Origin of the sequence: Chloracidobacterium sp., assembly GCA_016720705.1 — a bacterium.
GTDB lineage: Bacteria > Acidobacteriota > Blastocatellia > Pyrinomonadales > Pyrinomonadaceae > OLB17.
In genome coordinates this window covers 346,029-403,699 of record JADKKB010000005.1, presented here as the reverse complement: position 1 = coordinate 403,699, position 57,671 = coordinate 346,029, and the positions used below count along the sequence as shown (strand labels likewise).

Sequence of the window (57,671 nt, the reverse complement as noted above, 5' to 3'; positions counted from 1 at the left end):
GGCACAATTCTTTTACAAATCGCGGCCTGTCCATTAACATAGCAGTGTCTATGAAATCGGCATTACTTATTACACTCGTCTTGATTCCCTTGATGTTTGTCGGCTGTCGGCCCGCAGCGGCACCCGTTGCGGTGTCTAACCGGCCGGTCTCGGTAAATGATGTCCCGCAGCCCGGCGTACCTATGCCGCCATCCAAGCCGCTTACGGAAATGGAATGGACGACCACCGACGGTTTTGTAAACAAGCTGGGCAGCTATCAGGGAAAAGCAGTCATCCTGGACTTTTGGGCGACGTATTGTGGGCCGTGCCGCGAAGAGATCCCGCACCTTAACGCCTTACTCGAAAAATATGGCCCGGACAAACTCGTCGTCATCGGACTGAACGTCGGCGGACAGGAAGATATCGACAAGGTGCCCGAGTTTACCAAATTGACCAAGATCAATTACCCGATCGCCGTCCCCGAAGACGCCCTTAACCGCTTCATATTTGCCGAAACGAGTTCGATCCCGCAAACTGCGATCTTCGACCGTTCGGGTAAGCTGGTACAAAAATTTGTAGGCTATGGCGCGGGCGTTAAAATTGACCTCGAAAAGGCCGTTGAGACCGCAGTCAATAGCAATTGAACCTTAGATCAAATGAGAGACATTCCGGTCGGTAACGGTAGCCTGCTTGTTAATTTTGACGACAAATACCAAATTCGTGATATATACTTTCCGCACGTCGGTCAGGAAAATCATAGTGAGGGCTTTCCATTTCGTTTTGGCATCTGGGTCGATGGAACCTTTTCTTGGATATTTGCGGACGAATGGACCCGCACACTCAGATACGTCGACAATGCTCCCGTCACTGATGTAACTCTCACAAATGACCATCTCGGGATCGAGATCAAATGCTGCGATGCCGTCGCTGAGGCGCAAAACGTGTTCATCCGCCGGATTACCGTCCGCGACCTGCATTCACAGTCACGCGAGGTCCGCGTTTTTCTTCATCAGGACTTTCGTTTATACGAGAATAAGGTCGGCGACACCGCCTTTTACGACCCCGAAACTCTCGCACTCATTCATTACAAAAAGCATCGCTATTTTTTGGTGAATACATATCCGCATTTCGATCAGTTTGCGACCGGGCGAAAGGCCTTTCGAAATAGCGAAGGCACGTGGCGCGATGCCGAGGACGGCGACCTGCAGGGCGGAGCGATCACTGAGGGTTCGGTGGATTTCACCATCGGGGTGCATCTCGCTCTGGAGGCCAACGGTCAGGCTGAGTTTCACTATTGGATCGCCGCCGGCACGGCGCACAGTGAGGTCGAGGCGATCAACAGCAAGATCATAAAGGCCGGTGCGGAGAGCTTTATCAGCCACGCGACCGGCGGTTCACTGGCTTGGCTCGAAGAGGGCAGTCTAGCCATTTCCGGCCTTTCAGAGACCGCTTTCAAACTATACCGGCGAAGTTTGCTGATCATCCGCACGCAGATCGATATGCACGGAGCGATCATTGCAGCCAATGACAGCGAGGTGACCGAACGGGCGACCGATCATTATAGTTACCTATGGCCGCGAGATGGGTCATTTGTCGCCAACGCAATGGATCAGGCGGGATACTCGTCGTATTCACACAATTTCTTTGATCTCTGCTCACGCATCGTCCACGAACGCGGCTATTTTCTCCAAAAATATAACCCCGATGGATCGGTCGGTTCCGGATGGCATTCGTATTGGGATAAATACACCAAGAAACCTATGTTGCCGATCCAGGAGGATGAGACGGCACTCGTACTCTGGGCTCTCTGGGAGCATTATTCGATGCATCCGGATGAGGAGTTTGTCGGGGAACTCTATCAGAGCCTGATCGTAAAATGTGCCAACTTTATCGCCGGATTTCGCGACCCTGAAACGAAGCTTCCGAAGCCGAGCTGGAATCTGTGGGAGGACCGCCGCGGTGTGCATACGTTTACGTGTGCAACGGTCGTTGCGGGGCTGCGGGCAGCCGTAAATTTTGCAAATATGTTCGGTGACAGCGATCTAGCGGTTAATTATGCCGCCGCCGCAAATGAGATCGTCGATGCGATGCGTGAGCATCTGTATAGCCACGAGCTGGGCCGATTTTTGCGAGGGCTTTTGGCAAATGGCGACGACTCGCTCTACCCTGACCCGACCATTGACGCCTCGCTATTCGGTATTTTCTATTTTGGCTGTTTTACTCCCGACGACCCGATGGTCGTAAATACGATGGCGGCGATCGAGGCAACCTTGACCAATAAAACGGCCGTGGGCGGCGTCGCTCGATTTGAAAATGACGGCTATATGCGTGAAAGCGACTCCGTCACCGGCAATACCTGGTTCATCTGCTCGCTGTGGCTTGCCGAATTTTATATCGCTCGAGCAAAGTCGGCGGACGAACTCGAACAGGCTCGCAATATTATCGAATCGACGGCCGGGCTCGCAATGCCTTCGGGTGTGCTGGCCGAACAGATCGAACCCATTTCGGGCCAGGCCGCTTCGGTTTCGCCGCTCACCTGGTCACACTCGACGTATGTCGCGACGGTTTTGAGTTTTTCCAAAAAGCTAAGCTCATTTACCACCAAATAGTGATCGCGGTAATGGCCAACCCGCCGGATTACTTTGCTTTGCCTCTTAGAATCTCCGCAACTTTGCGTTAGAATCAAAGCAATGCGAAGAGCTAAGATCCTGGCCACACTCGGCCCCGCGACGAAAGACCAAACCACCATCGAAACAATGATCTCCGCCGGCGTTAACGCCGTCCGGATCAATATGTCACACGGAACTGTCGACGAACACACCACCGCTGTCTCGACGGCACGGGCCGCGGCGGCAAATGTCGGCAAGCCTTTGGCAATACTCGTAGATCTGTCCGGCCCGAAGATCCGCACGCGTACGTTGAAAGACGGCCAAAGCGTGATCCTCCGCGACGGTGCGGGGTTCACCATAACGACGCGAGACATTGTCGGCGACGAAACTATCGTCTCAACCACGTTTGCCGAACTTCCTGACTCGGTCACGCCCGGTGCACGGATCTTGCTCGACGACGGTGCTCTCGAGCTCATTGTCGAATCTAAAACTGCGACGGACGTCATCTGCCGCGTCGTAACGGGCGGCGTGTTGAGCGAGAGAAAAGGCATCAATCTGCCCAATACGCCGCTGCCGATACCTTCGCTCACGGAAAAGGACCGCGTCGACCTCGAATGGGCAATGGCCCAGAATGTCGATTACATCGCACTTTCATTTGTCCGAACTGCGGCCGATTGCAAAGAGGTCAAGGACATTATCAAGCGACTGAATAAGCGTAAGCTTGGGCGTGCCCTGCTCGTCGCCAAGATCGAGAAAGCGGAGGCGATCGAGAATCTAATAGAGATAATTGAGGAAACCGACGGCCTGATGGTCGCTCGCGGCGATCTCGGAGTCGAGACTAGCGTCGAACTCGTTCCCGTTTACCAAAAGCGGATCATCGAGCTTGCCGTCGCCCACGACAAATTTGTCATCACCGCGACGCAGATGCTGCAATCGATGATCGAAAATCCGTTTCCGACCCGTGCTGAGGCCTCGGATGTCGCCAATGCCGTGTGGGATGGAACGGACGCCGTGATGCTCTCGGCCGAGACAGCCAGCGGTAAGTTTCCGGTCGAATCGGTCAAAACAATGGTCAAGATCATCGACTCGGCGGAGACGATCAAGCCTGAAATGCTCAAAAAACCGGTCAAGCTCACGCAACCGCCGTCCGGACGGACAAGCCAGGCACTATGCAAGGCCGCCGCCTACGCCGCCAAGGAGATCCGGACCGAAAAGATCGCTGTATTCACGGAATCAGGCCTGATGGCCAGACGACTTTCAAACGTGCGTTCCGGGCTTCAGTCCTTTGCACTTACGACATCGCAGGACGCCTGTAATCAGCTTGCGTTGATCTGGGGAGTCACGCCGCACCTGCACGAAGACCGCGGTACGACCGGCGAAATGCTCACCGTCGGCGAGCAAACGCTACTGGAGACCGGGGCGGTGAATGTGGGGGAAACGATCATTATGATGGCTGGCCGCCTTTCCGGTTTTGGACTTTCGAGCTCAGTGATCGTGTGGACGGTGGGTGCCCATCTAGCGGAACGCTGATCTGATCCTCCCGTGCATCAGCCAATATTGCCGAGGCAAATGATCAGCCGATCTTTTGGTTAACGATCTGCATTATCTCAGTTTCCTGCACGATAGTTCGCTTTTCGATCTCGGAGCCTTCCGTCAATATTTCATCCGCAAATGCTCGGTCTTTGAGGCCCGCCGCGTTGATTTTGACATTCAGAAACGCTCCCATAATCGCCGAACGGGCGCAAAGAGCTCCGACGCCGGCGTCTGTCACAGAATTTGGGTTTCCGTTTTCGGCCATTGCCCGTATCACTTCAAATGCGTCAAACGTCCGCCGCATCGTTCGGAGAGGCACCTCGGTCGCGTATTTGGTCGCCTGCTGAATGGCGTCAGTGCGGGCCGACCTTTCTTCGGCGGTAGTTTTGGGCAAGCCGAATGCGTCCATCACGAGGTTAAATGAGTTAGTGTCTTCGTCAACAAGTGCGAGCAGATCGTCCTTGATCAATTGTGCCCTGACCGCCTGATCCGAAAACTCTTCCCAACGGTCATCCCAACCCGCCTTGTGCGAAGAGAGATTAGCGACCATCGCCGCCAGTGCCGCACCCAACGCCCCGAGATAAGCCGAGATCGAACCGCCGCCCGGCGCCGGTGATTCCGACGCGGTTTCGTCGGCAAATTCGACACAGGTCATATCGACGAGCCTCTTTACAGATTCTCCGGCGGCAATTACGTATTCGATGATCTTTTCGTCCGCAATAAAGGGTTTGAGATCGTCGAGCCCCATCGATCTGATCGCGATCTTAATGATCTCGGCGTCGGTAATACCGAGCGACCGCTGCTGTTTCGTCAAATAATATTCTCCGGCATCGATGATCGCCTTTTTTGGAACGAGGCCGACGATCTCGAGGCCCGTAACCCGAATTCCGCGCGATCGAGCCTTTTCGCTGACCTCGTCAAAGGCGACGTGAAGCGGCGTTTCGCTGAGGTTTGTGATATTCATCGACACCTGAGCGATGCCGTATTCCTCGATAAACCAGCCGATCGCCTTGGTTCCCTTGAGCGTACCGGGCAGCATCACCGGTTCGCCGTTATCATCGACCACGGCTTTGCCGGTGATCGGGTTGCCCTCACGCAGCGGGCGTCCCTTTTCGCGAACGTCGAAAGCAATGGCGTTTGCCCGCCGCGTCGAGGTCGTGTTCAGATTGAAATTTACCGCGATCAGAAAGTCTCGAGCCCCCACGGCCGTCGCACCGGAACGTGCCACGGTCTCCGTAAATTCAGCGGGGCCAAAGTCGGGCTGCCAATCGTCGCTCACAAGCCTTTCGGGCAGCGCTTCGTACTCGCCCTCGCGACAGTTGGCGAGATTGCGGCGATCGTCTTGGAATGCCGCATCTTCGTAGCAATATACAGGGATCGAAAGTTCGCTGCCGATACGTTTGGCAAGTCGCCGGGCATACTCGGCCGTCTCATCCATCGTGACGCCCGAAATCGGCACCAGTGGGCAAACATCTGTCGCCCCAAAGCGCGGATGGTCGCCTCTGTGATGGCGCATATCGATCAGTTCCTGAGCCATTTTAACGGCGGCAAAGGCTGCTTCGATGACAGCCTCGGGCTCACCGACGAAGGTAACTACGGTGCGATTGGTGGTCGCCCCGGGATCGACATCGAGCAGTTTGACGCCGTCGATCCGTTCGATCTCATCGGTGATCTGTTTGATCACGCCCATATCGCGGCCTTCGCTAAAGTTTGGGACACATTCGATCAGCTTTTTCATAAACAATAGTTGATCTAAAAATGATAAGCGAAAACCGTGCTTTCTCCAATTTGGGTTGCTCAGCCGCTACGAGCTACATCTTTACGGCGGTGATTATCTCGGTATCGTTGAGCATACCGGCCATATTCCTATCGTCGGACAAAGGCTCGATAACAAACTTCTCGATCGTACCCGTTTGGTCCCACATCGTGGTCACGAAAGGATAATCGACGGAAAAAGTACCTTTTCCGCTCTCACCGAACGGAGTTATCCACGTCGGAGGTCTGACCTGCGTCCATTTAACAACATAGTCGCGGTCAAAATAGTAATAATAGTCCTGTCCGCGCCAATAGATATGCCACCATCCGACCAACCACTCCGGTACAGGCACGAACTGAGGCGAAGAGAAATATAGCTCGATATCAAGCCAGCCTTCGAGCTTAAATGGGTCGTACGGCAAATCGCCCCGAACCCGACGCAGAACGTCATATTCCGACAACAGAGCCTCCTGAGTAAACGGCGGTCGCCGGTGCATACTGTGCTCTGTTCCGTCGCCCTGTCCGGCGGCCGCCCGAACAAGAAACGGCCCTTCGAAATCAAGTGCTACGTCGACGTGATACTTTTTGTGTCGCAAAATATCACCGTATTTCGGCCTGAGCCCGGCCGCAGGGGTGACCCACGCGTCAGTTTTGTACATATAACCGAGAGCCTGCTCTAGATTGAACCAGTTGGTGATGTCCTTAATTCCGATCTGCTGGGCATACCAATTGACGAATCCATTACAAGCCGTCATACGGCCTCCGGCTTCCCAGTTGGCCATCAGGACCAAGTGACTTGTGTTAGTAAGCCTTGAAAACTCGTTTTGGTAAAACGGCGGATTCTGATTCGACGTGTAAATGGCATTGAATGGCAGATTTGCGTCAATGACGTTGCGGGCTCGATCTCGTATATTCTCCATTTCAACCTCCAGAGAATGAAGATTCGGAGAAACTGCCGGGAAAGACAAATTCTCCGGCGCCTATCAAAAGATTATGCTCAAATGGCTTTAGTTACAAGCGCCGAAAGAGGCGTGAATGCACGGCCGATCAATCGCCGCGCATCGCGTGGACCGGATCGAGATTGGCCGCTCGCCACGCCGGATAGATGCCGGCGACGAGACCGATCAGCATCGACGTGAAAAAGCCCGAAACCACAGCCCACAGCGGAACAACTGTCGGAAAACTGATGGCAAGCCGGATGAGCAATGCCGCAGCCAGACCGATGAGAATACCGATAATACCGCCAAACCCCGTCAATACCACGGCCTCAGTCAAAAACTGAAAGAGAATGTCGGATTTTTTTGCACCGACCGCCCGCCGGATCCCAACCTCGGCAGTGCGTTCGGTAACTGAGACAAGCATTATATTCATTACGCCAAGGCCGCCTACCAGAAGGCTTGCGAGTGCGATCGGAACGACGATGGCCGCAAGGCCCGAGATAGCTTGATTGACGACTTCAAAGATCTGCTCCGCCTTATTGGCTCCAAAATTATTGGGCTCATTTGGCCCGACGCCGCGTCGCTGGCGCAGTACGGCCGAGACCTCGTCGAGTGCCTCGTCAGTTTTGCCCTGAAATGCTCTGACGCAGATCACGGTATTTTTGATCTCGGGATAAAATTTCAGAGCAGTTTCAAATGGGATGTAAACCGAGCGCAGCTCGATATCGTCACTGCCGATCACGCCCTGGCCCGCCGGATCAGCGACGACGCCGACCACCCGGAATATGCGGCCATTGATCTTAACGGTCTGATCGATCGGGTCGCTGTCTTCGAAGATCTGGGTCGCGATGCGGTGGCCGAGCACGGCGACGGCACTCCTGTTTTTTCGTTCGTAATCTGTAAAAAAGCGTCCGGATGCGAGAGTGATCGAACTTATCTCAGGATAATTTTCCCAGACGCCGAGGATCAACGGATTAAAACCCTCGCGGCCATTTCCGTTGATCTTTGGCGGATTTGCGGTCGGGCCGTAATCGCCGATCACTTTCTGCGGCGAAACCGCCTTAAGCCCCGGCAACGCTGCTATCGCGAGGGCGTCCTCGTACGTCAGTTCCTTCCGCTGACGTTCCTCGGCCGTCGGTGTTTCAAACGAAGGCCCGATCTTCGCTCCTTTTGTAAAATAGATTGCATTCGGCGATGACTCTTCCGTCACGGCGGCGACCCTTTCGGAAAGTCCTGTGAGGATCGCTCCGACCATCGAGACGACCGCCGTTCCGATGATCACGCCCGTCAGGGTCAGTGCGGCACGCAGTTTGTACGACCACAGCGACGCAAACACCGCTGTGACCGTATCTTTGGCAATTTGGAGGTTTAGACTCATATACCCACTATTCGCTGCGAAGAGCCTCGATCGGATCGAGTTTTGCCGCTCGACGCGCCGGTATCACACCAAATACGATACCCACGAAACAGGACATCAAGATCGCCGTGACCACCGATCCGATAGGCATAAACAGCGGTAGAGCGGTGATCCACGCGACCAACTCGATCAGCAAAAATGCAAATGTAACTCCGCAGATACCGCCGGCGATCGTGAGCAGCAACGCCTCGAACAAGAACTGCGTCAGGATGTCACGCCGCGTTGCCCCGATCGCCAAACGGATCCCGATCTCACGCGTCCGTTCGGTAACGGATGCGAGCATCATATTCATAACCACGATGCCGCCCACCGCCAATGCGATCAGAGTCAGAGGGAAAGTGATCACCCCGATCAGGCCGGTCAGATTCGACGTAAATGTCTGAACACTCTTGGCGGTAACCAGGCTGAAATCATCACCGACGTCTGAGTCCAACTTACGGCTCAGTCGTACTCCCAACCGCAGTGCCTCCTCGGTCTCTGCGACCGACAGTCCGGCTGAGGCCAGCGACCTGGCAAGTATCGAGATCGAACGGGTTCGTTCACCGAAGATCTTTGAGAATGTCCCCAGCGGTATCAGAGCAAATCCATCCTGTGACGACCCGAATATCGACCCACGAGGTTCGGCAACGCCAATGACCGTGTAAGGAAGTTGGCCGATCCTCAGTTCTTTGCCGATCGGACTCTCGGTCGGATACAGGCCGTCTGCCACGTCGGCGCCGATGATACAGACATTTCGCCGAAGTTCATCGTCGGTGCCGTTAAATTCGCGTCCGGTGGCGACCTTTAACGTCGTGAGTTGTGTGATGTTTGGCGTAACACCCTGGATCGAGATGCCGTTGAGTGTCTTGCCTGCATTTCGGACCGGTAACGAGGCCGTGACCTCAGCACCCATCTCAAGTTGTGTCTCAAAACGCTTTCGCAATGCGTCGAGGTCATCGGGCAAGATATCCGGCCGTTTTGCAAGAGCGGTCACAAAGGCCTGTCCGTCACCCGAAAAATCCTGAAACGCGGCCTTTTCGAGCCGGACTACGTCAGGTGCAAAATTAGCTACCTGACTGACCACAAATGCACTTGCTCCGGCAAGTAACGCCGAGACGATCGCTACTGAGGCAACACCGATCATCACCGAAACTACAGTCAGGATCGACCTGAGTTTACTGCCCAGAAGTGAGCCGCCGGCGATAGTTAAAAACTCCAGCCAATGTCTGAATTCGATTTGTAGGGTCTTTATGATCAATATCTCTTCGAACCTCGGGATGTGATTCGCCGATATTTCAAATTTGGTTTACAACAGACGGAAAGAAGCCTGCGATCGCGTCCGAAATGGATCGGCGATCCGATCACACAGATCGACGCGTAAATAAAACCAGTGAGTATCCGCAAACAGGCTAAACGACGGCGCCAAAGAGTTTTCCGACGAGTGCCGTCGCCCCCATAGCGATCGCTCCCCAGAATAACACTCGGACCGCACCGGTCACTATGCCCGCACCGCCGGCACGTGCGGCAATGCCGCCAAGCAGGGCCAGAAACAGCAGCGAACTGGCCGCGATCAGCCAGATCATCAGCGGCCCGGGCGCAAAGTACGCTACCACCAGCGGCAATGTCGCACCAATAGCAAAACTCACAGCCGAAAAAACTGCGGCCTGCAACGGATTGGCACTCAGCGTGTCGGTGATCCCGAGTTCGTCGCGAGTGTGGGCACCGAGAGCGTCGTGATCCATAAGCTGTTCGGCCACCTGCAGTGCAAGTTCCGGGTCGAGGCCGCGGCCTTCGTAGATCCCTGCAAGCTCACGCAGTTCAAACTCGGGCTCGTCGGCGAGGTGCTTGCGTTCAAGCTCAATATCCGCCTTTTCGGTGTCGGCTTGTGAATGGACCGAGACATATTCACCGGCGGCCATCGACAGAGCTCCGGCAAACAAACCGGCGACACCGGCCAACATCACTGCACTGTGTCCAGAGTCGGCGGCAGCCACACCGATCAGCAACGATGCCGTCGACACGATGCCGTCATTCGCCCCCAAAACAGCCGCACGCAACCAGCCTATGCGATGCGTGCGGTGCATTTCGTTGTGTACCATAGTCGTTTACCTTCGCTATGGAAAGAATATCCTATTGTGGGAATTTTTAAGAACGGCCAGCGAGCATTGCGGCCATTTTTTGGTGAATCAGTTCGACTGCCTTAAGCGGACGGATCATTACTTTGAATTGCGTGAGTTTGCCGCTCTCATTCCATTTGAGCATATCCACGCCATTTACGGTTATGCCGTCGATCTCGACGACAAATTCGAGTACGGCATCGTGATCGCCGACAATCTCTCGGACGTATTGAAATGTGTCATTCAAGAATACGCCGTAAGCCGCCGTCAGATATCGAAGTGTGATCGGCTTGCCTGACTGCGGCGTGTGAACGACAGGTGAATAGAAAACAACGTCGTCCGCCAGAAGCCAATCGAGCCCCGAGACATCGCGGGACTCGACCATCTTGTGCCAGGCTCTGACAGTATCGTTCATACGTCGCGGTCTACTCCGCGTTAATGACACTGGCGACGGTTTCCTTCTTCAATCCGCCATTACGCTTGGTATAATCAGCCAGCGAAATTTGCGGGTCACGCCAAGCGTCGAGATGGCCTACCTGATGTACGCATTGGATCGTACAGGTCGGAGCGCACCATTTTTCAGTATGGTACTCGCGTTTGAGGTCTTCGTGCGTGTACTCGAGCAGCGGAATTCCCGGTGTTCCGCGTTGTTGGGAACACCAACTAACGATCCCGCCTTCGTCAACGTACAGATATCTAGATCCGGCACGGCAACGCCATTCGTATTCGCCGCCGTCCACGAGTTCGTCCTGAAACCAATTCCAACGGGCATAGGAGCGGGCACCTTTGGCCTTGATCTCTTTGTAAACCTCTTTTTCACGGTCCGTCAGGCCCTTGTTGAGGCCGTCGCCGTCGTGAATGATGCCGACCGTAGACGAAAACCCGAGTTCGAGAGCACGGTTTGCAATGATTAGAGCCTCATCCGGATTGGCAACGCCGCCACCGACCACAGAATTGATATTAACCTTAAATTTGGCGTGATCGTGCAGATTGACGAGCTTAGAATCGAGCACCTTGAGGCTCTTTTTCGAAACGTCGTCGGGCGTCACATTATCGATCGAGATCTGCAGATAATCGAGGCCTGCTTCATTCAGCTTTTTGATCTTATCGACCTGAAAGTAATAGCCGTTAGAGATCAATCCCGCAATCATCCCGTGATGGCGGATGCGGGCAATGATCTCGAATATCTCCGGGTGCATCATCGGTTCGCCGCCGGAAATAGTGATCACCGACGACCCGAATTCGGCGAGTTTATCGATACGCTTGAGCATTACGTCGATCGGTACCGGATCGCTCGTTTTGTCATACTCGTTGCAATACGTACAGGCGAGATTACAACGACGCATCGGCACGATATGTACCAGCACCGGATGCCGCGTCGAGGCAAATGCCCGGACCGTGTGGCGAACTCCGCGTGTGAATCTGCTAAAACTGCTTGCCTTTGGCATAAGATCTTCTGACCGCGATAACTAAACTTCTGATTATAGATTCTGGTCGGTTCTATTTCAAATTCAATAAAATCGCCCCGTACCGAAACGATTCGGTCGGGGCTCGATTTTGTTAATAAACAACGGCGAATTAACCCTTGATCTCTTTGGTGCCGCTCGGGTATGAGAGCTTGAACACCGAGGTATCAAGCTTGACGTTCTTTTTGATCGCGGACAAAAGTATCGTCGTCGTATCGCCGTTATTCTCATTGATCCGGGCTTGCCGCGGCATACCATCGGCATCCACCCAGAGTTCGGCCGTTTTGTAACTCGTCGCCGTCTTAGGCGTCAAAAGTACGTGCCAGGTCTTGATCCCGCCTTTGATCTCTTCTTCGCCGACATACCCCACGTCATAGTTTGCTTGAAGTTGGGCCTTAGACATACTCACGAACGAAAGTGCGTTGCCGGGAACCTTGGAGTTTTTCGAACTGTTAGCCTTGCCCTTGATCACCTGGCTCAGCGTCGGGCGGTACATAACGTAATCTTCGCCGATCACCACGATGCTCTCAGCGACAGGCTTGGTCCAATCGATGCGGACGTACATAACCCGCTTCGGCGTTTTCGGCAAATAGCTTGTACTGCCGATGGACGTATCGCTCTTTCCGATCTGATCATTGTACTTAACAAGTGTAACGTCTGATTGCAGCGAACTCAGGCCCTTGTAGTTGAGATCCATCCGGTTGAGAACCTCGCGCAGAACCTGCGCGTTAGTTGCATCCGCCGCAAATACGCCGAAAAACAGCGCGAGGCCGACGGCCGCCAATCCAAGTCTGATAACTTTTGCTCTACTCTTCATATTCAATACCTTAACGCCGATACTATTTAGTAACCGGCGAAGTGGGTTTGACGACCGCCGAGGGCGATTGGGTTGCATTCTGTTCTACCTTTTCGAACCACGTCTTTGGTGTCAAAAAGATAAACGCCATTATCAATAGACAAAGTACGTCCCACTGCCACGAAGCTCTCTCAAAATCCCACCAAATGATCTTTCTCATAACGCCAAAACCTAATTGATGATATGCCCGTCACGCATCTGGATCGTCCGCGAACACACTGCCGCAGCCTCCGGGTTATGCGTGATCATAATGATCGTCTGATTGAGTTCCTCGTTAAGCTCGCGAAACATCTCAAGCACGATCGCCGAATTTTCAGTGTCGAGATTACCTGTCGGCTCGTCCGCGAGTATGATCGCCGGACTATTGATCACCGCCCGGGCCAAAGCGACACGTTGCTGCTCGCCGCCGGAAAGCTCAAGCGGTTTGTGGTGCATTTTATCTTCAAGCTGCAGGAGTTTCAATACCTTTCGTCGATTTTCAGCACTGCCGCCGCCGTTGCCGGTGTGGATCTTTTCCGCAAGCTTTAGATTGCCGTCCGCCGTAAGCGTCGGAAACAGATTAAAACGTTGGAACACAAAGCCGATCTTACGCCGGCGAATGTCGGTCCGCTGAGCGTCGCTGACCTTTGCGAGATCTTCGCCGTCGATCAAGATGCTGCCGCTAGTCGGGCTCAGCAGTCCGCCAAGTAGATGGAGCAGTGTCGATTTGCCGCATCCCGAGGGCCCCATTATCGCAACAAACTCGCCCTTTTCGACCTCGAATGAAACGCCGCGCAAAGCCGGAACATCGACCTTGCCGACCTTGTATGATTTGGTTAGATTTTCTGCTTTTAAGATCGGTGCCATTTGTTGATTTACTGCTTGCCGGACGAATTCGCTGTATTGGCCGAAGGCGACTTGACCGTCAAAGTGTCTTTTAATTTCTGATCAAGATCGACCTCCTCAAGATTCCAAGTGTTTTTGAGCACAAAGGCCGAATCCTTATAAGTTTCTCCGATCTCGACGTCTTCCGGCGTCTGATAGGTCAACTTCATCGAGTACTTTTCCTTAGGCCTTGTGACTTGGATCTCAAGCGGCATATGGCCGTAATCGCCGGTCGCGGTCAATTTGCCCTCCATACCATAGATAATGTCAGACTCGACTTCGCCGTCGGCGTCAAATATCTGTTGGCGTGCCAATCTGATACCGCCGACACGGTCAAACCAGAACCGCCTCTCGATCCGCAGCGAGCCATCCGTCTGTTTCACCAATTCGTCCAGCAGATAGTAACCCCGCATTACGGTCCGAAGCGGCGATTTTTTGGCTTGGGTCGAGTCTTCTTCGGTTTGAAAAATGGTACTCGTGATATAGACATTTGCAGCGTCGATCGGCCTGACGAGCATCGCGTCGGTAAAGTGCTGGGGACGCAATTGTGCAAAGGCGTTTACGCTTTCTTTGATCGCGGCACCATTGTCCAGATCGGTCGAATTCAGATTTTTACTGAGCTTCGAATAATTGGCACTATTAGTGCCCTTGACGAACTTTTTGTATTTGCCCGAGCCGCCGTCATTCAGGATCGCTACGCGAAAATTCTTACCATCCGAGGTCATCTGAGCAACGTCCGACTTTACAACCGGAACGCTGACCTTCATATAGATGCTCGCGGGCCGCTGTACAACTACTTCGCCGTCGGCAGAACGATAAACTTCCTTACTGCCAAACTCGGCAAACGAGTTATCTTCGAACTTGAGCCGCATCTTGGCATAGATAGAATTGACCTTCGCAAACCTATTTATCTCCTTGATGAGGTCGGCCTGTCCGGCATCTTCTGTCTTGAGCAGTCGCGCGGTCTTTTGATCGGTCTTTACGATGTTGCAGCTGCTTATAAAAATAATCGCTACAACGGCGGTCCATTGACTGATCCTCAATAATTTGTGCCGGGAAAATATCATCCTTTTCTGATGGCCAACCTTGACTTAACCGTTGTCCGGCAATGTATGGAACACCGCGGATCTCGTGGTTGTTAAACCGAAAATAATATCACGCGCAAAGATCGATGTCCTAATTGCGCAAAGACGCGGTGCCGAGAGTAATACGTGTCTCTCGCACCGCGTGTCTGATCAATAAAATGCCGCCGGCTACTGCCCGAACACACCGTTTCCGCGTGTGAAATAATCGCCCATCGTAAACGAGAACATTATCGCCAGCCAGAAAAAGGCAGCTAGAGCCGATATCCAGACCATTTTAGGGCTCCACCGGACGTGCATAAAAAACAGCATCACGCACAGCATCTTGAAAAATGCGATGCCTAACGCGACCAATGTATTTGCTCCGACAAATATACTGTCGAGATCGGTCAAAGCCACGAGATACGTCACGATGGTGCCGACAAACAATATCCCGAAAATGGTCAAGTAGCCCGGGATGCCTATATGTTGTTCTTCTGAATGATTATCCGACATCAATTCTCCCTAATGTATAAAGTGCCTGCCGAGCAAATAGAGCAGCGGAAACAGGAAAATCCAAACAATATCGACAAAGTGCCAATATAGGCCCGACATTTCAACGGGCATATAATATTCGGCACTGTAGGTATTCTTCCACGCCTTCCACAAGAGCCAGGTCATCAGCCCAAGGCCAATGATCATATGCAGGGCGTGAAGCCCCGTCATGACGAAATATATCCAGAAAAATATCCTGACCTTGTCCCGAAACTTGTTTTCGTCCAGTTGCCCGCTTGTAAAATAACCGATCTTCTCGGCCACCGTCAGATGCTGGACGTTAGGTTCCTTAGCCTGGAGTTCGATGGTATGGCGGATCAGATCGTACTCGTGCCACTGAAACTCGCCGTGCGGATTTACATAGACGTGCTCCGGTGCTCCGGGTGTACTCTCTGACGCTGATGCGACGGTTTCGAACGGAAGCACAAATGCCTTGTGTTCAGCTGCCGGTACACCCGCTTTGGTCTTTTTGTTCAGTCCGGCGACGGGCACTAGGCCGTTGTTGTATTTGTCGTTGTATTCAACGGCCTTAACGCCCAGAAACATCGTGCCAAAGAGCATAGTCAGCACGATCAGAATGACCTGCATATTCCGGTTGCCTTTCTGCGCGTAATACACGGTTAGGGCCATTGTCAGCGAACTGACGATAAGCACGAGCGTGTTTAGTCCGCCGAGAAATGCGTCGAGGTGGTTACTGCCCGCGGCAAATGCCATCGGGTACCGCGAACGGAATACCAAATAGGCCGTAAACAGCCCGCCAAAGAACATGATCTCCTGGGCGAGGAACAGCCACATCCCGATCGAGACGGACTCTTCCTGCTGCTTCATGTCTTCGAACTGATGTTGAAGACCCGGAGCGTGATGATGTTCGTGTGTATCTGCGTGTGTCGACATTATTTATCTATTGAGAATTCAAACAAGATAGTTTGATCGGTCTCCGACGACGATAAACGTTTCGCCGCCCGGACCGTCGTGTTCAATTCTATGCCAATGTGGCGGGTGCTTCGCTCCGCCTCGCTTCTTCAAGATCGAGGCCGCTTTCCTCGCCGTATTCGTACGCTTCCCAAGTGACAACGGGCATCGTTTCAAAGTTTTCCGTCGGTGGCGGCGAACTTGTACGCCATTCGAGTCCGGGCAGCATCCACGGATTGTCGGCCGCCTTTTTGCCATAAAGCAGCGAATGGCAAAGATACAACACCGGCATACTTAATCCGATAGCAAGCACCGAGGCTCCAGCTGTGGAGAAGATATTCAGAACCTGAAATTCCTCCGGATACGACGCATAACGCCGAGGCATTCCCATATAACCGAGGATGAACTGTGGGAAAAACGTTAGGTTAAACCCGACAAACACCAGCATAGCCGATATCTTGCCCCAAAACTCCGAGTACATTCGTCCGGTTATCTTCGGCCACCAATAATGAATCCCGCCAAGATATGCGATGACCTGCCCGCCGACCATCACATAGTGGAAGTGGGCCACGACAAAGTAAGTATCCGTCAGGTGAACCGTCAGGCCGACCGACCCGAGGAAAAGCCCCGTCAGGCCGCCGATAAGGAACAGTCCCATAAAACCGATCGCATAAAGCATCGGCGTGTCGAACGTGATCGACCCCTTGAACAGCGTCGCCGTCCAGTTAAACATCTTGATCGCAGACGGTACCGCAACGACCATAGTCAGGAATGAGAAAACAAGGCTGGCATAGACCGACTGTCCGCTAACGAACATATGGTGGCCCCATACCAAAAAGCCGAAAACAGCGATCGCGATGCTTGAGAACGCGATGAACTCATATCCAAAGATCTTCTTTCGCGAGAAGCTCGAGATCAATTCGCTGATCACGCCCATTCCCGGCAAGATCATAATATAGACGGCCGGATGCGAATAGAACCAGAACAGATGCTGGAAAAGAATCGGGTCGCCGCCGATCGACGGATCGAATATGCCGACGTGGCCAACGCGTTCGAGTGCGAGCATCAGGATGGTAATTGCAACCACCGGTGTGCCGAGGATCATTACGAGGCTGGTCGCATAGTGCGCCCAGACGAATAGCGGCAGGCGAAACCAGGTCATCCCCGGCGCACGCATCGTATGGATCGTAACGATAAAATTAAGCCCGGTCAGGATCGAAGAGAATCCGTTGATAAAGATACCGAGTCCGACCGCCATCACATAAGTGTTTGAAAAGGTCGTGCTGTACGGGGTGTAAAACGTCCAGCCCGTATCGACGCCGCCCTGCATCAGGCCATACAAAGTAAATATTCCGCCGACCCAGTAAATATAGAGGCTCAACAGATTGATACGCGGCAGTGCCAGATCCTTTGCACCGATCATCAGCGGTAATAAAAAATTACCGAGGATGGCAGGGATAGCCGGGATCAAAAAGAAGAAGACCATCAGGATCCCGTGCTGAGTAAACACCTTGTTATAGGTGCCTGATTCGAGCAGGTCACTGGCCGGCGTCAGAAGTTCGAGTCGGATCGCGGCGGCATAGAGTCCTCCCATAAAGAAGAACACCGACACCGAGATCAAATACATAATGGCGATGCGCTTATGATCTTTGGTCAAAAGCCACGACTTGAGTGACGTGCCGTTAGTTAGATAATTCAACTTCGGTTTGGCCGCCATCTCCGCATTCATTGCATCTTGCGTTTGCATAATCATTTACTACTCTACTTATTACTGTTCGCTGCCGGTTTAACAGGCGCCGTTTTGGTTGTTGCCGCCGAATTTGCACTCGCTGGTGCAGCAGGCGGAGCCATCGCCGACGGCGATGCCGCTCCCGGGCTCAACGACTTAATATAGGCGACCAGCGAATTCAACTGTTCCTCAGTGACCTGCCCCTTGAAAGTAGGCATTATCGGCTGATAGCCCTCGACAACTTGTGACGCCGGGTTCAGGATCGAATTTCTCAGATATTGATCGTCCGCCGTAACGGTCTGTCCGCCGACGAGTTTGACGTCTGTATTGAAAATGCCCTCGAGCTTAGCTCCGCGTTGGCCCGCCCCGCCGGAGTGACACGAGGCACATCCGAGCTTGTTTTGAAACAGGTCTTTTCCCGCATCGACCGGCGTTTGGCCGGAAACGTTGCCGCTCAACCAATTGTCAAAATCACGCTGCTCCATCACGTAGACCCAACCACCCATTCCGGAGTGATTGAGCCCGCAATATTCGGCACAAAGCAGTCGATACTTGCCCGGTTTGGTCGCCTCGAACCACATATATGTGTAGCGACCGGGCACGACGTCAGCCTTCGTACGAAATGCCGGGATGAAGAAATCGTGGAGCACGTCCTCGGTCGTCATCGTTAACTTGACCTTGCGTCCGACGGGCACGTGGAGTTCGTTGATCTCTCGCTGACCGCTCTCGTGCTGGATCTTCCACATCCATTGTTTACCAACGACATAGACCTCCATCGCGTCTTCGGGCGGCGTGTACTGCTGGAAATAGATAATGGCTCCGCCCAAAAATATCGTCATCGAAACAACGAACGGAATGATAGACCAGACCGTTTCCAAAACCATCGACCCGTGGATCTCCTCCGGCGTAGCAAATTTCTCTCGTGCCCGATACTTGATCGAGAAGAAAAATATCGCGACGATGATCGGTATCGAAAATGCTACGCTCACGAAAATGAGGTAGAAGTACAAAGCATCGACCTGCCAGGCGAATGTTGACGCTTGTTCTGGAAATATTGGTACCCAACTAGTGTTCTGCATAAATTCTCTCGGACCTGATACTACTTATAATTACGGTGTCGGTATGATCAGCGAACCGCCGTATTCATTGATCAGCCCCGCGCGTCACGCGGCCTTACGCTTATTCCTCCGCCAAAAAACGAATGCCATTGCACCCAATCCTATCAACGTTGCGATCGCTGCCAAGCGGATCACGCTCAGGATCGCTAGGCCATATTTACCCGTCGAAGGGTCATAATGATAGCAGTAGAGCAAAAGCTGGTCTACCGGATTCCCGACCCGGCTTTCGGCCGATTCCATCAGCCCGAACTTAATATCTTTTGGGGCGTAGTCGATACCGTAAAAGTATTTCGACAGTCTGCCGTCCGGCGTCGTTATCATCACGCCGCCCACGTGAGCAAACTGATTCGACTTTTCGTCCCACTTATAATTGAACCCTGCTGCCTTGGTGGCCAGGTCAATAGACGCCTGTGTGCCGGTCAAAAAGTGCCAGCCATTCTCACCGCCCGGGCGGTCATAACGCTCGACATAGCTTGCCTTCTTATTCTTAGCCAGATCCGGCTTGTCATTCTCACGTGCGTCAAAGCTGATCGCGAGAATGTCAAAGTCCTTTCCGGCCTCCAAATTTATCCCCTTTAAGGCTCCGCTGAGGCCATTGAGAACCTGATTGCAAAGCATCGGGCACTCATAGTATACGAACGCAATGATCACCGGCTTGCCCTTGGTAAAATAGTCACCAAGCTTGACCATTTTCCCGTCTTCGTTCTTAAACTCGGCGTCCATCGGCAATCTATCACCAAGCTTCTGGTCGATGCCGATCGATTGGAGGGCCTCGGGCATACCATTGTTGGTCATTTGCGACGGATCGTACGTCTTCGGTGAATACAAAGGTGAATTGTATTGCTCAACTTTCTGAGCAGGCACCGCGACGAACGCAGTCAAAATAATTATCAAAGCACAAAGCTTCACCATCAAAACTGCTGATATTGGCGAATCCTTTTTCATTAGTCACTACCTTTGCGTTTCAGACGCTGTACGGCCCGCGCCCGAATCGGAAATAAACATCCTCGATTCTTTATACATCTTTTCGGCATCGGGCCCTGATTTCGCCTTTATCGGTCCGGCCAAAAACTTTGTTTTGGCTTCGTCGATCGGTAGCGAAATGATCGTACCCGTCTTTGGATCGGTCTCGCCCTTTGCCCACTGCTCTTTCCACTCTTTCTGAAGCTCCCAGTACTCGCTCTGCGGGGCCGTCAGTTCGAGACTGACACGGCCTTTGGTCGTATCGACGCCAAAACCGGGGGCTGACTGCAATCTCGGCTCTGCCGGCAATCGCTCTTTGTCAGACAATTTCAACGGATTCGCCGGACCGGCGGTTTCTGTCGCATAGTCCTTCATCGTGCCGAGAAAAGCCCACATCAACCCGAAGGTCAGAACGATCAAAAGCAACAGCCCGACACCGAAATAAACGATGCCTTTCAAGCCGATCTCATTATCCTCGTAGCCTTTATCAAAGTCGGCTGCGGTATCTATATGTTTCTTTGACATAGCTTTACCAAAAGCAAATAAACCAGATCTCTCTTAGTGCCCCTTGCCGTGATCGATAGCACTTTCAAAAAACGGATCCTGAGCCGGCACCAGCGGACGTTTCAAAAGCTCACCGAAAAACCACCAGAGCCAAATACCACCGATAGCGACGGGTGCGACAATGTCGAGCCAATCGATGTGGAACGCTCCCGTTGCGATCCCTTCCGTGATCCGCGGTGTCGGAGCGATCTGGTAAAACATATCGACCAGACGCATCACGAGTATAAATATCGCCAGGGCCGACAGCCACCGTGCCTTTCGCTTAAAGTCTTGCTGCAAGAGCACGAGGAACGGAAAAGCAAAGTGGAAAATGATGAGCAATACACCTATGTAGCCCCACCCGCCCTTCATTCGGGTCAGGTACCAGGTCGTCTCCTCAGGCAGGTTGCCCGACCAGATGATCAGGAACTGCGAGAAGTTGAAGTATGCCCAAACCATCGTCAGAGCCAGCATCAGCTTGCCGAGATCGTGGAAATGCCGTTTTCCGACTATTCCATCCATCGGGGCTTTGTCCGACAGACTGGCCAGCACCGCGACGACAAAGCAGAAACAACTCAGTGCCCATCCGGCGACAAAGAGCAATCCCCACATAGTCGAAAACCAGTGCGGGTCGAGCATCATCACCCAGTCGACTACCGCAAATGTAACGATAAGCGAATAGATGACCAGCGTCGGACCTGAAAATCGTGAAGCTCGATCCAAAAAGCGTTCGGCATCCACGATGTTATCGGTTTTGTCCTGTTCGGCAGACCATTTATTTAGCAAATGGACCATTACGTACCAGATCGCGAAATAGATGGCTGATCTGACGATCCAGAACCAAGGTGCCATAAATACGCCTCGATGCAGCATCACCGGATCATCCGCCGGGAGGTGTGTAAACTCGTACACGTTGCGAGTGTAGACACCGATCGCAAGCGGAACAAACAATAGCACGATCAACGGCAACGTCCGTGAACCGGCCTCGACCGTTCTGCGGATGACTACGCCCCAGGCACCACCAGTGAGGTATTGAAGCATCAATACACCAAGGCTGCCGAGCCCGATACCGCCCCAGAAGACAAAGCCGACCAACCACGAACGCAGTGCCTGCTCAGTATTAAAGTAGCACCCGACCGCCCAAATGATAAGTGCAATGCCGCCGACACCTAGTGCCATTGTTCGCCATTTGTTGACGACCGCCGGAGCGTAATATTTCTCAAGTGCAGCCATTTACTTGCCACCTCCGTTAGTGTTGGCAGGTTCGGCCGATTTCGGTGCCGCTGTATTTGCCGCATTACTATTGTTCATCTTAAGGTTCGTGTCGGGGTTTTGGCTCACCTGCAGAGCTCGAATGTAGGCAACGATCGCCCAACGGTCCGCGGGCTGTATTTGTGCACCGTAACCATTCATCTTGCCAAAACCATTAGAAATAACGTCGAAGAAATGTCCGACCGGGGCGTTTCTAAGCCGATCATCGTGGTACGTCGGCGGCGGCGAAAATCCGCGGCGGACGATCATACCGTCACCCTTGCCGACCGGGCCGTGACACACGATGCAGTAAATGTTGTAACGCTCCTGCCCACGGTCGACCAGTTCCTTGTTTACTGTCAACGGAAATTCATCGACTGCATTCGGAAATGAAGTGACGATCGTGTTTCCGGCGGCATTGGTTGTACTTGCAACTTCGGCATTAGGGTTAGGATTATCGACCTTACCGGTGTAAAACGCCTTGTTGTCGTGGAGTTGGCCGCGAGCTATCGTGCCTTCGGGGGCATCGCGCGATGCTCGATTATCAGCAAAGAACTCACTCTTCTTATATGCCTTGTAACGCGGTTGGTCCTGCATATCAAAACGCACGCCACATCCGGTCAGAACTGCAAAGGCAGTAAAGCAAACTGTAAATCCGATCCGCCGTATCATAGGTCTATTCTTGGACAGAAGATTATTCAGGTACATCGAAAACCTCCTGTGCGTTCAGGCTTTCCATAAAGCTGCGCGTCTTTTCGTAATCGTATTGCGGATCCTCAGCCTCAATTATCAAGAAGAACTTTTCGCGCGTCGCGAGAGCGAAACGCGGTACGTTAAAGCACGGATGATAAGGTGCCGGGAGACCATTTAGGAACAACATTCCAAAAACGGCTACCACGGCCGCAAAGAGGATCGTCAGTTCGAAAAGCGGCGGAATAAATGCCGGCAGACTGAAGTTAGGCCGACCGCCGACGATGATCGGATAGTCGATCACGTGAACGAAATAGACAAGACCAAGTCCTGCCAAAAGGCCGGTCACGCCGCCTGCAAAAATGAGGTACGGCAAAATGCTCCGTTTGATACCTAACGCCTCGTCGATCTCGTGCAGCGGGAACGGCGAAAATGCATCGGTCTTGGTATAGCCGGCGTCGCGCATTTTGATCGCCGCGTCGACCATCTCGGTCGGCGTGTCAAACTCGGCCAGAATTCCGTATATGTTGTTGCCCATATCTAAATTCGTTAACTAAAACTAATTAACCTTGATCCTCTCGTTTATTCGTTTGGCGGATCGGTTCGGTCGTATGTGTACTCGACCTCGATAACATTCTCTTCGAAATCCTGATGGTGTCCGTGAACATTGGCATCCGGCAGGAGCGTCCTGACCTCGAAGATCGAGATGATAGGTACGAACCTGACAAACAGGAAGAGCAAGGTAAAGAAGAAACCGATCGTGCCGATAAACATCGACCAGTCGATCATCGTCGGGCTGTACATAGCCCACGATGACGGCAGAAAGTCGCGATGCAAACTCGTAACGATGATCACAAAACGCTCAAGCCACATACCGACACTGACCACGATCGAGATCGTAAAGAGCCAAAACTCGCTCTCTCGAAATCGCTTGAACCAAAGAAGTTGGATCGAAAGTCCGTTACAGAAGATCAAGAGCCAGTATGACCACCAATAAGGGCCTTCCCATATTCGGTTCTTGACCATAAAGATTTCGTACTGGGACGCACTGTACCAGCCGAAGAAGGCTTCCATCGCGTAACCGTAAACGACGATCAACCCGGTCGCAAGCATCACCTTTGACATAAAGATAAGGTGAGTTTTGGTGATAAAATCTTCCATTCTGTACCAACGCCGCAGCGGGATACAGAGTATTAGAACCATTGCAAATCCGGCGAACACCGCACCCGCCACAAAGTACGGCGGGAAGATCGTCGCGTGCCAACCCGGAACCTGTGACACCGAGAAGTCGAACGAAACGATCGAGTGTACTGAAAGTACGAGCGGTGTCGAGATGCCGGCAAGTATCAAATACGCGATCTCATACCGATGCCAGTGCCGTGCTGACCCGCGCCAACCCCACGAAAGGGCCGCGTAAACAAACCTAAAATATTTGTTCTTAGCACGGTCACGAAGTGTAGCGAAATCCGGGATCAATCCAACGTACCAAAAAAGGGCCGAAACGCTCGCATAGGTGGAGACCGCAAAAACGTCCCAGATAAGAGGGCTTCGGAATTGCGGCCAGATGCCCATTGTATTGGGGTACGGAAACAGCCAATATGCGGCAAGCCACGGACGTCCTGTATGCAGCAGCGGAAACATCGCGGCGCAGGCCACAGCGAATAGCGTCATTGCCTCGGCAAAACGGTTGATCGACGTACGCCATTTCTGGTTAAGCAGCAACAGAATGGCCGAGATCAACGTGCCGGCGTGACCGATACCGATCCACCAAACAAAGTTGATGATGTCGAATGCCCAACCTACCGGCTGGTTGTTTCCCCAGACGCCGATACCATTTGCAAGTAGCCAGATGACCGAAAACATCATCATCTGCGCGACCATAAAGGCGATACCGAACCCGATGAACCAACCGAACGGCGTACGCTTTTTGAGCGTAATGTCGCTGATGCTGTCGGTGACACTTGCAAACGAGTGCTCACCCTCGACCATTGCCGGGCGCAACTTCTGTTGTAAGTCCTTTTCCTGCATATTTTTCTAACTCAAACGGTCCAAGTACCAACCGCCCAATTTGTCCTCTGCGGACAATTGAACCGAGTATCCGCTAGTGAGCCTCGCCTCCCGGAGCCTTGGTTTCCGTCGTATTTGCCGGCTTAGTTTTCCGTTTTTCAGGTGCCCTGTAATCGGGCATTTCCTTATTCTGATTCTTGAGTCCCGCCATATAGGTCGTACGCGGCTGAGTGTTGAGTTCGTTCAACAATGTATAGTCGCGATGGTCTTTTTTGGCCTTGGCAACTCTGCTTTCCGGATCGCCCATATCGCCGAATATGATCGCGTCCGTCGGGCAAGCCGATTGGCACGCGGTGATCACTTCGCCGTCACGGATCTTGCGGGCACCGTCCTTCTGTGCCTCGATGCGAGCTGCCGCGATACGCTGCGTACAGTATGTGCACTTTTCCATTACGCCGCGGCTACGGATCGAAACTTCCGGGTTTCGCATCAGTTTATACTGCGGAGTATTCCAATCCTGATACAACAGGAAGTTGAATCGCCGCACTTTGTAAGGACAGTTATTCGAACAATAACGAGTACCTACACAGCGGTTATAGACCATATCATTGAGGCCCTCAGCACTGTGCACGGTCGCGTGAACCGGGCAAACGACTTCGCACGGAGCTTGCTCGCATTGCATACAGAGCACCGGTTGGAAGTACGGTCCGTCCGGATCGCTGATGTCGCCGCCGCCAAAGTAGGCGTCGATCCGCAGCCAATGCATTTCGCGACTGCGATCGATCTGCTCTTTGCCGACGACCGGTATATTATTTTCTGCCTGACAGGCAAGCACGCACGCATTACAACCGACGCACGAGTTAAGGTCGATCGACATCGCCCATTTCGTGTTCTGATCGTAGATCTTCGTGTGCTCTTCGTACGGGTACATCGACTTGTCGTATTCGTCGTGCTGATGGCCCATTTCCGGGTCAGCCACAAACTCATCGACGTCCCAAACGCGAAGCAGATCACGGCCTTCCATATTGAAGTGGATCTGAGTCGAGGCGATCGTCGTGGTCTCGCCCTTTTTGGTGATATCGCCGAAGCCAAAGTTCATCGCATCAGTGCGGCGAACGTCGAAGACGCTGTAACCGAGTCCGGTGCCGATCTTGCCGGCCCTTGTACGGCCGTAGCCCATATAGATGGTGATCACGTCATCGGGTTGGCCCGGGGCGATCCACATCGGGACAGGCTTTGAGATCTCGGCGCCCTGATATTTCAGAGTCACCAGATCTGAGAACTGGTTGCCACCCTTGGTGTTAACAAAGCTGGTTCCCTGCGAACCACCGACGTATTCACGGGCGTCGTTTCCGACGTTGATACCCATTTTCGCAGCGGTTTTCGGGCTGATCAGAGCGACGTTGTCCCAAGTGATCTTGTTCAGCGGATTCGGCAGTTCCTGCAGCCATCCGTTATTGGCAAACCGGCCGTCATAAATGCACGGATCCGGCAAAATGCTTATCTCAAGGCTACCGGAACCCGTTGTTTTAGCTTCAGGCTGGGCCAAAAACGCCGCGGTCGCGGTGACGGTCTTGGGTGTCGAGGCAGTGTTTGGCACAACGCCGTCGTGGATGGCCTTATTCCAATTATCCTCAAATGTCTTTGGAGCCGTGCCTGCCGGGATCGCGGCAATTGCCGGAGCCGCCGACTTTGGCACTTCGATCTTTGCCGCGTCGGCCGGAGCTGTCTCCTTGGCAACTTCTTTTCCAGCGGGCTTTGCGTCCGGCTTGGCCTCGGCCTTGACGGGTTCGGCAGGTTTTGCCGCGGCCGCAGTTATCGTTGCGGCCTGCCAATAGGCTTTGACGATGTCAGCGTCCTTTTTATCAAAGTTATCCTTAAAGCACAGTTGAACCAGTTCGTGGAAATTCTTGCCGTCGTACAGCGGTGCAATTATCGGTTGGACGATCGTCGCAGTGCCGTCAAAGGCACGGGCATCGCTCCAACCTTCGAAATAATGCTTTCCATGGACGTTCCATTGGCACAATTCCGCGGTCTCGTCCTGGTGAAGCCCGAGATGCACACGGAGTGCGATCTTATTCATCCGCTCCGCCGAAAGCTTAAAGTCGGCCGGCGAATTGTAAACGGGATTGCCGCCGAGAACGACAAGCATCTTGACACGACCGCCGTCGATGTCACCGATCAGTTCTTTGAAATGTTCGACTTGCGTTTTGTCAGTTCCGGGTGAAAGCGGGTCGATGTACACGACCGTTTGGCCCGCATTGCCGAGTGCCGCATTGATCGCGTGAGCGAGTGCGTGCACTACGGGTGCTTGGTGATCACCGGCGACAACTAGCGATCGACCCTTGTGTTCCGACAGGTCCTTGGCCATCGCCGCGATCCAGGCAGCATTCTCGGTATAGGTCGAGGTCGCACCGGCAACGCCGACCGCTTTAGCGATCGCCTTGGCGATCTCAGCCATCTGGCTCGGCTTAACAGCCAACCGATGATCTGCTTTGGCGCCGGTCAGGCTGACTGTGGTCTCGACCGAATAGAGACGGCTGATATCTTTCTTTTCCTCATTGAACGCACGTCCCTTGGCAAAATCCTTGAGGTAAGCAACGTTAAATCCGGAGAAAATATCTGCGTCGAGCGACAAGATCCTTTCGGCCTTGTCAAACTTATAGATCGGCTGGACCGCCGTACCAAATGCCAACTTGGCTCCCGACAGAGCATTGTCGTTGTTGATCGGTTCGTACTGGATCCACTTTGCGTTGGGAAGTTCGGCTTTGAGCTTGGTGAACTGATCGATCAGCGTCGGAGATGTGATCGTCTCGGTCAAAAACCGGACACCTGCACCGCCGTCTCTACGATTATTTTCGACCGCCAAGCGGAACTCGGTCATAAAGCTTTCCCAAGTCTTGGGGCTTCCGCGAAAGCTCACTTCCTGAGATCGGTCCGGATCATACATATCCAGCACTGATGCCTGTGCCAGCACGTCGGTCGCACCACGGCTACCGGGATGATCAGGGTTGCCCTCGACCTTCACCGGTCGATGCTCGAATGCCTTGGCCAATAGTCCGGTGGCCACACCGCCCAGCGACATCGCCGTCGCGTAAAACATCGGCTTACCGGGAAGGCTGCCTTCAGGTTGCCGCACATACGGGACGATCTTTTCGGGTGGCTGGATAACGCAGCCGCTCAGGCCGGCAAGGGCGAGCGAGGCTCCCATTACCTTTACGAAGTTTCGTCGGCTGAGACTGTTGTCCCACTCTTCGATCTCGTGAGGATACTCCTGCGAGATGAATTCCTTAAACTCAGGTGTATCAGCGTGCTCTTCGATACTGCGCCAATAATCTTTACCGTTCTGAGACAATATCTTGTCTCTCAACGATGCAAAGGTGGTTTTGGTTTCCGAACTGGACATCTTTCTTCAAGTTCCTCTATTTCTTTGCTTTACCGGTGACAGGTAGAGCAACTCGTCATCATCTCTCTGCTGCGGATCTTATATTCTGCCTTCAACTTGGTACGCTCAGCGGCATCAAGGTCGCTGTCCTGCCACTTCATATTATAGATCTCCGACTTGGGCCGAATAAAGTTTTCGGGGTTGCGGTGGCAAGCCAGGCACCATTCCATCTGGAGCGTATTGTCCTGATAAACGGCCGGCATATTATCGACCGGGCCGTGACAGGTCGAACACCCGACGCCCTTGGCGACGTGAATACTGTGATTAAAATACGCGAATTCCGGCAAGTCGTGCACCCTTTGCCACTCGATCGGCTTATTGTCACGAAAGCTGGCTCGCACCGGTTCGAGATATGGACTGTCGGACCATATCTGGCTGTGACAGTTCATACACGTCTGGGTCGGCGGTATTCCCGCCGAGGCGGTGGTTTCGACCGACGTGTGACAATAACGGCAATCGATGCCGTCATCACCGACGTGGTGTTTGTGGCTAAATTGGACAGGTTGTTGCCTTTCCAAATAACGGCCCGTCAAATATGACGAACGTGCTATCTGCGTGTACGCAAAAAACGCCACGCCTGCCAATACAACGACCGCGACCATACTGATCTTGGCGATGTTATTTGCACTTTTTCTAAAGATCTGTGCCATTTGAAAGTCTCTCGCGCTCGCAGTTACTGCGAAAATAAAACTTCACCGACTCCCAGTTCCGCATTGGCGAAAACTAAGCGGAAATCGCTAATTCAGGTTGTTCTTAAAGAATGCGAACTGTAAAACTGCTCTGATTTTACTAAATGTACCGCAATCCGCAAATCTACCTAGATAAAAATTAACTAGAAAGACCCGCGTATGCACTGTGTTGCGAAATAAGATTCGCTGAAAAGCGAAAAAGGTTCGTTAATATTCCGTCCCAGATACGCTTAAGACGCCTTCGCCGCGAGTAGAGCTGCACCTGCCGCCGATGCATTGTCGCCCAACTCCCCGGCGGCGATCACGGTCGAGTCGAATGAAGGTCCAAAGGACAACTCAGACGCCCTAGCAACGATCGCGTCAAGCACGATGTTGCCAGCCTGCATGATCTCGCCGCCAACGATGATCCGTTCGATATTCAGCAGATTGATCACACTCGCGACGGCGGTACCGACATAGTTGCCCGTCCGCTCCAGCATCAACTTTGCAAAATCGTCCTCGGCTATCGCAGCACCAACTATGTCCGCGATCGTCATCAGATTTTCGTCAATTTCAACTAACGACGACGTGTTGTCTTGATGAAAACGATCACGCGTTCGCCTGATAATATTTGCGGACGAAGCAACCTCTTCGAGCCTCAAGCCCTCAGAATTGATCGGAACATATCCAAATTCACCCGCAAAACCGGCGACGCCTCGCCAGATCTCGCCCTCAATTATCAGGGCCCCGCCAACTCCCGTTCCAAGCGTTGCATAAAATGCATTTCGGCTGCCGCGGCCCGCTCCGAGAATAAATTCGCCGTAGGCTGCGGCGTTCGCGTCGTTTTCGACGTATGCAGCGACGCCCGTGGCCGCCTCGATCTCAGCGGCCAGGTCGAGGCCTGAGTGTTCCGGGATATGAGCAGAAAATGCTATTGATTTAGCGTCTCGGGAAACGAGTCCGGGAACCGCCACTCCGACAATATCGAACGCGCCGAATTTACCCTTTAACGATTGGATAAAAGCTGCGACCTGCTTGGAGGATGTCTCCCGAAAATCGACCGCGACCGAGTCGGTTGCCGATAAAACCCCATTTTCGTCGATACACACCGCCGTCAGCGATTTGCTCGAAACCTCAACTCCGACATACCGCGTAGTTTTTCCACCAACTTCACTCATATACTTTTGCTCAAAAATAAGCCTAAATCATAGCGCGCCGCCCAAAAACCAAACCGTGATTTTAGTAACTGCAGGACACAATGTCAAAAGCCGTCAAATCGGGCGATCAAAGGCTCTCGTGCAGCGACCGCAGGGCTGAGAATCGGGAGGCAGATTGGTTGCATATTATCCTTGTAAAACCGTTGCGTCTGTTTTACACTTTGCCGTAACTAATTCAGTCCGAACGGATTCACACGTCTGTAAACGCGTAGTAAATTTCAGCTTCGTTGCATTTGTGAAACGTCATTGCATCGTGGCGAGTAGTGTGTTAATCTGTGTTTCGAAGCCGATATGATCGGCCGCGAATTTGGACGGGTCAATTCAGGAGAAAAAACAATGAGCTTGGATAAAGGAAAAGCGATCGAGTCGGCATTGGCTCAGATCGAAAAGAAATTTGGCAAAGGATCGATAATGCGTCTCGGTGAGCGTCCGATCGATGATATCGGAGCTATCTCGACCAATTGCCTGAGCCTCGATGCGGCGATCGGCGTTGGCGGCTTTCCCCGTGGACGTATCGTCGAGGTTTACGGCCCGGAAAGTTCGGGTAAAACGACGCTGGCTCTACAGGTCGTCGCCTCGGCCCAACGCGATGGCGGCATTTGTGCCTACATCGACGCCGAACACGCGATGGACCCCGAGTATGCTACCAAGCTCGGCGTAAATATCGACGATATGCTGATATCACAGCCGGACTCCGGCGAACAGGCACTCGAGATCGCCGAGACGCTGATCCGCTCGAACAGCGTCGACGTTATCGTGATCGATTCGGTGGCAGCACTCGTGCCGCGTGCGGAGCTTGACGGAGAAATGGGCGATTCCCTGCCGGGCTTGCAGGCTCGTCTAATGTCACAGGCTCTACGCAAGATCACAGCGATCGTTTCGAGTTCGCACACGTGTTTCATCTTTATCAACCAGCTTCGTGAAAAGATCGGCGTCTTTTTCGGGTCACCCGAAACGACGACTGGCGGAAAGGCTCTCAAATTCTACGCTAGCCTCAGACTCGACATTCGCCGCATTGGTGCGATCAAAGACGGTGACAAGGTCGTCGGCAATCGAACGCGGGTCAAGGTCGTCAAGAACAAGTGCGCTCCGCCGTTCCGCGAATCAGAGTTTGATATTATGTACGGCGAAGGCATCTCGCGTGAGGGCGATCTGCTGGACCTTGCGGTCAATAACAACATCGTCGAAAAGAGCGGCGCGTGGTTTTCGTACAAGGGCGAGCGGCTCGGCCAGGGTCGTGACAATGTCAAGAATATGTTGAAGGGGAACCGCGAACTGCTCGAGCGGATCGAAAAGGACGTTAAAGTCGAACTCGGTTTCACTAAGTCTGACGCCGCGGCGGCATAGCCGATACATTACAACCCATAATTCACAACAAAAGGCGGGCCGATCGCGGCACCGCCTTTCGTTATTTTTACTCGACAGTTCTACTGCGGCTTCTTTTTGGTGCTCTTCATCATCGGCACGTCACCGGGCGGAGGCGGCGGCGGGGCGTTTACGGGCAATTTTCCGCTCATCGCCTTTTTCAGTTCCTCGGCACTCGGGATCCCGGGAGTTGGCGTTACGCCCGGCTTGATACCTTTCTTTAACTCCGCAGGACTCGGGATTCCGGGAGTTGGCGTTGCGCCTTTTGGCACCGCCGTGTTTGCCGCCGGAATGCCGGGAGTTGTATCTGCCGACGGCTTGACCGGTTCGACCGAGATCCCGGCCGGCATATTGGCCGGATCCACGTTGACCGGACCGGAACCGACATTGGCGACGTTCGTATTCGAGCTATTGTTCGCCTTCGAACTGTTGTTCGCCGGTGCACTGCCGCCGCAAGCGACCGCATATACGGTTGATGCGATTACAAAACCGCTGATGAACTTATTCATAATTTCTGTACCTCTTTACCAAAATTAGTTCGGCCGACGGACGTTTCCGCTAGCAAATTGCCGTTAGCTCGCTTCTATTTCCACTAAAAGACATAAATCTCAAGCTACAAAAGACCACGACGACCAAACCGTGATTATATGTCCCGGTTGGTGAATGTCAAATATTTCTCAATTGCAATGCTTTTACTCAGACATTCTGAACGCCCAACAGCCGAATGAGATTTGACATCATCAGACGGCTTATCTACACTTACAAATTCGCACACGGTTCAGTTTCGGATGCGATTTGGCCAGATAGCTCAGTTGGTAGAGCAGCGGACTGAAAATCCGCGTGTCGGCGGTTCGACCCCGTCTCTGGCCACCACATTTTATTTATTCTAGGCCGCACGATCTCGAGCGGCCTATTTTATTGTTTTCAATAGATCATTTAGTTACAATTGGAAAAAATCGCTGATGGCTGTCCTCCAGGGGTCATATGAGCACATTTATATAGGGAGCCGATCAAATAATGAAGACTATTTATTCCGGTTGGATGAGAGTGTTATCGGTCGTATTTTTAATTGTAGTAAGTTCGTTGATGGCGTTTGGACAGTCGAATGAACGTGAGGTCCACGTCGGCGTCAAGGCCGGCATCAGCTTGCCGAACCTTGTCGGCAGCAGCGATCAGGAGATCACCAAAAACTATAAATCACGGCTTGCGGCCAGCTTCGGAGCCTTTGTCGATGTCCAACTTCACAAGAATACCTCGCTCCAGATCGAGGTCGATTATGCACCGCAGGGCGGCAAGCGTAACGGCATCCAACCCGTAACTCAACCGATCCCGGGACTTCCTGTTCTCCCGGCAGGTAATTATTACTTCGCAAATTTCAACAATACGGCAAAGCTTGACTATATCGAGTTGCCGGTAATGCTGAAGTATCGGGTCAGACGTGACAAACCGGTCGGGGCATACCTGAACGGCGGCACATATGTCGGTTTTTTGATGAAGGCAACGACCGTCACGAGCGGAAGTAGTTCGTTATTTCTTGATAATCGCGGTTCAATTCCGGTAATGGTCGGCCCCAGTACGCCGTTTCCGACAATTCCGTTTGACGCCAAGACCGATGTTACCGATAGCCTAAACCGCGTTAACTTTGGCATCACCGGCGGCGGCGGCATTACATTCAAGCACAAGGACAATTATTTCTTCATCGACGGTCGAGCATCATACGGCCTCACCACGTTGCAAAAGGACACTCTCAACGACGGCAAGAGCCGAACGGGCAATCTGGTGATGTCCTTTGGATATGCTTTCGGAGTAAAGTAATCCCACATTAAAAAGAACCGCTCGCACGGGTGAGCGGTTCTTTCTATCCAATTCACACGAATTTTTAGAACCTCAACTTTATACCGCCGTTGAACACGCGGCCTTCGACGTGAGTATAGATCTTCGCGAAGTCCGGCGACGCGTGATTTCCTAAGACTACCGGTGAATTTCGTCCCTGCCGGTTGTCAAAGATATTCTCCGCATTGATAAATAAGCTCATTTTGCCAAAAGTCTTTTCGCCGAAGAGTCCGAACACCGCATTCTGCGGAGTCAACGAGCGGTCATCGAGGATCTGGCGATCGGCGAAATAGAATTCGGCCCCGGCTTTGAAGTTTTCGTGTTCTTCGAAAACCAAAGAAGAGTTTATTTTATGCTTTGGCAAAAGTGTGAGATGGCGATCGCCGGCGAGATAACCCGCTTTTGCATCGGTATATGTATAACCGACAAACAGTTTGGCGATACCAACGGTAATTTTTGCGTTCGTTTCAAATCCTTTGCTGATGACGGGTGTTTGCGAGTTCGCAAAGCGGTAGATGCCCATTCCATCGGCACGTAATATTAATGGTTCGTCGATCTGCGTAAAGAAAAACATCTGATTCAACGAGAAACCAACGTTTTCAATTATCAGATCACTATAATTCAGGTCGAAAGTACCGCCTTGACTACGTTCAGCACGGAGCGAATTGCCTATACCGGCGACATTACGAAACAGAAGTTCTTCTGCGTCTTCGGTAAAAACGCTCGGGAGTTTGTATCCAAGCCCATAACCGATCCGAGTTGTGAATTTATCGGTAAATCGATACAAAAGTGAAGCCCGCGGCAACACGAAACTGCCGTAATCTCTGACACTATCGACGCGAATTCCCGCCTCAAGACTCAACTTGTTGCTTATATCGACCGTGTTTTGCGCAAATACACCGATCGTCGATCGAGTTTCGCTTCGGTCAAATGCTCCAACGGCGACATTTGCCTCGCTAAACTGATCAAAGACGATATTGCCGCCGATAATAAACGAATTCTTTCCGAAGCTTCGAAAGTATGCGACGTCAGAAAACGCATTAAATTGCTGGCCTTTGAATGCGGTGGAGGGAGTTTCGATATCGCGGGAGAAAAATGCCAGGCTTTGTTTTGCAACCAGACGACTGCCGTCGGCAAACAGCGTGTCAAAGTTGATAGTGGTGATGTTTCGGAACGAGCCATTCTTTTCGAAGTACTGATGTATGCCATTCGCATTGCCATCGAATGCCAGTATGTCGCCGCCAGTACGTTTCTGAAACGATGTTGCATTGGCTATGGAGAACGTAGTGTCCTTTCCGATATAAGCAAACAAGCGCGGATTGAATGCCACCGAAAAGGTTCGCGGCAGTTCGGTAAAATCGTCGTTATCTACGTCGTATTCGCGTTGATAATTAAATGACCCTAAGGCCGTATATCCGAGGCGGCCTTTTCTAGCCGAGGTAAATGCGGATACATCGCTGCCAAGTGCTGACGTTTGATTAAATAGTAAGGTCGTAACGCGTTTATAGTCCGGAGTTTTTGATATAAGGTTTACAACTCCGGCGATCGCCCCTTGCCCAAACAAAGTCCCGGACGGCCCTTTGATGACCTCGACCTGTTTTAGATCTAAGGGTGGAATCTCCAAAATACTGAAACTTCCGGAAAACCCGCCAAAGGATGGAAATCCGTCTTTCAGTATCTGCGTGTACCGACCGTCAAGTCCCTGAATGCGGACGCTTTGTGCATTTGACGTCGCCGATGTCTGCTGGACGCGAATACCTGTGCTTTCGTTCAACAGCATACTGATATTAGCGGGCCGCATATTGATCTTTTCGTCGATCTCTTCTTCGTCTATTGCTTCGACCCGTGTCGGTTCTGCATCGATCTCGCGACCGGTGCGAGTCGAACTGATCGTGACGTCGCCGACATCGTTGTCTATCTCAAGTTCGATCGTTTTCTCGCTTGTTTTCGCACCTGAGATCGCGATCTTAATTTCAACGATCGCGAATCCGGGCGAGAAGATCTGGATAACATATTCGCCATCCGGGACGTTGGCAATGGTCGCCATACCGGCGGCATTTGTCACCGTGTTCAATTCGGTATTTTTGATAGTGATCGTGGCCTCGGCAACCGGGGCCTTTGTATCTTTATTTATCACGTTCAGACGAAGCGTATTGCTTTCTTGTCCGAACGCTATCTGTGCCGTCAAGATGACGGCAACGATTAAAGTCGCTCTAAACATTGATTCTCCTGATTCAAAATATAGATCAATAGCCGCGACTTGTAGTCGCGACACGCAAATTGGCGCAATTGTAGAGAATGAATCAGGCTTTCGGCGGTTGCCAGATCGAAGAATGGTCGTCCGATACGTAACCGACCGATAGATCCGCTGTCTCGCGGCGTACGACCAAAGACTTGGATCGAAGGTAGGTAGGAATGTGAATATTCTTGGGCGCGACGGCAACGCCGCAGCACGAGCACATACAGAATGCCGAGCATTCGTCACCATTTACGTCTGAATAATAAAGATCTACGCTCGTCCCGGCCACAATATTCTGTTCGCCGCCGCTGATCACGCCGCAGGAATCGGCACACGGTTGCACCGCGAGCACAAAAATATATAACACTAAGGAAAAGGTCAGGACACGCATCTCTAATTGAAGAGCCTAACACTTTGGTGTTCGCCCTCAAAATCAATGTTCGTTCTCGAAATGAGGTACTATTCGCTATCAATGATCGCAATACGCGGCCTGATACAAGACGATTATAATTAGTCTATAATCGAGATTTAGCGATGGAACCACTAGCAAATAGGATTCGGCCGGAATCACTCGACGAATATGTTGGGCAAGAGCACCTTGTTGGTGAGGCCAAGCCCTTGCGTCTCGCGATCGAAAACGGCCATATATTTTCGTTTATCCTATGGGGCACGCCCGGGACGGGGAAAACCACGCTTGCACGGATCTATGCTAACGCAATTAACGCGGTATTTTTTGAGCTATCGGCGGTTTCGGCCGGCAAAGATGATATTAGAAAAATAGTAGCGAGTGATCAGAAGTCAGCGGTCAGCCGGCGGAGTACGGAAGCGGACCTGTTTGACGAAGGCAGAGCCAACGCAAATGATGAACCGGCGGAGTCGGAGAACAGTGAGGTACGAGAGAAATTAGAACAAAGGCCAAAGATACTGTTTCTGGATGAGATCCATCGCTTTAATAAGGCACAACAGGATTTTTTGCTGCCATTTGTGGAAAGCGGCGAGCTGGTTTTGATCGGCGCGACTACCGAAAATCCCAGTTTTGAAGTGATTCCGGCATTGTTGTCGCGAATGCGCGTCTTTGTCTTGAACGAACTGACTGACGATAATATGGCCGCGATAATCGCCCGTACCGGCTTTGAACTCGACGCTCAAGCAAAAGATTGGCTGATCGAAATGGCCAATGGCGATGCCCGGCAAGCCATCACGATGCTCGAAAACACATCGCGGCTTTACGAGCAGATCACGCTCGAAACGCTCAAGGAAACGCTACAATCCAAATTCCTGCGTTATGACAAAAAGGGCGAAGAGCATTACAACGTCATCAGTGCCTTTATCAAATCAATGCGTGCCTCAAAGCCGGACGCCGCGATGTATTATCTCGCACGAATGCTGGAGTCCGGCGAGGACCCAAAGTTTATCGCCCGCCGGATGGTGATCTTCGCTTCCGAAGACATCGGCCTTGCCCAACCAACTGCTTTAGTTGTTGCCAACGCCGTATTTCAGGCGGTTACTACGATCGGAATGCCCGAGTGCATCCACAATCTCGCCCACGGCGTCGCCTTTCTGGCTAATGCGGTCAAGAGTCGTGCCGCCACATCCGCGATCGGCCAAGCGATGGATGACGCAAAGAAGTTCGGCAACTTACCCGTCCCGATGAAGATCAGAAACGCCCCGACCAAATTGATGAAGGAGCTTGGATACGGCAAGGACGAGGGCGACGATCCTGAGGGCGATCTGATGCCGTCGAAGATGCGTGGCAAGAAATATTTCTGAGAAGAATGTTCCGCCTAGAGACACTATCGAATACGGAGTTAGAAAAGGAGAATTTGTAATGAAAGGTTGGATCATAGTCACATTGCTATTTGTTTCTGCTCTGGTAGCAACCGCACAAACCGGCTTGGATATTGTCCCGACACGCGAGATGGAGCGGATCAATTGGATGGATTTTAAGGCCGCGGTTCCGTCAAAGGTATCAACCGTGCTGCTGCCGACGGGCACGCTCGAGCCTCACGGTGCGATCAATAGTGGTGCGGATAATACGGCACCGTTTGCAATGGCCAAGACGATCGCGAAACGTACAAATGCAATGATCGCCCCGACCTTGCCATACGGCATTACCGGCGCGATGGAGGGCTATCCCGGTGCATTCCAGATCACTGAGGCGGCATACCGCCCGTTTGTAAAGCAAATTCTTGAGGGACTCGCCAAGAATGGCTTTAAGAACATCATTATCCTGAACGGCCACGGCGGCAGCCAGACCGCCGTCCTAAACTCCGTTGCCGCCGAAGTTGCAAGTGAGCGAAAGGTAAGGACTTTGGTCATAAACTGGTGGTCATTCGCCTCCGACGTGACCAAAGAGGTCTTCGGTGAGGACGGCGGCCACGCCGGTTGGAATGAGACCGCTTTCATTCAGGCGATCGACCCGACGCTGGTCCATCCGGAAAAGTATACTGGGCCCGAGATGACGACCGCGTACCCGACGCCCGGTACCTGGTCAGCGATGCCATTTCCATCTTCGATCGGCTTGTATCAGAAAGGTCAGGGGTTTCCGAAGTTCGATCAGGCTAAGGCAGACCTCTACTATCGAAAGGTCACTGACAAGGTAGCTAACCTGATAATCGACGTTATAAAAAAGTGGGATTTGGCAGGCTTGTAGCCGTCATCTCCCCGCACATTTCAGGCGACTTTACAAATCGCGATTTGTCGAATAGTATGACTACGATCTCTTAGAAGTAAGTTGCCGTTTATGCCTGCCCACATCCAACATCTTCGCACCCGCGAAGCGATTCTGGACGCCACCGACCTACTGCTTTCACGTTCAGGATTTAAGAAGATGACGATCGAAGATCTCGCCCGTGAAGTCGGCATCGGTAAGGGAAGCATTTACCTGCATTTTGAAAGCAAAGATGAGATCGCCCTCTCGCATATCGATCGGATCGTAGAGCGGCTCAAAGTACGATTGCGAGTTATCGTCGATGGTCCCGGAACTGCGTCCGAGCGCGTGCACGAGATGCTCGTCGAGCGCGTCTTGTATCGATCTGACAGCGTACAGCATTACTCACACAATCTTGGCGAACTGCTGTCCTGTCTTAGGACTAAACTGCCCGAACGGCGTCAACGTTATTTCAACGACGAGGCTCTAATTTTTGCGGATGTGTTGATTGCAGGATCCGAGTCGGGTGAGTTTGCCCCGACTGATGCTCACCAAACCGCTAGTGCACTATTGGAGGCCACCAATTCGCTTTTGCCGTATAGCCTGAGCCCCCGAGAACTCAATTCACGGTCTGAACTGTCTGCTCGTGTAACTAGTATCGCAACGATCCTGATAAAAGGGCTCGGCCGCTAAATTTAACTATCGTCGCCAGTAGTTTTTGATCTTGAGATCGAGCATCGGAAACGCACAATATTCCACCGTTCGCCCGGTTTCGCGTAGCTTCTGAACCATTGAGATCGCAGCATCGGCATTACGTGTATGAACGATTATCGTGGCAGCACGCTGCAGATCGGGATTTTCATTGAGCCAGAGAGCAACGGCGTAACCGGTCTGGGCAAAATCGTCGTGGTCATTGGACTCGTAGTGATGCGGAAGCAGGTCGTGATCTAGAAAGATAGCGTCGTAGGTCGATCCTGCCAAAAATTCCTTAGCATCGTCGACATTCTCGGCAATATCAAGATAGTCTCCGTCAAATCGCTTGGTAAACCAGCGGTGTCGGCGATGGTCATCGTCCAAAAGCATTACCGCGATCGGGGCACGTTCAGAACTAAGATCTGCCATCCCGAACCTTATCATTAAGCTGCGAAAAAATCCCATAAACGCTCTATTTACTAGACTATATCATATGTGCTTAGGACGCCGCTTGAATTGCCGGTTGTCGATGCTATAATCCAAATGACCAAGAACGGAGCACCTAGATATGACGACTGATAAATCCAAAAAGCACGGACTCAAGGCAGTGCCGACACTCCGTTCGGTCGAGGCCGACTCTGCCGACATCCCGGTTTGCGATGTATGTTTCGGCACCGGACTGGAGGTCGTGCCCGGCAAGGGCGCTCGGCGTTGCGTCTGCCGCAAACGCGACGTTCACGTCGACCAGATCAACAAAACTCAGATCCCTAAGCGATATGAGAAATGTCACTTTAACACATACAACGCCGGGGACAATGTATCTCAAAAGATCGCACTTCGGGTCGCTCAGGATTTCACGGTCCAGTTCCCCGCCGTCGACAACGGCCTACTATTTTCCGGCACGGTCGGCGTCGGCAAGACACATTTAGCCGTTTCCATTCTGAAAGGACTGACCGAAAGAGGGTTTGCGTGTCTCTTTTACGAATTTGGAACGTTGCTAAAGGAGATCCAAGGTTCGTATAACCCAAATACCTTTACTTCAGAACTTAGCGTACTGGCACCTGTATTGAACGCCGATGTGCTTGTGCTCGACGAACTCGGTGCATCAAAGCCGACAGATTGGGTCCGCGACACGCTCCATCACATCATCAACAGCCGTTATAACGAGAAGAAGTTTACGATCTTCACGACCAATTACCTCGACGCAAGAGCCTCGGACCGTGACGAAACACTCGAAGATCGGATCGGTGTCCGGGCCCGTTCGAGAGTCTATGAAATGTGTCAGACCGTGGTTATTGACGGTGAAGACCATCGGCGAAAACTCCATCGTTCGACCGGCCTCGCAAAATTTCGTTCGCCCAATAGTTGAGTTGCGTGCAATTTTGCTGATTTACTGTTCAATTACGCCTTTACTATTTCGTGGCTGACGCTCCAAAAATTATCGATAACCGAATCCCTTCGCTCGACGGCCTTCGCACGGTCTCGATCGCGCTTGTGCTGATCGGCCACGCATTTCACGTCTATGGATTTGGCACTTCGGGCAATTTCGGCAATCTCGGTGTCCGCGTTTTCTTTGTGATATCCGGTTTTTTGATCACAGGGCTTTTGGTTCGTGAGATCGAACGCACCTCGACCGTCAACCTACTCAAGTTCTATTTCCGTAGAACATTGAGGATATTTCCGCCATACTATTTCTATCTGATCGTCGTCGGATCGGCCGCGGCCCTTGGCCTTGCCGCAGTGCCGTTATCCTCTTTGATCTATTCGTCAGCATATGTCACGGATTACGTCGAACCGACCGGTTGGCTCGTGGGCCATACTTGGTCACTGGCGGTCGAAGAACAATTTTATTTGATCTTACCGGGCTTTTTAATGCTGCTGGGTATCCGGCGGGCCAAAGTACTTCTGATCGCAATCGTACTTTTTGCACCGTTTGTCCGTGTCCTTGATTTTTGGGCGTCCGGGCCGGATCAGGTTTGGGTTTTAAAGGGCTTTCACGCAAATGCCGACGCTCTCGCGATCGGTTGTTTGCTGTCATTATTTCGAGTTTCGCTGCACAAACTCGCGTTTTACCGCCGATTTCTCGGATCATGGATCGTATTTTTGCTGCTGCCTTTAATTCTGGCGGCTAACCTTCAGGGCGATCATCCTATTGTCTTTCTGGGGGCGAGTCTCACGGTTATGAACGTTGCGGTCGCCCTGTGTATCGACTGGGCGGTCACCAACCATTTAACGCGTACCGGGCGATTGCTCAACTCTGCCGTAATGGTCAAGCTCGGAGTAATGAGCTACTCGATCTATCTCTGGCAGCAACCCTTCCTCGATCCGCAAGCCCCAAGCCTTTTGAACTCATTTCCGGTCAATTTGATCGGGATCGCGGTAATGAGTTCGATCTCGTACTATCTTGTCGAAAAGTACTCACTCGCTTGGCGGCAGAAATTGGAAACTTTGTGGTTTGGCCCACGAATTGAAAGTGTTCAGGAAGCAGAACCATCAACTGCCGCGGCCTGAGATTTCACAGCCTTTACCCTTTTGTTGCTTATCGAAAAATAGATCCGTGCGGCGAGTAGAGTGACCAGCACTGCGGCAAATATCGCCGGGTAAAAGATATCTGATTTTACGATCATCCAAAAATGTACGACGCCAGCGACCGCCGTCAGGTAGATCAAGCGATGCAGAAGTTGCCAACGCTTACCGCCAAGACGTTTGATCATCGAGTTGGTCGAGGTTACTGCGAGCGGTACCATTAGCATAAACGCCGTCATCCCGAAAGCGATGAACGGACGCTGTATCACGTCGTTCACGATACCGCCAACATCAAGGCTTCGATCAAAGACGACATAGGTCGATAAATGGATCGATCCGTAAAAAAAAGCAAAGAGCCCGACGGTTCGCCGATATTTTACTAGTTGATTCCAGCCAAACCATTTTCTGAGCGGCGTGATCAGCATCGTGACAAGCACGAAAACCAACGTCATTATGCCCGTCGTCCGGAGAAAATACTCGATCGGATTCGCCCCAAGCCTCTGATTCCAGGCATCCCACAAGAGGATTGCGATCGGTATCAGACTATTGAGCCAGAGCAGTGTTTTATTAAATCGTACGTCCTTCATTAAAAATACTTTTTCAGATCCATTCCGTCGTAGAGTGACGCTACTTCGTCGCCGTATCCGTTAAATGGTTCGGTCGGGCGCATACCGATCTCACCGATCCGCCGTTCCGATGCCTGCGACCATCTTGGGTGCCGGACGTCGGGATTGACGTTCGAGTAAAAACCGTATTCATCAGATGCCGCCTGATTCCAGGTTGTCGGAGGTTCGCGGTCGGTAAGTATTATCTTAACGATCGATTTGATGCTCTTAAATCCGTATTTCCAGGGCACCACGAGTCGGATCGGAGCCCCATTTTGATTGGGCATCTGTCTGCCGTAAAGCCCCGTCGCAAGCATCGTCAGCGGATGCTGGGCTTCGTCGAGCCGCAATCCCTCAACGTATGGAAAGTCGATACCGGCAGAAAACGACGATTGCATCCTGACCGGATCGTATTTGGTCTGAAATGCGACGTAGCGGGCGGACCCAAGCGGTTCGACCTGGTCAAGCAACTTCTTCAGCGAAAAACCGACCCAAGGGATGACCATCGACCACGCCTCGACGCACCGAAAGCGGTAGATCCGCTCTTCCTGTTCAAATTTGAGAAGATCCTCGATGTCGAACGTCCGCGGCCTCTGCACCATCCCGCCGACCTCGACCGTCCACGGTCGTGTCACCAGCGACTCGGCTTTAGCGGCGACCGCTGACTTGCTGGTGGAAAATTCGTAGAAATTATTATAGTTGGTGATCTCTTCGTACGTGTTCGTTTTTAGATCCGTCGGCGGCGTTTCCGATCTCTTGATCTCGGCCAACGCCGGCGGCTCAGGAGCATTCGACTTTACCGGGCTAAAATACCTGAAAGCTGATGTCGTTGCCGCCAAACTGCCGGCGGCAATACCGACTTTTAAAAAGTTGCGCCGGTTTAAGTACGTCGATTCGTCAGTTATCTCACTGGACTTGATCTGCTTTGACATAATTTTCCCCTAACTATATTCGCACAAATATTGCATAGAGTTTCAATTAAGAGCATCGTGCATCCCTGACGGGAGGAATACCGAACTCATTACTCCAAACCAACCAAATATTGTGCACAACACCGTATAACAAAATGCTTTACCTTTTAACATGTTTTGGTATAATGGTTGATAGGCTTTCACGCCTAAGGGTACTCAATCAATGCTCTCCACTAACACACATCTTCAGAAAGGCCGCTACAGGATCCACGATCGAATCGGAAATATTTGCGACGAGACGGTATATCACGCCCGTGATTGCCTGCTCGAAACCAACGTATACATAGTCGAGACACCGCTATCTTCGTCTCGGATCTTGACTACTACCGAGCGCGAAAGCCGTATGCGTAAACTCGAGCAGAGCTTTGCACTAACGGCAATGATAACGAACGAACGACTGGTGCGGAACACCGATCATTTTGTCGAGGTCGACCGATTTTACGTGGTCGCTCGGTCCGAACGGGAATTGTCGTCACCGCTTAAGACAGCCCGGCGGTTGTTCACCGATAGCGAAGTCGCCGCTGAAATTCGCGGCGCATTTTCGCTGATCGCCGATATCCGCAGTCGTTTCGCCGGAAATGTAAATATCGAGATCTCGCCGACCTCCGTGCGCGTGTCCGAAAATGGAACTTTTAATCTTATATTCCAGGGGCACGGGGAGAAAAAGACGACAAGGATGGGGGACAATGCGGACATTGCCGCGTCGATGTCCTACGCTCCGCTCGAATCGATCTGGCCGCAGCTAGATTCGGCATCCAAAAAGGCGATCGGCACACTCTTCGACGACGCCGCCCTGGACACCCTCGAGAGCCCTTGCGACTCGCGGTCTGAATTATTCTCGGTCGCGGCCATCATCTATCGTGTTGCAACCGGTCAAACGCCTCCGGGCGTACTAGATCGTGCGATCCAGATCCTGGACGGCGGTTCTGATCCATTGGATCGGTCAACGTTTATCGCCTCGGGTTACTCAGATCGGATCGCGGACTTTTTTATGCGGGCAATGTCTATCCGGCGCGAAGACCGTTACCTTACGGCGGCAATGGCAATGGCCGCCTTGTCGGGCTTTGAACGGGGCTCAGCACCGACTACAACAGATGAGACCGACTTGCTTGAACTTCCGCCTGCCAACGAGCCCGCACCACCGAGGTTGCCTTCACGTCGTACCGACTTACCACAAATTGAACCGGCGAAGGTCCAGGCTCCGACTGTTCAGATCACCGCCGCAACTATCGATCTGATACGACCGACGCAAATGACCAATGGCGGAGACACCTTATCCGTTGCCACAAAACTGCCGGAACCGCCAACTAGAGAACCCGACGTTCTGGATTCAACCGTTTTATTCGAGCGCCCGAACAAGATCGAGCCGGAACCAACGCCGAAAGGCCGTTCGTTGCTTATCCCGATCGCGGCGGTCTTAGCCGTTGGGTTGATCGCGATAGTGGCTGTCGTATTCGTATTCAAAGGAAATTCGCCCAGTACAGTATCGCCTTCGCAAACTTCAGTTGCGGCCGAAGATCAGCCCACTTTCCAGCCCGCCGCCGTTGCCCCGGAACCCACGACTACTCCGGAAACAGCGACCAAGTCTGAGACAACGCCGATTCCCGAAGCGGAAGATGTCGTCGAACAGCCCAAAACGGTCCGCCCGGCGATAGCCGACACCAAATCGGATAAGAAGCCCACGGCAAAGGCGGATGTTAAGCCGGAGCCGAAGCCAAAGAAGAGTATGACGGTCGACGATCTGATCAGTGACAACTGATCCGGCGACGTTTCAGTGCGAATGACCGTAGAAAAGAGGTAAACAGTTATGAATGAACGAATCCGGAAAGATAGATCTCGCCGACATTTTCCGTTAATAATAGTGGCGGTTTTCATTGGATTGCTATGCGGCGGCCTATCGTCGGCACTCGCACAATCGCGCCAATTAAGTCTGGCCGATATTTTGATCGCGTTGCGATCCAAAAAGGCAGTCATCGAGGAAAAGAACAAGATCCTTTCTGATGCAGTCAAGCAACGCGGGATTACGTTTAGCCTTACGCCCGAGATCGAAAAGGAACTCGGCAGCACAGGCGCCTACAAAGAACTCATCGAGGTCATCCGCGAAAAAGCCGTCGTGACGGACACCGTTGCCATCCAAAAACCCGAGCCTGTCAAGGTCGAGGTGCCTGTACCTGTCTCGACACCGCCGCCGCCTGACGCTGCATTTTATCGGAATCGCGCAGCGACCAACCTTATCGCCGGTGAATACGATCTGGCTATGAAGGATCTGTCGAGCGTGATCGAATTAAAGCCCGGCGAGGCACAAGCCTACTTTGACCGCGGATTTGTGTACCTGAAACAAGGCAAGGCAGATAACGCCGCCGCCGATCTGGATAAAGGCCTCGGAATCGACCCGAGAAATGTCACCGCCTATGTTGCTCGAGCCCAGATATTCCAGCAGAAAGGCGATACGGCAAATGCCCTCGCATATTTTGATAAGGCCTCAAATATCGACCCTTCTAATACGGCGGCCAAAACCGGTTCGACTAAGATACGTGATGATGCGGTCGCTGAGGAAAGGCGCGTCGCGGCAGCAGCAAAGGCCGCCGAGGAAGCAAAAGCGGCACCGCGAATACTGCCGGTCGGAGCGATGAATGGATTTGCATCGGACCTCGTGATGCCGGTGTACTCCGCGATCGATCGCCGGATGAATATTCAAGGAAAAGTGATCGTCCAGATCTCGCTCAACGAGGAAGGAAAATTGGTAGACGCTCAAGCGACCGAGGGTCCGAAAACTCTGCGAAACTCGGCGTTAGAGGCGGTACGACGATCAACCTTTATGCCCGTATTGTCAAATGGCAAACCGGTCGCGGCATCCGGATATATTGTTTACAATTTCGTGCCCAATCAGTAGCCGCTCGTTGGAGCGTCGACTTTCATCCCGCTGGCCTCTTGGGCGATCTTAACGCCCACTGAAGCACCGATTCGCGTTGCACCGGCCTCAAACATCGCTCTCGCATCGTCAATGCCCTTTACGCCGCCCGACGCTTTGACGCCGAGGGCCTTGCCGACCGTATGTCGCATCAGTGCGACATCGTTGACGGTTGCCCCGCCCTTTGCGAATCCGGTCGATGTCTTAACGAAATCCGCGCCTGCGTTTTGCGAGGCGATACAAGCCCGAACTTTTTCATCGTCAGACAAAAGTGCGGTTTCGATGATCACCTTACAAAGCACGTGATTTTCGTGTGCGGCCTCTACAACCGCTCGAATGTCATCCTCGACCGTACAGTCGTCGCCGGATTTCAGTGCTCCGATATTGATGACCATATCGACCTCGGTCGCTCCGTTAAAGATCGCCCGTCGAGCCTCAAATGCCTTTACGTCCGGCAATGTCGCACCGAGCGGAAATCCGATGACCGTGCAGACCGGAACGCCGCTTCCCTTTAAGAAACCCGCTGCCTTTTTGACCCACGCCGGATTGACGCAGACCGAAGCAAATCCGAACTGAACCGCCTCGGCGCAGAGTTTTTTAATATCCGACTCGCTCGCCTCAGGCTTTAATAAAGTGTGATCGATCAAGCTGGCCCAGTCGTGTGCCGTCGCCGTTTCACCGAGCACTATACCGATGCGTTCGGCACCCGCGTCGACGATACGCTGTACGTCGGCGTGGCAAAACGTCGGGCAGTATTCTTCGCCGCTGAGTTTTGCCAGCACCATATCGGTGATCTGGTCGACTAACTGTTCGTAATTGTCATTTTGCTGCATCTTAAACTCACCGTTCCGTTCACTTTCTGTATTGCCGGTCAATATTGTCGATCTTCCCGACGCGTTTTTTGTGCCTTTCCTCGGCGATGTCGCTCGAGATAAATGCCTCGACGATCTCTTTCACCTCGGCAAATGTGTTCTGTCCGGCACCAAGCGTCAGGATATTTGCCCCGTTATGTTCGCGCGAATTTCGTGCAAGAGCGGGCGAATAACAGGCCGCGGCCCTAACACCGGGCACCTTATTAGCGGTCATCGCACTCCCGATCCCGGCACCGTCCACAATAATGCCGATATCCACCTGATGGCCCGCAACCGACTTTGCGACAGCGTGTGCCAGATCAGGATAATCGACTGCTTCCTCGCTGTCAGTCCCAAAATCACGCACCTGCAAGCCGAAGTCCGTCAATACGTCCTTGATCTGTTCTTTTAGACGAAATCCGCCGTGATCGGCGCCGATGGCGACCGATCTGACCTTAGTCGCGCTTTTTCGCGATTCCTTTCGGATCAACTCGATACCGCGATCCTTTACGATATCCTCGGCAAGTGATGTGAACTTGGCATTCGCAGCGATACGAAGTCGCGCCCCCGACTCGAGTCCGCGAAGGTCGACCTCCGTGATGAGCGACTTCGCGGATTCGTCACGGTCAAAGGGCTTTCGGACCTTGTCCGCTATCGAATTTACCACCACGTGCTCGACCTTAAAGGCCGCTTCAGCAACTTTAGAAGCGTCGGGCGGTACCGCGGCAAGGACCTGTTTTACCAGAGCCCTGACGCGTTCGCGGGTATCATTTTTTGGATCAGACATACTTTAAGATCTAAAACACCGGACAACTTGAATATTGACCTATGTTTGAATAGTATTTGTAAAAACCTTTTCAATCAAATTTGCGAGGAAAATATGGCTGCCGAAACGACTCAAATGGATCATACAGAATTTACCAACCCGAATCTCGAAGTGCTGTTTTCCGCTGAGCAGATCATTGAGCGAGTCAATGAAATGGGCTCCGAGATCACTAGAGATTATAAGGGCAAAGACCTTGTTTTGGTCGGCGTACTCAAAGGTTCGTGCGTATTCCTGGCCGATCTGATGCGTGCGATCGACCTGCCGCTCTCGATAGATTTTATGTCCGTTTCGAGCTACAAGGACGGCACGACTTCGACGGGCGATGTCGAGATAATCAAGGATCTTAGCAATCCGATCCGCGACAAAGATGTTTTGGTCGTCGAGGACATTATCGATACGGGCCTGACGCTTTCGCGATTATTGGACATATTGGGTTCGCGTGGGGCACGGTCGATCACGCTTGCAAGTTTTCTGGACAAACCCGAACCGCGGATCAAAAAGGAACTCAAGATCGAATACACGGGATTTGTCGTACCAAATCACTTCGTGGTCGGCTACGGTCTCGATGCGGCGGGACGGTATCGAAACCTACCGTTCATCGGCATCGTCAAAGACCCGTCGATCGCATAGCCCGGGCTAAAGATCTGAGCGGAAACGGTTGTATCTACGCCGCGTTGAGTTCATTTGGACGCGATGTCGCAATTTGCTGTTTTACGATTGACCTTCAAGTCCTTTTTCCGTATAATCTGAGTTTTTCGACTTGTGCAGAATTTGCACGGGTTAAGAGGAGCTAACACTAGAAATGAGTTACGCAATTATTAGAACAGGCGGAAAGCAGTTTGCGGTCGAGAGCGGCCAGACCCTTCGCGTGCCGAAGATCGACGAGAAAGAAGGAAAAAAGGTTTCGCTTGAAGCTCTTCTGGTCGGCGAAGGAAAAGACGCCAAGATGGAAGGCGGTACAACGATCAATGCCACGGTAGTCGGTCACGGCAAGGCTGACAAGATCATTGTTTTTAAGAAAAAGCGCCGCAAGCAATACAAACGTAAGCAAGGCCACCGTCAACGCTTTACGGAAATCAAGATAGAAAAGATCTAACAGATCGGTAACAAGGCAGTCGTGGCAGGAAATTGGTTTTCATATTCCCGTAACTGACAGCTTGTCACCCATCATCCAAATATATGGCACATAAAAAAGGTGTAGGTTCATCCAGAAACGGCCGCGATTCAAATGCGCAACGGCTTGGTCTTAAAAAGTTTGGCGGCGAGCACGTTCTCGGCGGCAATATCCTGGCGCGTCAGCGCGGCACCAAGTGGAAGCCGGGCAACAACGTCGGCATCGGCAAGGACGACACATTGTTCTCGCTGATCGAGGGCTTTGTTAAGTTTGAGAACAAAGGCCAGAAAGGCAAGTTTATCAGTGTGTATCTCGAGGGTGCCCCTGAACTAGCTCCGAAAGTAGTCGCAGCTTAAATCTATAATACAAACTATATCGGTCAGCTGAACACGAAGTTCTTTGATCAAATTGGGTAAAAGAAAAGCACACGCATCATATGCGTGTGCTTTTTGTTTAGAAAATCAGTTAATATTAGGTGTGATCAAACCCGGCGAAGACATTATCTTGCAAGGTCTGTCCGATCTTTCGGAAGGGCTGGAAACGATGCCTTCGCTTCTCGTCTCGATCGGTGCACCTCGATTGCGAAGGCTTGGCTTCGACATACCGTCCAACGTCTTCCCGTCCCCGGAACATCGACTCTACGCTCTGCTGGCGGCAGACAATTCCAACGCCGCACACTCTCGCTACAACGCCTTGATCCGACGTTTGGTGAGTTTTGAGAGGGCGGCAGAATGCGCGAGCTAGCAAGCAAAGAATAGATCGTTGAATTCATGCGGCTTTTTGGTCGACGAACTCGGATTGAAGTCAACGTTTACTTTACCGGCGGCTCGACAGCGGTTCTACGCGGTTGACGTGAGGCGACGATGGCTATCGACCTTAAGTTCTATCCGGAAGCCGACGATCTATATCGAGCGATACCCCAGATCAAAGAACAACTTCAGCTCAATATTGAGCTCGCCGCACCTTCGGACTTTATCCCGGAACTTCCTGATTGGCAGAATCGCTGTGAATTTATTACCCGCGAAGGATCGGTTAGCTTTTACAATTACGATCCATACAGCCAAGCATTATCAAAGATCGAACGCGGACACGATCAAGACGTTGCCGATGTTACCTCGATGTTTCGAGACGGTCTTTTAACTCACGAAAAACTTTTATCACTATTTAACGAGATAAAGCCTCATCTATACAAATATCCGGCAATAGACCCCAAAACTTTCTCAGATGCCGTTGATCAAGTGGTTAGATCCGAGATTGATCATTGAGTTGTCGTCGAGAATCAGATCTATCAGGTGATCACGATCTCATACTTATTAAGCAGCCCCGCGATGCCTGAGTGTGAGAACTTTGCACCCTTTACGCGGTTGAGTTCGCAGTCAAATGAATAATTATAAGCAGTTCTGAGATCAACTTTGTCCAGATTGGACTGGACGAAGGAGGCCTTCAGCAGGTCACAGTTGTGGAAGACAGCTGACGAAAGTTCCGCGAGTGTGAAATCCGCCTCCTTTAACGAGCAGTCCGCGAACCGCGTCTTTTTCATCTTCTTTTGAAAAAATGACGAGTAGTCGATCTGACAGTTTTGAAAGCTCACCACGAACAAGAAATCGCTACACTTGCTGAACTCAACGCCGACCAGTTTGCAGTCATAGAAACCGACCGTCTTCATACCCGACTGAACGAGTTTCGCCAGCGAAAGATTACACTCGCGGAAGACGCAGTCCATAAAAACCGTCCCGCCGAGATCGGCCTTCGACAGATCGCAACGTGTAAATTCGCAGCTTACGAACTCCTTCTCTGACAGATCCGCTTCGGACAGATCCAGATCTTCAAACACGGTGTCTTCGTTATACTGAGATTCCATACGTTCAAACTTATCAAACCTGCTTGCGGACCCTCAACTTGGTCGTAAATTTATTTTTTTTATTTTATTTTTTACGGATATTAGGTTGTGTTCACTTTCTCCTGTGGAAATCCGCGAGGATCGCATCTGTTGGCAGCAAGATAGTTGTGCGGTTTTCCACAAACTTTTCCACAATATCTCGAAGATCTTATCCACAGATATTCCACAAGATTTCCACAGAAACAGCGTGTTTATTGGGCAATAGTTAAAGTATTTTCTACTTGACATCAAAAATATCGGGTGTAAACTGTATTCACAGTCGAGGTTGCTTACGGGCATCTTGACCGGCACCGGGAGGTGGAACGGAGGTGGTGACACACCGTTCGCGGACAGAAGGAGCGGAAAGCCACTGTCATTGGACGCCCGGAACCGAAGCCGAAAGGCTTGGCTACGACATGCCGTAAGGCAGGTCTGAGTCGCCCGGATAAAAACGGGGGACGCCCGAGGGAAATGATCATCCTGAAAGGTGCTGATGCCGCTCACGTCGAAAGACGCGGGCCTCGTTGCCGGGAACGTAACCGGCGGTGGAGGTAAAGCCACCAAAACAAAAACCTAATGGCACTGGACGCGAGAGCGTCACAATGAGTGAAAACAATTTGGGTGCTGACCGGAGCGGACTCCCCGCAGAGCAGTTTCGGAATACAAAATCGGTGGTTCGAACGTGTACATGCGAGAACCACCACTCTCTCGGCAAGCTTCGGCGGACCGTGGAGAGGATAAAAAAGAAAGCGTTGCGAAGGGTAACCGGAGTGACGCTTTTTTTTGTCTTTGCCTTTGGTTACGGTAAAACCTACAATCAATGGTTACTTATGTTTTTAGACCGCGTAAAAATAAGGGTTAAGGCCGGCGATGGCGGCAACGGCGTCACGGCATTTCGCCGCGAAAAATTTGTTCCGCGTGGCGGCCCTTCGGGCGGTGACGGCGGGATCGGAGGCAGCGTCTGGATCGAGTCGACCGAGGGCCTCAACACCCTGCTTCATCTGAGATTCAATCCGGAGCACAAGGCCGAACGCGGCCGTCACGGCGAAGGTTCGAATCGGTTTGGCAAAGACGGCGAAGATCACGTCGTACGGGTACCGGTCGGCACGCAAGTTTTTGACCCCGAGTCCAACGAACTGCTTTTCGATTTTACCGGGCCTGGTCAAAAGTACCTGGCAGCCAAGGGCGGTAAAGGCGGATGGGGCAACGCTCATTTTGCAACGCCGACCCGAAGAGCTCCCAAATTTCACTTTACGGGCCGACCCGGCGGCGAACGAGAACTCCAACTCGAATTGAAATTGATTGCTGATGTCGGTCTGGTCGGCTTTCCAAATGCTGGCAAATCCACACTGATATCTGTGATCTCAGCCGCTAAGCCAAAGATCGCGGACTACCCTTTTACGACGCTTGAACCCAATCTCGGTGTCGTCGATATGGGTGATTTTAATACATTTGTGGTAGCCGATATACCCGGTTTGATCCAGGGAGCATCGGACGGTGCGGGTCTCGGGCACCGATTCCTACGGCACGTCGAACGCACCAAACTGATTTTGCATCTTGTCGACGTTTCGTCGCTATCCGGACGTGACCCGATCAGCGATTACGAGATAATAAATCTGGAGTTGACCAAGTATGATGCCAATCTTGGTTCGAGGCCGCAGATAGTTGTTGCGACCAAAATCGATTCGATCGACGAACCCGAACGGCTTGAAAAGCTGCGAAAAAGGGCAAAAAAAGACAAGAAGCAATTTTTTGCCATCTCCTCGGTCACAAACGTCGGAGTCAAGGAATTGGTCAACGCGATCTCTGACGATCTGCGGGCGCTGGCAGAAGCGGCCGAAGAAGCCGTTGCCGCCGCTGCGGACGTTTGACCTCGCAAGGCATATCCTAAGCAATGAAACGAATTGCATTTTACGGAGGTTCGTTCGACCCTGTGCATAACGGACACTTGGCGGTCGCTCAGTCTCTGATGGTTCAGTTTTCGCTGGATGAATTTGTGTTTATTCCCGCGTATCACGCACCGCATAAGTCGCGCAAGCGTCCGACGTCCGCTTATGATCGATACGCGATGCTGTGCCTTGCCACTGATCACGACGAGCGTATCACGGTCTCGAAGATGGAGATCGAGGCACCCGAACGCCCTTTTACGGTTGAGACGTTAACGACGCTCAATGCCCGCTTGAGCGACACTCAGATCTTTTTTGTGATGGGTGCAGACTCGTGGATGGATATCACGACGTGGCGGGAATGGGAGAGCGTACTGTCGCTGTCCAATCATATTGTCGTAACGCGGCCCGGCAACAAGATCGCCTTTGATCACGTCACGGACGAGATCCGTAAACGCATCATCGACCTACGCGAGGGTGCGAACAAATATGTGGCGTCGGAGATCAGCACACGGCAGATCTACATAACTGACGCCGTTTTTATGGATATTTCGGCCACCGATATTCGCGGCCGTATCCACTCCGGTGAGCCGTCGTGGCGAAACGACGTGCTTCCCGAGGTTGCAAAACACATCGAAAAATATCAGATTTATAGCTAATGGAAGAAACACAAGAAAAGTCGCTTCAACGCGAAGCAGTAACAATCGAGATTTCGGCCACGCCGACGTCATTTTCAGAGCTTGACCCCGAACTCCAACTCGCGATCAAATGCATCGGTGATAAAAAAGGCGAAGACATCGTCGCTCTCGACCTGCGGGACATCGCTAGCTTTACCGAATTTTTCGTGATCGCAAGCGGCACAAATCAGCGTCAGGTCCAGGCCATCTCTGACGAGATAGGCGAAAGGCTCAAAAAGGATTTGGATGTGAGGCCCGTTCGAATTGAGGGTTATTCGACCGCCGATTGGGTTCTGCTCGATTTCGGTGATTTCATCGTTCACGTCTTTAATACTCAATCCCGCGAGTTCTACGACCTCGCCCGTCTATGGCGCGATGCCCGGCCTGTGACAATACCTTCGGACCTATGATCGGCAACGGGTTAAGCCTTTGTTTTCAATGAAATTTCGCTTTGTTTGGATCGGAAAGACCAAGGAAAAGAATTGGCGGTCGCTGCAGGACGAGTATCTGCGGCGACTTTCCCATTTCGTGCGTCACGAGATCACCGAATTGAGGGACTCCGCCCCGCACGAAGGCAAGGAAATTGAAGGCAAACTCATCCTCGACAAACTGAATCAAAGCTCCTTTGTCTGTCTTCTGGACGTCGCCGGTAGGGTTTTGTCATCGCACGAACTTTCCGATACGGTGGAAGGTTGGCAGAATCGCGGGGTCAAGGAAGTTGTTTTTGTTATCGGCGGGGCGGACGGTGTGTCCGCTGATGTTGCCCAAAGAGCCGATATCGTGCTATCGTTGTCGATTCTAACATTTACCCACGAGATGGCCCGTGTGATCTTGTTAGAACAACTTTATAGAGCTTTCACAATCATCAAGGGGTTTCCATACCAGAAATGAGTAAATTGAGTGTCGAAGAGATCAAGGAAAAATTGCTCGCTGAGCGTGAGTTACTTATTGCAAAATTGAAGGGTAGCGACCTTTCGATAGATGATTCTGAGACGCCGGATCCAGTCGATCTTGCGGTTCGAAATTATTCTAAGAACGTGCAATTGGCGGTTTCCGAAAACGAAAGTAAACAACTCGCGCTGATCGACGAGGCTCTTATCCGAATCGATAACGAGGAGTATGGACTCTGTCAAAACTGTGAGAAAGAGATCAACCCAAAGAGGTTGGCGGCTATCCCTTGGGCCAGATATTGCCTGGAATGTCAGGAAATGGTTGAAAAAGGGCTCTTGGATGAAGAATAATGCTTGAACTATGTTCAAGGTCTTTCGCGACTCCCTACTTTCTTTAATTTACCCTTCACAATGCTGCGCTTGTGACCGCCTCGTCGAAAACTTCGATGACGGCGTAGCTTGTGCGATCTGTTGGCAGATGACACGCCTCTTTGACGGGTCACAGATGCTCTGCGCTAAATGCGGGGCTTATTTTAATGAGTCATCGCCAAACGTGAACGTCTTTTGCCGAAAGTGCGACGAACACCACTACGACCGGGCGGTCGCGGGCGGGATATATGAACGGGCGATATCGGCATCGATAAACCGCCTCAAGTCACACCCCGTCGTTGCACGCCGCGTGGCCGACGTGTTGACCTCCGTTTGGGATCGTTCAGGATTTCAAAATGCCGACCTTATCATTCCCGTGCCGCTCTCAGACAAACGCCGGATCGAACGTGGTTTTAATCAGTCCGAGATCCTTGGGACCGTCATTTCGCGTAGAACCGGGGTCGAGGTCGACGCCCACTCGCTAATACGCAAGATCCACACGCCCATACATCGAAAAGCGATGGACGAAAAGGCTAGAGAGTTGTCCGTGCGCGACGCATTCGAGGTTGTTCGGCCAAAACTCATAGCGGGTAAGCACATTGTACTTATCGATGATGTCTTCACTTCAGGTTCGACTGTGTCGAATTGCTCCAAAGTACTAAAGAAAAGCGGCGCGGCCAGTGTGAATGTGATCACATTGGCACGCGCCGTCAAACAATGATAAGCCAATTCTACGGCGTGTCGTAACGCGGACCCGGTTCGTCGCCGGCCGATCCGAACTGCGATGCCAAAAGTGAACCGTTCGAACTCCGTAGAACATACCAAGTGCCGGTCGAGGGTCGGAATACTCCGACATCCTCGATTCCGTCGCCGTCGTAATCACCGACCACCGGAACGTCTGTCGAGAGTCCCCAAGCCGTAGCGACGAATGCCCCGCCGGTGCTGTTGAGCCTGTACCATATGCCGGTCGATGGCCTAAAGACCGCCAGATCAAGGCGGCCGTCGCCGTCAAAATCGCCCGGTGTCGGGATGTCGCCGTTTAGGCCGAAGTTCATCGCGAAGAACGAGTCATTCGAACTATTGAGCCGATACCAGACGCCGTTTGACGGACGAAATACGGCCACATCGTACTTGCCGTCGCCGTCAAAATCGCCTGCTGTCGGTATATCGCCCATTAGGCCAAACGGCCGGATCGAATAACCGCCGTCGCTCGTGCGGTATGTGTACCAGACACCCGTCGACGGGCGAAATACGGTAAAGTCGGATCTGGCGTCACCATCAAAGTCACCGGCGGCGGGCACATCACCATTTGATCCGAACTGAAGCCCCCCGATCGTATTGGTCGAACTCGCAAAGTAATACCAGGTACCGTTCGACGGACGAAATACGGCGATATCCGAGATATTGTCACCATCGAAATCTTCGGGTGCCGGGATGTCACCCGCAAGGCCGAAGGATTGTTGGCGGACCGTTCCGTTTGATGAGTTATAGGCATACCATTTGTTTTCGCTGCCGCGAAACACCGAAAAATCGGTCTTGAAGTCGCCGTCGAGATCCGCCGATGCCTTTGCTCGGCTGATCTTGTCGATGCGGCCGTTGTTGAAGAGAGCATAAACCTCGCCGTCCTCATCCTCGCCAAACGAAACCAAACTGCGCGGAGTGTCCTGCAATAGCACTTGGGCATTGTTATTCCACATCAGTACTTCGCCGGTACAGTAATCGCCGAACGTATACGAACCATTGGGCATACTTCCCTGCGTGCCGCGATAAACATAGCCGCCTGTGATCGAACATCTGCCACCCGAGTGGTTGTAAACGAAAAGAGGCATCGTGAAATTACCCGGAATACAGAGGCTCGGATCGAGATTCGTACAAGTCGTCCCCTCATAAACACGCCAACCGTAATTGCCACCGCCGCCGTTGATCACATCGACTTCTTCCACCGCTCCCTGGCCGACGTCTGCGACCCAGAGATCATTGGTTACGCGGTCAAACGACCAACGCCACGGATTGCGCATTCCGACGGTCCAAAGCTCCTGACACGTCGTCCCTGCCGTCGTACTGCCGCCGTCGCAACGGGCAGTTCCGGCACCGGTAAACGGATTGGTCGGCGGGATCAGATACGGTACCGGCGAACCCATAGGAATATTCACGTCAATACGGAGCAGTTTGCCCAACAACACGGAGCGGTTTTGTGCCCTGGCTCCCGGATCATTGGAGGAACCTCCGTCGCCCATACCAATATACATATATCCGTCGACGCCAAACTCGACCATTCCGCCGTTGTGGTTCGAAAACGGTTGCGGGATCGTTAACAGCACCCGTTCAGTTGTAATATCACCTGTGTTCGACGCTCCCGTCCCGCCGGTCGTCGTGTATTCAGCAATGACGGTGGCTCCGGTGCCGACTTGTGAGTAATCAACATAGAATTTGCCGTTCGACGTAAATTGGGGATGAAACGCCAGGCCTAGCAAACCCCTTTCGTCGCCGGTCGAGGTCGGGACTGTGATCTTTGAACTTAAATTAATAAAGTCAGTTGGCACCGTTGACCCGGGCTGCAGCACCTTGATTATCCCGCCCTGCTGAACGATGAAAATGCGCTTGGTGCCGTCCTTGGCACTGCGGAGCAGGATCGGCCGGCTGAGCCCCTGAAGATACGGCATAAGCCTCGCCGTGTACGGTACGGCGACGCCTTGTCCCAGCAAACTGGCGGCAGCGGCCATTGAAAGCAAAAAGGTCAATAAAATTACAGTTCTTTTCATTATTTCTCCAGATCGATCGGTTGCCTGCAGCCGTTTCCGAATCGAACGTCCGACCAGCTGATCATTATCTTATCCGAGTCCGTTCGTCCACGTGCGACGGCCCGATCGAGACCGACACTTCGATCGGAAATGCGCCTAATACACCGGACAGCAGACTTGTAGGTTGAAACCGTTTGAAACTCTACTTAGATTGTAACGATTTGCCGCACTGCGGTGCAAGACATTTATAAACGATACTTTACCTTTTTGCGCCGCAATTCGGCATCTTCGTTTTCCAGATTCTGCAACCGCATCGTCACGTCCGCGGTCATTTCGATCCCGGCTCGCGATCCTTTGGCAAAATGGGCAAATCCCGCGGCCGCGATCATTGCGGCATTGTCGGTGGATAGATGTTTGGACGGGAAATAGACCGGGACGCTAAGTCGCCCACCGGCACGTTCGGCCGCCGAACGCAATGCCTGATTACAAGCCACACCGCCCGCGACGATCAAGGTTCGTGGTTGAAGTTCGATCGCCAGTTTTTCCATTGTTCCGACGAGCGATCGGATAACGGTCGATTGAAAGCTTGCCGCCAGATCCATTATTTCCTGCCGGGGTTCTTCGTCCGCGGCTTGCGGGACGACCGCGTGCTCGCGCATATATTTGGCGACCGCGGTCTTGAGCCCGCTAAAGCTCAGGTCGGGCCTGCCGTCGGAGATCTTTGCGAGCGAAAACTTGATCTTTGAAGGGTCACCGTTCTTTGCCAAGTTTTCGATTATTGGTCCGCCCGGATATCCGAGGCCGAGCATCTTTGCGACCTTATCGAAAGCCTCACCGGCAGCATCATCGCGGGTTCGCGAGACGACTTTGTACTGCCCCTCGGACGGAACGTGAAAGATATTGGTGTGTCCGCCTGATACGATCAGAGCGAGTGCAGGATATTCGACCGGCGGATTTTCGAAGGCGACCGAAT

58 protein-coding genes and 1 tRNA gene (1 of these 59 only partly in view) are annotated in these 57,671 nt (G+C 52.3%); 24 read left to right on the top strand and 35 right to left on the bottom strand.

Going from position 1 to position 57,671, the window contains the following annotated elements; all coding sequences use genetic code 11:
• Positions 1–50 precede the first annotated feature (50 nt).
• From IPQ00_05045 to pyk, 3 genes are all read left to right on the top strand, one after another.
• Positions 51–623, top strand: a complete 573-nt coding sequence (locus IPQ00_05045) for a redoxin domain-containing protein (GenBank protein ID MBL0239927.1) — start codon at positions 51–53, stop codon at positions 621–623.
• Positions 624–635: 12 nt separating this feature from the next.
• Positions 636–2,588, top strand: a complete 1,953-nt coding sequence (locus IPQ00_05040; GenBank protein ID MBL0239926.1) for a glycoside hydrolase family 15 protein — start codon at positions 636–638, stop codon at positions 2,586–2,588.
• Positions 2,589–2,669: 81 nt separating this feature from the next.
• On the top strand, positions 2,670–4,118 hold the full coding sequence (pyk, locus tag IPQ00_05035) for a pyruvate kinase (protein MBL0239925.1): 1,449 nt from the start codon (positions 2,670–2,672) through the stop codon (positions 4,116–4,118).
• Between the two features lie 43 nt (positions 4,119–4,161).
• Here pyk and ftcD read toward each other — a convergent pair whose 3' ends face one another.
• The 24 genes from ftcD to IPQ00_04915 form a co-directional block, all read right to left on the bottom strand.
• A complete protein-coding gene (gene ftcD, locus IPQ00_05030) occupies positions 4,162–5,859 on the bottom strand; it encodes a glutamate formimidoyltransferase (GenBank protein ID MBL0239924.1) in 1,698 nt (565 codons plus the stop codon).
• Between the two features lie 73 nt (positions 5,860–5,932).
• Positions 5,933–6,796 carry a hypothetical protein gene (locus IPQ00_05025; protein ID MBL0239923.1) on the bottom strand — a complete coding sequence of 288 codons (864 nt, stop codon included), beginning with the start codon at positions 6,794–6,796 and terminating at the stop codon, positions 5,933–5,935.
• Between the two features lie 127 nt (positions 6,797–6,923).
• Positions 6,924–8,192, bottom strand: a complete 1,269-nt coding sequence (locus tag IPQ00_05020; protein ID MBL0239922.1) for an ABC transporter permease — start codon at positions 8,190–8,192, stop codon at positions 6,924–6,926.
• Between the two features lie 7 nt (positions 8,193–8,199).
• Complete coding sequence (locus IPQ00_05015; GenBank protein ID MBL0239921.1) at positions 8,200–9,468, bottom strand: ABC transporter permease; 1,269 nt, start codon at positions 9,466–9,468, stop codon at positions 8,200–8,202.
• A 151-nt stretch (positions 9,469–9,619) separates the two neighbouring features.
• A complete protein-coding gene (locus IPQ00_05010) occupies positions 9,620–10,309 on the bottom strand; it encodes a VIT family protein (protein MBL0239920.1) in 690 nt (229 codons plus the stop codon).
• Positions 10,310–10,355: 46 nt separating this feature from the next.
• Complete coding sequence (locus tag IPQ00_05005; GenBank protein MBL0239919.1) at positions 10,356–10,742, bottom strand: nuclear transport factor 2 family protein; 387 nt, start codon at positions 10,740–10,742, stop codon at positions 10,356–10,358.
• A gap of 10 nt (positions 10,743–10,752) precedes the next feature.
• A complete protein-coding gene (locus IPQ00_05000; GenBank protein MBL0239918.1) occupies positions 10,753–11,775 on the bottom strand; it encodes a radical SAM protein in 1,023 nt (340 codons plus the stop codon).
• Positions 11,776–11,905: 130 nt separating this feature from the next.
• Positions 11,906–12,610 carry an outer membrane lipoprotein carrier protein LolA gene (locus tag IPQ00_04995; GenBank protein MBL0239917.1) on the bottom strand — a complete coding sequence of 235 codons (705 nt, stop codon included), beginning with the start codon at positions 12,608–12,610 and terminating at the stop codon, positions 11,906–11,908.
• 22 nt (positions 12,611–12,632) lie between these two features.
• Positions 12,633–12,809 carry a hypothetical protein gene (locus IPQ00_04990; protein ID MBL0239916.1) on the bottom strand — a complete coding sequence of 59 codons (177 nt, stop codon included), beginning with the start codon at positions 12,807–12,809 and terminating at the stop codon, positions 12,633–12,635.
• A gap of 11 nt (positions 12,810–12,820) precedes the next feature.
• Positions 12,821–13,495 (bottom strand): ABC transporter ATP-binding protein, encoded by a 675-nt coding sequence (locus IPQ00_04985; protein ID MBL0239915.1) that lies wholly within the window; start codon positions 13,493–13,495, stop codon positions 12,821–12,823.
• An 8-nt stretch (positions 13,496–13,503) separates the two neighbouring features.
• Positions 13,504–14,556: a hypothetical protein gene (locus tag IPQ00_04980; GenBank protein ID MBL0239914.1), complete on the bottom strand. Its 1,053-nt coding sequence runs from the start codon at positions 14,554–14,556 to the stop codon at positions 13,504–13,506.
• Positions 14,557–14,766: 210 nt separating this feature from the next.
• On the bottom strand, positions 14,767–15,090 hold the full coding sequence (locus IPQ00_04975) for a cytochrome C oxidase subunit IV family protein (GenBank protein ID MBL0239913.1): 324 nt from the start codon (positions 15,088–15,090) through the stop codon (positions 14,767–14,769).
• A gap of 9 nt (positions 15,091–15,099) precedes the next feature.
• The gene (locus tag IPQ00_04970; protein ID MBL0239912.1) at positions 15,100–16,023 is read right to left on the bottom strand and encodes a cytochrome c oxidase subunit 3; all 924 of its coding nucleotides are present in this window, start codon (positions 16,021–16,023) and stop codon (positions 15,100–15,102) included.
• A gap of 88 nt (positions 16,024–16,111) precedes the next feature.
• Positions 16,112–17,770, bottom strand: coding sequence for a cbb3-type cytochrome c oxidase subunit I (locus IPQ00_04965; GenBank protein MBL0239911.1), 1,659 nt, complete (start codon positions 17,768–17,770; stop codon positions 16,112–16,114).
• 32 nt (positions 17,771–17,802) lie between these two features.
• On the bottom strand, positions 17,803–18,849 hold the full coding sequence (gene coxB, locus IPQ00_04960; protein ID MBL0239910.1) for a cytochrome c oxidase subunit II: 1,047 nt from the start codon (positions 18,847–18,849) through the stop codon (positions 17,803–17,805).
• Positions 18,850–18,933: 84 nt separating this feature from the next.
• A complete protein-coding gene (locus IPQ00_04955) occupies positions 18,934–19,833 on the bottom strand; it encodes an SCO family protein (GenBank protein MBL0239909.1) in 900 nt (299 codons plus the stop codon).
• Between the two features lie 6 nt (positions 19,834–19,839).
• On the bottom strand, positions 19,840–20,376 hold the full coding sequence (locus IPQ00_04950; GenBank protein ID MBL0239908.1) for a hypothetical protein: 537 nt from the start codon (positions 20,374–20,376) through the stop codon (positions 19,840–19,842).
• A gap of 33 nt (positions 20,377–20,409) precedes the next feature.
• Positions 20,410–21,627, bottom strand: a complete 1,218-nt coding sequence (locus IPQ00_04945) for a hypothetical protein (protein MBL0239907.1) — start codon at positions 21,625–21,627, stop codon at positions 20,410–20,412.
• Complete coding sequence (locus tag IPQ00_04940) at positions 21,628–22,317, bottom strand: cytochrome c (protein ID MBL0239906.1); 690 nt, start codon at positions 22,315–22,317, stop codon at positions 21,628–21,630.
• Between the two features lie 22 nt (positions 22,318–22,339).
• Positions 22,340–22,873 (bottom strand): DUF3341 domain-containing protein, encoded by a 534-nt coding sequence (locus tag IPQ00_04935; GenBank protein ID MBL0239905.1) that lies wholly within the window; start codon positions 22,871–22,873, stop codon positions 22,340–22,342.
• 44 nt (positions 22,874–22,917) lie between these two features.
• Positions 22,918–24,363 (bottom strand): polysulfide reductase NrfD, encoded by a 1,446-nt coding sequence (nrfD, locus tag IPQ00_04930; protein ID MBL0239904.1) that lies wholly within the window; start codon positions 24,361–24,363, stop codon positions 22,918–22,920.
• 73 nt (positions 24,364–24,436) lie between these two features.
• Complete coding sequence (locus IPQ00_04925) at positions 24,437–27,748, bottom strand: TAT-variant-translocated molybdopterin oxidoreductase (protein MBL0239903.1); 3,312 nt, start codon at positions 27,746–27,748, stop codon at positions 24,437–24,439.
• Between the two features lie 29 nt (positions 27,749–27,777).
• Positions 27,778–28,437 carry a cytochrome c3 family protein gene (locus IPQ00_04920; protein MBL0239902.1) on the bottom strand — a complete coding sequence of 220 codons (660 nt, stop codon included), beginning with the start codon at positions 28,435–28,437 and terminating at the stop codon, positions 27,778–27,780.
• A gap of 269 nt (positions 28,438–28,706) precedes the next feature.
• Positions 28,707–29,633 carry an ROK family protein gene (locus IPQ00_04915; GenBank protein ID MBL0239901.1) on the bottom strand — a complete coding sequence of 309 codons (927 nt, stop codon included), beginning with the start codon at positions 29,631–29,633 and terminating at the stop codon, positions 28,707–28,709.
• A 375-nt stretch (positions 29,634–30,008) separates the two neighbouring features.
• On the opposite strand from IPQ00_04915, the gene recA reads away from it, so the two are divergent.
• Positions 30,009–31,019: a recombinase RecA gene (gene recA / locus IPQ00_04910; protein MBL0239900.1), complete on the top strand. Its 1,011-nt coding sequence runs from the start codon at positions 30,009–30,011 to the stop codon at positions 31,017–31,019.
• A gap of 80 nt (positions 31,020–31,099) precedes the next feature.
• Here recA and IPQ00_04905 read toward each other — a convergent pair whose 3' ends face one another.
• A complete protein-coding gene (locus tag IPQ00_04905) occupies positions 31,100–31,546 on the bottom strand; it encodes a hypothetical protein (GenBank protein ID MBL0239899.1) in 447 nt (148 codons plus the stop codon).
• A 288-nt stretch (positions 31,547–31,834) separates the two neighbouring features.
• On the opposite strand from IPQ00_04905, the gene IPQ00_04900 reads away from it, so the two are divergent.
• Positions 31,835–31,910, top strand: a tRNA-Phe gene (locus IPQ00_04900).
• Positions 31,911–32,054: 144 nt separating this feature from the next.
• Entirely contained in the window at positions 32,055–32,852 is a 798-nt protein-coding gene (locus tag IPQ00_04895; GenBank protein MBL0239898.1) for a PorT family protein, read from the top strand.
• A gap of 64 nt (positions 32,853–32,916) precedes the next feature.
• Here the strand turns inward: IPQ00_04895 and IPQ00_04890 are convergent, their stop codons facing one another.
• The gene (locus tag IPQ00_04890; GenBank protein MBL0239897.1) at positions 32,917–35,091 is read right to left on the bottom strand and encodes a TonB-dependent receptor; all 2,175 of its coding nucleotides are present in this window, start codon (positions 35,089–35,091) and stop codon (positions 32,917–32,919) included.
• Positions 35,092–35,173: 82 nt separating this feature from the next.
• Positions 35,174–35,461, bottom strand: coding sequence for a hypothetical protein (locus IPQ00_04885; GenBank protein MBL0239896.1), 288 nt, complete (start codon positions 35,459–35,461; stop codon positions 35,174–35,176).
• Between the two features lie 182 nt (positions 35,462–35,643).
• On the opposite strand from IPQ00_04885, the gene IPQ00_04880 reads away from it, so the two are divergent.
• The 3 genes from IPQ00_04880 (at position 35,644) to IPQ00_04870 (ending at position 38,452) form a co-directional block, all read left to right on the top strand.
• Positions 35,644–36,879, top strand: a complete 1,236-nt coding sequence (locus IPQ00_04880; GenBank protein ID MBL0239895.1) for a replication-associated recombination protein A — start codon at positions 35,644–35,646, stop codon at positions 36,877–36,879.
• Positions 36,880–36,937: 58 nt separating this feature from the next.
• Entirely contained in the window at positions 36,938–37,762 is an 825-nt protein-coding gene (locus IPQ00_04875; GenBank protein MBL0239894.1) for a creatininase family protein, read from the top strand.
• A gap of 90 nt (positions 37,763–37,852) precedes the next feature.
• Positions 37,853–38,452 (top strand): TetR/AcrR family transcriptional regulator, encoded by a 600-nt coding sequence (locus IPQ00_04870; GenBank protein ID MBL0239893.1) that lies wholly within the window; start codon positions 37,853–37,855, stop codon positions 38,450–38,452.
• Positions 38,453–38,458: 6 nt separating this feature from the next.
• On the opposite strand, the gene IPQ00_04865 is transcribed toward IPQ00_04870, so the two are convergent.
• A complete protein-coding gene (locus tag IPQ00_04865; GenBank protein MBL0239892.1) occupies positions 38,459–38,881 on the bottom strand; it encodes a hypothetical protein in 423 nt (140 codons plus the stop codon).
• A gap of 139 nt (positions 38,882–39,020) precedes the next feature.
• Between IPQ00_04865 and IPQ00_04860 the strand changes: the two genes are divergently transcribed.
• A complete protein-coding gene (locus tag IPQ00_04860) occupies positions 39,021–39,821 on the top strand; it encodes an ATP-binding protein (protein MBL0239891.1) in 801 nt (266 codons plus the stop codon).
• 50 nt (positions 39,822–39,871) lie between these two features.
• Positions 39,872–40,963 carry an acyltransferase gene (locus IPQ00_04855; GenBank protein ID MBL0239890.1) on the top strand — a complete coding sequence of 364 codons (1,092 nt, stop codon included), beginning with the start codon at positions 39,872–39,874 and terminating at the stop codon, positions 40,961–40,963.
• Here IPQ00_04855 and IPQ00_04850 read toward each other — a convergent pair.
• Complete coding sequence (locus IPQ00_04850) at positions 40,930–41,565, bottom strand: sulfoxide reductase heme-binding subunit YedZ (protein MBL0239889.1); 636 nt, start codon at positions 41,563–41,565, stop codon at positions 40,930–40,932. The two genes, IPQ00_04855 and IPQ00_04850, sit on opposite strands and share 34 nt — an antisense overlap.
• Positions 41,565–42,515, bottom strand: a complete 951-nt coding sequence (gene msrP / locus IPQ00_04845) for a protein-methionine-sulfoxide reductase catalytic subunit MsrP (protein ID MBL0239888.1) — start codon at positions 42,513–42,515, stop codon at positions 41,565–41,567. The genes IPQ00_04850 and msrP overlap by 1 nt, the downstream gene beginning before the upstream one ends.
• A 202-nt stretch (positions 42,516–42,717) precedes the next feature.
• Between msrP and IPQ00_04840 the strand changes: the two genes are divergently transcribed.
• Positions 42,718–44,313 carry a hypothetical protein gene (locus tag IPQ00_04840; GenBank protein MBL0239887.1) on the top strand — a complete coding sequence of 532 codons (1,596 nt, stop codon included), beginning with the start codon at positions 42,718–42,720 and terminating at the stop codon, positions 44,311–44,313.
• 48 nt (positions 44,314–44,361) lie between these two features.
• On the top strand, positions 44,362–45,447 hold the full coding sequence (locus IPQ00_04835; protein ID MBL0239886.1) for a TonB family protein: 1,086 nt from the start codon (positions 44,362–44,364) through the stop codon (positions 45,445–45,447).
• On the opposite strand, the gene deoC is transcribed toward IPQ00_04835, so the two are convergent.
• Entirely contained in the window at positions 45,441–46,250 is an 810-nt protein-coding gene (gene deoC / locus IPQ00_04830; protein ID MBL0239885.1) for a deoxyribose-phosphate aldolase, read from the bottom strand. The genes IPQ00_04835 and deoC overlap by 7 nt on opposite strands.
• Positions 46,251–46,317: 67 nt before the next feature.
• Positions 46,318–47,103: an RpiB/LacA/LacB family sugar-phosphate isomerase gene (locus tag IPQ00_04825; protein MBL0239884.1), complete on the bottom strand. Its 786-nt coding sequence runs from the start codon at positions 47,101–47,103 to the stop codon at positions 46,318–46,320.
• Between the two features lie 114 nt (positions 47,104–47,217).
• On the opposite strand from IPQ00_04825, the gene hpt reads away from it, so the two are divergent.
• From hpt to IPQ00_04800, 5 genes are all read left to right on the top strand, one after another.
• Complete coding sequence (gene hpt / locus IPQ00_04820; protein MBL0239883.1) at positions 47,218–47,772, top strand: hypoxanthine phosphoribosyltransferase; 555 nt, start codon at positions 47,218–47,220, stop codon at positions 47,770–47,772.
• 172 nt (positions 47,773–47,944) lie between these two features.
• Positions 47,945–48,238 (top strand): 50S ribosomal protein L21, encoded by a 294-nt coding sequence (gene rplU / locus IPQ00_04815; protein ID MBL0239882.1) that lies wholly within the window; start codon positions 47,945–47,947, stop codon positions 48,236–48,238.
• Between the two features lie 83 nt (positions 48,239–48,321).
• Complete coding sequence (gene rpmA, locus IPQ00_04810; protein MBL0239881.1) at positions 48,322–48,612, top strand: 50S ribosomal protein L27; 291 nt, start codon at positions 48,322–48,324, stop codon at positions 48,610–48,612.
• A 187-nt stretch (positions 48,613–48,799) separates the two neighbouring features.
• Positions 48,800–49,000 (top strand): hypothetical protein, encoded by a 201-nt coding sequence (locus tag IPQ00_04805; GenBank protein ID MBL0239880.1) that lies wholly within the window; start codon positions 48,800–48,802, stop codon positions 48,998–49,000.
• Between the two features lie 119 nt (positions 49,001–49,119).
• On the top strand, positions 49,120–49,521 hold the full coding sequence (locus tag IPQ00_04800; GenBank protein ID MBL0239879.1) for a hypothetical protein: 402 nt from the start codon (positions 49,120–49,122) through the stop codon (positions 49,519–49,521).
• Between the two features lie 23 nt (positions 49,522–49,544).
• Here IPQ00_04800 and IPQ00_04795 read toward each other — a convergent pair whose 3' ends face one another.
• Positions 49,545–50,117: a pentapeptide repeat-containing protein gene (locus IPQ00_04795; GenBank protein ID MBL0239878.1), complete on the bottom strand. Its 573-nt coding sequence runs from the start codon at positions 50,115–50,117 to the stop codon at positions 49,545–49,547.
• Between the two features lie 848 nt (positions 50,118–50,965).
• Between IPQ00_04795 and obgE the strand changes: the two genes are divergently transcribed.
• From obgE to IPQ00_04765, 6 genes are all read left to right on the top strand, one after another.
• Positions 50,966–52,006 carry a GTPase ObgE gene (obgE, locus tag IPQ00_04790; GenBank protein MBL0239877.1) on the top strand — a complete coding sequence of 347 codons (1,041 nt, stop codon included), beginning with the start codon at positions 50,966–50,968 and terminating at the stop codon, positions 52,004–52,006.
• Between the two features lie 23 nt (positions 52,007–52,029).
• The gene (gene nadD, locus IPQ00_04785) at positions 52,030–52,680 is read left to right on the top strand and encodes a nicotinate (nicotinamide) nucleotide adenylyltransferase (protein ID MBL0239876.1); all 651 of its coding nucleotides are present in this window, start codon (positions 52,030–52,032) and stop codon (positions 52,678–52,680) included.
• A complete protein-coding gene (gene rsfS / locus IPQ00_04780; protein ID MBL0239875.1) occupies positions 52,680–53,108 on the top strand; it encodes a ribosome silencing factor in 429 nt (142 codons plus the stop codon). Before nadD ends, rsfS begins: the two co-directional genes overlap by 1 nt.
• A gap of 28 nt (positions 53,109–53,136) precedes the next feature.
• Positions 53,137–53,589, top strand: a complete 453-nt coding sequence (locus IPQ00_04775; GenBank protein ID MBL0239874.1) for a 23S rRNA (pseudouridine(1915)-N(3))-methyltransferase RlmH — start codon at positions 53,137–53,139, stop codon at positions 53,587–53,589.
• Positions 53,586–53,939 carry a TraR/DksA family transcriptional regulator gene (locus IPQ00_04770; protein MBL0239873.1) on the top strand — a complete coding sequence of 118 codons (354 nt, stop codon included), beginning with the start codon at positions 53,586–53,588 and terminating at the stop codon, positions 53,937–53,939. The genes IPQ00_04775 and IPQ00_04770 overlap by 4 nt, the downstream gene beginning before the upstream one ends.
• 127 nt (positions 53,940–54,066) lie before the next feature.
• A complete protein-coding gene (locus IPQ00_04765; protein MBL0239872.1) occupies positions 54,067–54,678 on the top strand; it encodes a ComF family protein in 612 nt (203 codons plus the stop codon).
• 10 nt (positions 54,679–54,688) lie between these two features.
• On the opposite strand, the gene IPQ00_04760 is transcribed toward IPQ00_04765, so the two are convergent.
• Both IPQ00_04760 and tsaD read right to left on the bottom strand, forming a co-directional pair.
• Positions 54,689–56,719 carry a PQQ-dependent sugar dehydrogenase gene (locus IPQ00_04760; GenBank protein MBL0239871.1) on the bottom strand — a complete coding sequence of 677 codons (2,031 nt, stop codon included), beginning with the start codon at positions 56,717–56,719 and terminating at the stop codon, positions 54,689–54,691.
• Positions 56,720–56,943: 224 nt separating this feature from the next.
• Positions 56,944–57,671, bottom strand: the 3' portion of a protein-coding gene (tsaD, locus tag IPQ00_04755; GenBank protein ID MBL0239870.1) for a tRNA (adenosine(37)-N6)-threonylcarbamoyltransferase complex transferase subunit TsaD. 349 nt of this gene lie beyond the right edge of the window; only the last 728 of its 1,077 coding nucleotides appear in the window; the start codon falls outside the window, past its right edge; the stop codon is at positions 56,944–56,946.

Coding starts and splice junctions, on each gene's coding strand:
- IPQ00_05045 (MBL0239927.1), top strand. CDS start 51: ATGAAATCGGCATTACTTATTACACTCGTCTTGATTCCCTTGATGTTT.
- IPQ00_05040 (MBL0239926.1), top strand. CDS start 636: ATGAGAGACATTCCGGTCGGTAACGGTAGCCTGCTTGTTAATTTTGAC.
- pyk (MBL0239925.1), top strand. CDS start 2,670: ATGCGAAGAGCTAAGATCCTGGCCACACTCGGCCCCGCGACGAAAGAC.
- ftcD (MBL0239924.1), bottom strand. CDS start 5,859: ATGAAAAAGCTGATCGAATGTGTCCCAAACTTTAGCGAAGGCCGCGAT.
- IPQ00_05025 (MBL0239923.1), bottom strand. CDS start 6,796: ATGGAGAATATACGAGATCGAGCCCGCAACGTCATTGACGCAAATCTG.
- IPQ00_05020 (MBL0239922.1), bottom strand. CDS start 8,192: ATGAGTCTAAACCTCCAAATTGCCAAAGATACGGTCACAGCGGTGTTT.
- IPQ00_05010 (MBL0239920.1), bottom strand. CDS start 10,309: ATGGTACACAACGAAATGCACCGCACGCATCGCATAGGCTGGTTGCGT.
- IPQ00_05005 (MBL0239919.1), bottom strand. CDS start 10,742: ATGAACGATACTGTCAGAGCCTGGCACAAGATGGTCGAGTCCCGCGAT.
- IPQ00_05000 (MBL0239918.1), bottom strand. CDS start 11,775: ATGCCAAAGGCAAGCAGTTTTAGCAGATTCACACGCGGAGTTCGCCAC.
- IPQ00_04995 (MBL0239917.1), bottom strand. CDS start 12,610: ATGAAGAGTAGAGCAAAAGTTATCAGACTTGGATTGGCGGCCGTCGGC.
- IPQ00_04990 (MBL0239916.1), bottom strand. CDS start 12,809: ATGAGAAAGATCATTTGGTGGGATTTTGAGAGAGCTTCGTGGCAGTGG.
- IPQ00_04985 (MBL0239915.1), bottom strand. CDS start 13,495: ATGGCACCGATCTTAAAAGCAGAAAATCTAACCAAATCATACAAGGTC.
- IPQ00_04975 (MBL0239913.1), bottom strand. CDS start 15,090: ATGTCGGATAATCATTCAGAAGAACAACATATAGGCATCCCGGGCTAC.
- IPQ00_04970 (MBL0239912.1), bottom strand. CDS start 16,023: ATGTCGACACACGCAGATACACACGAACATCATCACGCTCCGGGTCTT.
- IPQ00_04965 (MBL0239911.1), bottom strand. CDS start 17,770: ATGAATGCGGAGATGGCGGCCAAACCGAAGTTGAATTATCTAACTAAC.
- coxB (MBL0239910.1), bottom strand. CDS start 18,849: ATGCAGAACACTAGTTGGGTACCAATATTTCCAGAACAAGCGTCAACA.
- IPQ00_04955 (MBL0239909.1), bottom strand. CDS start 19,833: ATGAAAAAGGATTCGCCAATATCAGCAGTTTTGATGGTGAAGCTTTGT.
- IPQ00_04950 (MBL0239908.1), bottom strand. CDS start 20,376: ATGTCAAAGAAACATATAGATACCGCAGCCGACTTTGATAAAGGCTAC.
- IPQ00_04945 (MBL0239907.1), bottom strand. CDS start 21,627: ATGGCTGCACTTGAGAAATATTACGCTCCGGCGGTCGTCAACAAATGG.
- IPQ00_04940 (MBL0239906.1), bottom strand. CDS start 22,317: ATGATACGGCGGATCGGATTTACAGTTTGCTTTACTGCCTTTGCAGTT.
- IPQ00_04935 (MBL0239905.1), bottom strand. CDS start 22,873: ATGGGCAACAACATATACGGAATTCTGGCCGAGTTTGACACGCCGACC.
- nrfD (MBL0239904.1), bottom strand. CDS start 24,363: ATGCAGGAAAAGGACTTACAACAGAAGTTGCGCCCGGCAATGGTCGAG.
- IPQ00_04925 (MBL0239903.1), bottom strand. CDS start 27,748: ATGTCCAGTTCGGAAACCAAAACCACCTTTGCATCGTTGAGAGACAAG.
- IPQ00_04920 (MBL0239902.1), bottom strand. CDS start 28,437: ATGGCACAGATCTTTAGAAAAAGTGCAAATAACATCGCCAAGATCAGT.
- IPQ00_04915 (MBL0239901.1), bottom strand. CDS start 29,633: ATGAGTGAAGTTGGTGGAAAAACTACGCGGTATGTCGGAGTTGAGGTT.
- recA (MBL0239900.1), top strand. CDS start 30,009: ATGAGCTTGGATAAAGGAAAAGCGATCGAGTCGGCATTGGCTCAGATC.
- IPQ00_04905 (MBL0239899.1), bottom strand. CDS start 31,546: ATGAATAAGTTCATCAGCGGTTTTGTAATCGCATCAACCGTATATGCG.
- IPQ00_04895 (MBL0239898.1), top strand. CDS start 32,055: ATGAAGACTATTTATTCCGGTTGGATGAGAGTGTTATCGGTCGTATTT.
- IPQ00_04890 (MBL0239897.1), bottom strand. CDS start 35,091: ATGTTTAGAGCGACTTTAATCGTTGCCGTCATCTTGACGGCACAGATA.
- IPQ00_04880 (MBL0239895.1), top strand. CDS start 35,644: ATGGAACCACTAGCAAATAGGATTCGGCCGGAATCACTCGACGAATAT.
- IPQ00_04875 (MBL0239894.1), top strand. CDS start 36,938: ATGAAAGGTTGGATCATAGTCACATTGCTATTTGTTTCTGCTCTGGTA.
- IPQ00_04870 (MBL0239893.1), top strand. CDS start 37,853: ATGCCTGCCCACATCCAACATCTTCGCACCCGCGAAGCGATTCTGGAC.
- IPQ00_04865 (MBL0239892.1), bottom strand. CDS start 38,881: ATGGCAGATCTTAGTTCTGAACGTGCCCCGATCGCGGTAATGCTTTTG.
- IPQ00_04860 (MBL0239891.1), top strand. CDS start 39,021: ATGACGACTGATAAATCCAAAAAGCACGGACTCAAGGCAGTGCCGACA.
- IPQ00_04850 (MBL0239889.1), bottom strand. CDS start 41,565: ATGAAGGACGTACGATTTAATAAAACACTGCTCTGGCTCAATAGTCTG.
- msrP (MBL0239888.1), bottom strand. CDS start 42,515: ATGTCAAAGCAGATCAAGTCCAGTGAGATAACTGACGAATCGACGTAC.
- IPQ00_04840 (MBL0239887.1), top strand. CDS start 42,718: ATGCTCTCCACTAACACACATCTTCAGAAAGGCCGCTACAGGATCCAC.
- IPQ00_04835 (MBL0239886.1), top strand. CDS start 44,362: ATGAATGAACGAATCCGGAAAGATAGATCTCGCCGACATTTTCCGTTA.
- deoC (MBL0239885.1), bottom strand. CDS start 46,250: ATGGTGCTGGCAAAACTCAGCGGCGAAGAATACTGCCCGACGTTTTGC.
- IPQ00_04825 (MBL0239884.1), bottom strand. CDS start 47,103: ATGTCTGATCCAAAAAATGATACCCGCGAACGCGTCAGGGCTCTGGTA.
- hpt (MBL0239883.1), top strand. CDS start 47,218: ATGGATCATACAGAATTTACCAACCCGAATCTCGAAGTGCTGTTTTCC.
- rplU (MBL0239882.1), top strand. CDS start 47,945: ATGAGTTACGCAATTATTAGAACAGGCGGAAAGCAGTTTGCGGTCGAG.
- rpmA (MBL0239881.1), top strand. CDS start 48,322: ATGGCACATAAAAAAGGTGTAGGTTCATCCAGAAACGGCCGCGATTCA.
- IPQ00_04805 (MBL0239880.1), top strand. CDS start 48,800: ATGCCTTCGCTTCTCGTCTCGATCGGTGCACCTCGATTGCGAAGGCTT.
- IPQ00_04800 (MBL0239879.1), top strand. CDS start 49,120: ATGGCTATCGACCTTAAGTTCTATCCGGAAGCCGACGATCTATATCGA.
- IPQ00_04795 (MBL0239878.1), bottom strand. CDS start 50,117: ATGGAATCTCAGTATAACGAAGACACCGTGTTTGAAGATCTGGATCTG.
- obgE (MBL0239877.1), top strand. CDS start 50,966: ATGTTTTTAGACCGCGTAAAAATAAGGGTTAAGGCCGGCGATGGCGGC.
- nadD (MBL0239876.1), top strand. CDS start 52,030: ATGAAACGAATTGCATTTTACGGAGGTTCGTTCGACCCTGTGCATAAC.
- rsfS (MBL0239875.1), top strand. CDS start 52,680: ATGGAAGAAACACAAGAAAAGTCGCTTCAACGCGAAGCAGTAACAATC.
- IPQ00_04775 (MBL0239874.1), top strand. CDS start 53,137: ATGAAATTTCGCTTTGTTTGGATCGGAAAGACCAAGGAAAAGAATTGG.
- IPQ00_04770 (MBL0239873.1), top strand. CDS start 53,586: ATGAGTAAATTGAGTGTCGAAGAGATCAAGGAAAAATTGCTCGCTGAG.
- IPQ00_04765 (MBL0239872.1), top strand. CDS start 54,067: ATGACACGCCTCTTTGACGGGTCACAGATGCTCTGCGCTAAATGCGGG.
- IPQ00_04760 (MBL0239871.1), bottom strand. CDS start 56,719: ATGAAAAGAACTGTAATTTTATTGACCTTTTTGCTTTCAATGGCCGCT.